The 57,671-nt window shown below is 52.5% G+C and carries 50 protein-coding genes, 1 tRNA gene and 1 pseudogene (1 of these 52 only partly in view); 30 read left to right on the top strand and 22 right to left on the bottom strand.

Annotation, left to right across the window (positions count from 1 at the left end; all coding sequences use genetic code 11):
* From Q31b_RS23450 to Q31b_RS23440, 3 genes are all read left to right on the top strand, one after another.
* Positions 1–153 carry the 3' portion of an ABC transporter ATP-binding protein gene (locus Q31b_RS23450; protein WP_146602077.1) on the top strand. Its footprint begins 786 nt before the window's first position, so only the last 153 of its 939 coding nucleotides appear in the window; its start codon lies off the left edge, out of view; it ends in the stop codon at positions 151–153.
* Positions 150–1,763 (top strand): ABC transporter permease, encoded by a 1,614-nt coding sequence (locus Q31b_RS23445; protein ID WP_231617794.1) that lies wholly within the window; start codon positions 150–152, stop codon positions 1,761–1,763. Before Q31b_RS23450 ends, Q31b_RS23445 begins: the two co-directional genes overlap by 4 nt.
* Positions 1,764–1,940: 177 nt before the next feature.
* Positions 1,941–2,744 (top strand): DUF6690 family protein, encoded by an 804-nt coding sequence (locus Q31b_RS23440; RefSeq protein ID WP_231617793.1) that lies wholly within the window; start codon positions 1,941–1,943, stop codon positions 2,742–2,744.
* Between the two features lie 245 nt (positions 2,745–2,989).
* On the opposite strand, the gene Q31b_RS23435 is transcribed toward Q31b_RS23440, so the two are convergent.
* The gene (locus tag Q31b_RS23435; protein ID WP_146602076.1) at positions 2,990–4,102 is read right to left on the bottom strand and encodes a retropepsin-like aspartic protease family protein; all 1,113 of its coding nucleotides are present in this window, start codon (positions 4,100–4,102) and stop codon (positions 2,990–2,992) included.
* A gap of 344 nt (positions 4,103–4,446) precedes the next feature.
* Between Q31b_RS23435 and Q31b_RS23430 the strand changes: the two genes are divergently transcribed.
* Complete coding sequence (locus Q31b_RS23430) at positions 4,447–4,689, top strand: hypothetical protein (protein WP_146602075.1); 243 nt, start codon at positions 4,447–4,449, stop codon at positions 4,687–4,689.
* 52 nt (positions 4,690–4,741) lie between these two features.
* Here Q31b_RS23430 and ndk read toward each other — a convergent pair whose 3' ends face one another.
* The 3 genes from ndk to Q31b_RS23415 all read right to left on the bottom strand — a co-directional run bounded on the left by ndk (position 4,742) and on the right by Q31b_RS23415 (position 10,829).
* On the bottom strand, positions 4,742–5,212 hold the full coding sequence (gene ndk / locus Q31b_RS23425; protein ID WP_146602074.1) for a nucleoside-diphosphate kinase: 471 nt from the start codon (positions 5,210–5,212) through the stop codon (positions 4,742–4,744).
* Between the two features lie 1,032 nt (positions 5,213–6,244).
* Positions 6,245–9,148 carry a mechanosensitive ion channel domain-containing protein gene (locus tag Q31b_RS23420; RefSeq protein WP_231617792.1) on the bottom strand — a complete coding sequence of 968 codons (2,904 nt, stop codon included), beginning with the start codon at positions 9,146–9,148 and terminating at the stop codon, positions 6,245–6,247.
* 226 nt (positions 9,149–9,374) lie between these two features.
* Entirely contained in the window at positions 9,375–10,829 is a 1,455-nt protein-coding gene (locus tag Q31b_RS23415) for a DcaP family trimeric outer membrane transporter (RefSeq protein WP_197172144.1), read from the bottom strand.
* 362 nt (positions 10,830–11,191) lie between these two features.
* On the opposite strand from Q31b_RS23415, the gene Q31b_RS23410 reads away from it, so the two are divergent.
* Positions 11,192–13,534 (top strand): DUF1588 domain-containing protein, encoded by a 2,343-nt coding sequence (locus Q31b_RS23410; RefSeq protein ID WP_146602073.1) that lies wholly within the window; start codon positions 11,192–11,194, stop codon positions 13,532–13,534.
* A 15-nt stretch (positions 13,535–13,549) separates the two neighbouring features.
* A complete protein-coding gene (locus Q31b_RS23405) occupies positions 13,550–14,896 on the top strand; it encodes a DUF1552 domain-containing protein (protein WP_146602072.1) in 1,347 nt (448 codons plus the stop codon).
* Here the strand turns inward: Q31b_RS23405 and Q31b_RS23400 are convergent.
* The 4 genes from Q31b_RS23400 to Q31b_RS23385 all read right to left on the bottom strand — a co-directional run bounded on the left by Q31b_RS23400 (position 14,880) and on the right by Q31b_RS23385 (position 20,827).
* On the bottom strand, positions 14,880–17,534 hold the full coding sequence (locus Q31b_RS23400; RefSeq protein ID WP_146602071.1) for a serine/threonine-protein kinase: 2,655 nt from the start codon (positions 17,532–17,534) through the stop codon (positions 14,880–14,882). The genes Q31b_RS23405 and Q31b_RS23400 overlap by 17 nt on opposite strands.
* Complete coding sequence (locus Q31b_RS23395; RefSeq protein WP_146602070.1) at positions 17,524–18,153, bottom strand: ECF-type sigma factor; 630 nt, start codon at positions 18,151–18,153, stop codon at positions 17,524–17,526. Before Q31b_RS23395 ends, Q31b_RS23400 begins: the two co-directional genes overlap by 11 nt.
* Position 18,154: 1 nt before the next feature.
* The gene (ygfZ, locus tag Q31b_RS23390) at positions 18,155–19,147 is read right to left on the bottom strand and encodes a CAF17-like 4Fe-4S cluster assembly/insertion protein YgfZ (protein WP_231617791.1); all 993 of its coding nucleotides are present in this window, start codon (positions 19,145–19,147) and stop codon (positions 18,155–18,157) included.
* A gap of 342 nt (positions 19,148–19,489) precedes the next feature.
* Complete coding sequence (locus Q31b_RS23385) at positions 19,490–20,827, bottom strand: DUF6666 family protein (RefSeq protein ID WP_146602069.1); 1,338 nt, start codon at positions 20,825–20,827, stop codon at positions 19,490–19,492.
* Between Q31b_RS23385 and Q31b_RS28620 the strand changes: the two genes are divergently transcribed.
* The 3 genes from Q31b_RS28620 to Q31b_RS23375 all read left to right on the top strand — a co-directional run bounded on the left by Q31b_RS28620 (position 20,821) and on the right by Q31b_RS23375 (position 22,413).
* Positions 20,821–20,985 carry a hypothetical protein gene (locus Q31b_RS28620; protein ID WP_197172142.1) on the top strand — a complete coding sequence of 55 codons (165 nt, stop codon included), beginning with the start codon at positions 20,821–20,823 and terminating at the stop codon, positions 20,983–20,985. The two genes, Q31b_RS23385 and Q31b_RS28620, sit on opposite strands and share 7 nt — an antisense overlap.
* A 330-nt stretch (positions 20,986–21,315) precedes the next feature.
* Positions 21,316–21,498, top strand: a complete 183-nt coding sequence (locus Q31b_RS23380) for a hypothetical protein (protein ID WP_146602068.1) — start codon at positions 21,316–21,318, stop codon at positions 21,496–21,498.
* Between the two features lie 195 nt (positions 21,499–21,693).
* A complete protein-coding gene (locus Q31b_RS23375) occupies positions 21,694–22,413 on the top strand; it encodes a pyridoxine 5'-phosphate synthase (protein ID WP_146602067.1) in 720 nt (239 codons plus the stop codon).
* A gap of 189 nt (positions 22,414–22,602) precedes the next feature.
* Here the strand turns inward: Q31b_RS23375 and Q31b_RS23370 are convergent, their stop codons facing one another.
* Both Q31b_RS23370 and Q31b_RS23365 read right to left on the bottom strand, forming a co-directional pair.
* Positions 22,603–22,926: a hypothetical protein gene (locus tag Q31b_RS23370; RefSeq protein ID WP_146602066.1), complete on the bottom strand. Its 324-nt coding sequence runs from the start codon at positions 22,924–22,926 to the stop codon at positions 22,603–22,605.
* A gap of 108 nt (positions 22,927–23,034) precedes the next feature.
* Complete coding sequence (locus Q31b_RS23365; RefSeq protein WP_146602065.1) at positions 23,035–24,048, bottom strand: L-threonylcarbamoyladenylate synthase; 1,014 nt, start codon at positions 24,046–24,048, stop codon at positions 23,035–23,037.
* Positions 24,049–24,187: 139 nt separating this feature from the next.
* Between Q31b_RS23365 and Q31b_RS28615 the strand changes: the two genes are divergently transcribed.
* The 7 genes from Q31b_RS28615 to Q31b_RS23335 all read left to right on the top strand — a co-directional run bounded on the left by Q31b_RS28615 (position 24,188) and on the right by Q31b_RS23335 (position 30,913).
* Complete coding sequence (locus tag Q31b_RS28615) at positions 24,188–24,349, top strand: hypothetical protein (protein WP_197172139.1); 162 nt, start codon at positions 24,188–24,190, stop codon at positions 24,347–24,349.
* Positions 24,350–24,874: 525 nt separating this feature from the next.
* A complete protein-coding gene (locus Q31b_RS29740) occupies positions 24,875–25,147 on the top strand; it encodes a CheR family methyltransferase (RefSeq protein ID WP_146602064.1) in 273 nt (90 codons plus the stop codon).
* Between the two features lie 157 nt (positions 25,148–25,304).
* A complete protein-coding gene (locus tag Q31b_RS23355) occupies positions 25,305–25,532 on the top strand; it encodes a hypothetical protein (protein WP_146602063.1) in 228 nt (75 codons plus the stop codon).
* Positions 25,533–25,684: 152 nt separating this feature from the next.
* Positions 25,685–26,452, top strand: a complete 768-nt coding sequence (locus Q31b_RS23350; protein ID WP_146602062.1) for a response regulator transcription factor — start codon at positions 25,685–25,687, stop codon at positions 26,450–26,452.
* 969 nt (positions 26,453–27,421) lie between these two features.
* Positions 27,422–27,739, top strand: coding sequence for a co-chaperone GroES (gene groES / locus Q31b_RS23345; protein ID WP_146602147.1), 318 nt, complete (start codon positions 27,422–27,424; stop codon positions 27,737–27,739).
* Positions 27,740–27,841: 102 nt separating this feature from the next.
* Positions 27,842–29,461 carry a chaperonin GroEL gene (gene groL / locus Q31b_RS23340; RefSeq protein WP_146602061.1) on the top strand — a complete coding sequence of 540 codons (1,620 nt, stop codon included), beginning with the start codon at positions 27,842–27,844 and terminating at the stop codon, positions 29,459–29,461.
* Positions 29,462–30,055: 594 nt separating this feature from the next.
* Positions 30,056–30,913, top strand: coding sequence for a class I SAM-dependent methyltransferase (locus Q31b_RS23335; protein ID WP_231617790.1), 858 nt, complete (start codon positions 30,056–30,058; stop codon positions 30,911–30,913).
* Positions 30,914–30,917: 4 nt separating this feature from the next.
* On the opposite strand, the gene Q31b_RS23330 is transcribed toward Q31b_RS23335, so the two are convergent.
* Together Q31b_RS23330 and Q31b_RS23325 are read right to left on the bottom strand one after the other, a co-directional pair.
* Positions 30,918–31,364: a biopolymer transporter ExbD gene (locus Q31b_RS23330; RefSeq protein ID WP_146602060.1), complete on the bottom strand. Its 447-nt coding sequence runs from the start codon at positions 31,362–31,364 to the stop codon at positions 30,918–30,920.
* 149 nt (positions 31,365–31,513) lie between these two features.
* Positions 31,514–32,227, bottom strand: a complete 714-nt coding sequence (locus tag Q31b_RS23325; protein WP_197172133.1) for a 3-keto-disaccharide hydrolase — start codon at positions 32,225–32,227, stop codon at positions 31,514–31,516.
* 112 nt (positions 32,228–32,339) lie between these two features.
* On the opposite strand from Q31b_RS23325, the gene ilvD reads away from it, so the two are divergent.
* On the top strand, positions 32,340–34,019 hold the full coding sequence (ilvD, locus tag Q31b_RS23320) for a dihydroxy-acid dehydratase (protein WP_146602059.1): 1,680 nt from the start codon (positions 32,340–32,342) through the stop codon (positions 34,017–34,019).
* A gap of 433 nt (positions 34,020–34,452) precedes the next feature.
* Here the strand turns inward: ilvD and Q31b_RS23315 are convergent, their stop codons facing one another.
* From Q31b_RS23315 to Q31b_RS23300, 4 genes are all read right to left on the bottom strand, one after another.
* Complete coding sequence (locus Q31b_RS23315) at positions 34,453–35,376, bottom strand: DUF1559 domain-containing protein (RefSeq protein ID WP_146602144.1); 924 nt, start codon at positions 35,374–35,376, stop codon at positions 34,453–34,455.
* A 176-nt stretch (positions 35,377–35,552) separates the two neighbouring features.
* On the bottom strand, positions 35,553–35,867 hold the full coding sequence (locus tag Q31b_RS23310) for a hypothetical protein (RefSeq protein WP_146602058.1): 315 nt from the start codon (positions 35,865–35,867) through the stop codon (positions 35,553–35,555).
* Between the two features lie 457 nt (positions 35,868–36,324).
* Positions 36,325–36,846 (bottom strand): hypothetical protein, encoded by a 522-nt coding sequence (locus tag Q31b_RS23305; protein WP_146602057.1) that lies wholly within the window; start codon positions 36,844–36,846, stop codon positions 36,325–36,327.
* 47 nt (positions 36,847–36,893) lie between these two features.
* Complete coding sequence (locus Q31b_RS23300) at positions 36,894–38,426, bottom strand: OprO/OprP family phosphate-selective porin (protein ID WP_231617789.1); 1,533 nt, start codon at positions 38,424–38,426, stop codon at positions 36,894–36,896.
* Between the two features lie 417 nt (positions 38,427–38,843).
* Here Q31b_RS23300 and Q31b_RS23295 point away from each other — a divergent pair.
* Positions 38,844–38,917, top strand: a tRNA-Ile gene (locus Q31b_RS23295).
* Positions 38,918–39,219: 302 nt separating this feature from the next.
* Here the strand turns inward: Q31b_RS23295 and Q31b_RS29735 are convergent.
* The 3 genes and pseudogenes from Q31b_RS29735 to Q31b_RS23280 form a co-directional block, all read right to left on the bottom strand.
* A pseudogene (locus tag Q31b_RS29735) lies at positions 39,220–39,792 on the bottom strand (site-specific integrase); the annotation flags it as partial.
* A gap of 1,256 nt (positions 39,793–41,048) precedes the next feature.
* Positions 41,049–41,378 carry a hypothetical protein gene (locus Q31b_RS23285; protein ID WP_146602056.1) on the bottom strand — a complete coding sequence of 110 codons (330 nt, stop codon included), beginning with the start codon at positions 41,376–41,378 and terminating at the stop codon, positions 41,049–41,051.
* Positions 41,379–41,806: 428 nt separating this feature from the next.
* The gene (locus tag Q31b_RS23280) at positions 41,807–42,076 is read right to left on the bottom strand and encodes a hypothetical protein (protein WP_146602055.1); all 270 of its coding nucleotides are present in this window, start codon (positions 42,074–42,076) and stop codon (positions 41,807–41,809) included.
* Positions 42,077–42,249: 173 nt separating this feature from the next.
* On the opposite strand from Q31b_RS23280, the gene Q31b_RS23275 reads away from it, so the two are divergent.
* From Q31b_RS23275 to Q31b_RS23235, 9 genes are all read left to right on the top strand, one after another.
* A complete protein-coding gene (locus tag Q31b_RS23275; protein ID WP_146602054.1) occupies positions 42,250–42,633 on the top strand; it encodes a hypothetical protein in 384 nt (127 codons plus the stop codon).
* A gap of 138 nt (positions 42,634–42,771) precedes the next feature.
* Positions 42,772–43,074, top strand: a complete 303-nt coding sequence (locus Q31b_RS23270) for a hypothetical protein (RefSeq protein WP_146602053.1) — start codon at positions 42,772–42,774, stop codon at positions 43,072–43,074.
* 79 nt (positions 43,075–43,153) lie between these two features.
* Positions 43,154–44,359 (top strand): IS91 family transposase, encoded by a 1,206-nt coding sequence (locus tag Q31b_RS23265; protein ID WP_146602052.1) that lies wholly within the window; start codon positions 43,154–43,156, stop codon positions 44,357–44,359.
* Positions 44,360–44,627: 268 nt separating this feature from the next.
* Entirely contained in the window at positions 44,628–45,338 is a 711-nt protein-coding gene (locus Q31b_RS23260) for a hypothetical protein (RefSeq protein ID WP_146602051.1), read from the top strand.
* 72 nt (positions 45,339–45,410) lie between these two features.
* Complete coding sequence (locus Q31b_RS23255; protein ID WP_146602050.1) at positions 45,411–45,809, top strand: hypothetical protein; 399 nt, start codon at positions 45,411–45,413, stop codon at positions 45,807–45,809.
* 210 nt (positions 45,810–46,019) lie between these two features.
* Positions 46,020–46,211, top strand: coding sequence for a hypothetical protein (locus Q31b_RS23250; RefSeq protein WP_146602049.1), 192 nt, complete (start codon positions 46,020–46,022; stop codon positions 46,209–46,211).
* A 251-nt stretch (positions 46,212–46,462) separates the two neighbouring features.
* Positions 46,463–46,888: a hypothetical protein gene (locus Q31b_RS23245; protein ID WP_146602048.1), complete on the top strand. Its 426-nt coding sequence runs from the start codon at positions 46,463–46,465 to the stop codon at positions 46,886–46,888.
* Between the two features lie 201 nt (positions 46,889–47,089).
* Entirely contained in the window at positions 47,090–47,668 is a 579-nt protein-coding gene (locus Q31b_RS23240; protein ID WP_146602047.1) for a hypothetical protein, read from the top strand.
* Between the two features lie 130 nt (positions 47,669–47,798).
* Complete coding sequence (locus Q31b_RS23235; RefSeq protein WP_146602046.1) at positions 47,799–48,347, top strand: hypothetical protein; 549 nt, start codon at positions 47,799–47,801, stop codon at positions 48,345–48,347.
* A gap of 508 nt (positions 48,348–48,855) precedes the next feature.
* Here the strand turns inward: Q31b_RS23235 and Q31b_RS28610 are convergent.
* The 3 genes from Q31b_RS28610 to Q31b_RS23225 all read right to left on the bottom strand — a co-directional run bounded on the left by Q31b_RS28610 (position 48,856) and on the right by Q31b_RS23225 (position 50,629).
* The gene (locus Q31b_RS28610) at positions 48,856–49,011 is read right to left on the bottom strand and encodes a hypothetical protein (RefSeq protein ID WP_197172130.1); all 156 of its coding nucleotides are present in this window, start codon (positions 49,009–49,011) and stop codon (positions 48,856–48,858) included.
* Positions 49,012–49,207: 196 nt separating this feature from the next.
* Positions 49,208–49,558, bottom strand: coding sequence for a hypothetical protein (locus Q31b_RS28605; protein ID WP_231617788.1), 351 nt, complete (start codon positions 49,556–49,558; stop codon positions 49,208–49,210).
* Positions 49,559–49,597: 39 nt separating this feature from the next.
* Entirely contained in the window at positions 49,598–50,629 is a 1,032-nt protein-coding gene (locus Q31b_RS23225; RefSeq protein ID WP_231617787.1) for a transporter, read from the bottom strand.
* Positions 50,630–51,631: 1,002 nt separating this feature from the next.
* Here Q31b_RS23225 and amrS point away from each other — a divergent pair.
* From amrS to Q31b_RS23210, 3 genes are all read left to right on the top strand, one after another.
* The gene (amrS, locus tag Q31b_RS23220) at positions 51,632–52,846 is read left to right on the top strand and encodes an AmmeMemoRadiSam system radical SAM enzyme (RefSeq protein WP_146602045.1); all 1,215 of its coding nucleotides are present in this window, start codon (positions 51,632–51,634) and stop codon (positions 52,844–52,846) included.
* Entirely contained in the window at positions 52,783–54,783 is a 2,001-nt protein-coding gene (gene amrB, locus Q31b_RS23215) for an AmmeMemoRadiSam system protein B (RefSeq protein WP_146602044.1), read from the top strand. Before amrS ends, amrB begins: the two co-directional genes overlap by 64 nt.
* Positions 54,784–55,208: 425 nt before the next feature.
* Positions 55,209–57,026: a glycoside hydrolase family 97 protein gene (locus Q31b_RS23210; RefSeq protein ID WP_390622349.1), complete on the top strand. Its 1,818-nt coding sequence runs from the start codon at positions 55,209–55,211 to the stop codon at positions 57,024–57,026.
* Positions 57,027–57,671: the final 645 nt, after the last annotated feature.

The raw sequence follows: 57,671 nt of genomic DNA, 5'->3' as shown, positions 1-57,671 counted from the left end.
CGTTTGCGGTTCGAATTCGAAGGTGACGACGTTGCTCAAACCGAATTGGTCGCCTGGATGGTAGGCAAAGGATACCGGGTGGCCGAGGTTATCTCGCACAAAAAGAGTCTGGAAGACGTCTTCATGCAAGTCACGGAGGGATTGGTTCAATGAGCGATGCGACAACCTCAATCATCGATCCACCTGAACGAATCGACCCACCTGAACGAATCGCCCCACCTAAACGAATCGATCGTTGGGAACCAATCGACCGCTGGTTTGGAAAGGTTGGTGATCGATTGAATCCCATTTTGGTGAAAGAGACTCGGCAAGCTTTGAAAAGCCGACAATTCGTCGTCACCTTTTCCATTTTGTTGTTTGCTGCGTTTGCTTGGACCGTGGCTGGCAGCCTTTCGATGATGCCACAAATCTACACGACGCCGTCCGCCCCTCGACTTCTAATCGGCTACTACTTCGTGTTGGCGATTCCAATGTTGATGGTCGTCCCATTGGCCGCCTATCGATCACTTGAAGGAGAGATTGATGATGGAACGCTCGAGCTATTGGCGATCACGGCATTAAGCCCTTGGCAGATCGTGCTAGGGAAATTGGCTAGTGCAACGCTGCAAATGATGTTGTACTTTGTCGCACTCTTCCCTTGCGTGGCCTATGCCTACAATCTACGCGGCGTTGATTTGCCGACGACGTTATTGATGATTGGAATTTTATTGTTGACGGCTTTGGTGCTAACCATCATTGCGTTGTTCTTAGCACCACTTTCACGCGGGCGAACCGGGCGCATTGTGACGCTACTGCTGCTGATCCTTATTCTGGTCTTGGCCGAGTACGGCGTCGGTGCCTTGGTCATCGGTATGATTGTTTATGGCTCAACGATGCCTACATCGGAATTATTCTTTTTGGTTGCCACCGCCGTTCTGGTTTCGTTGTCACTAAGTCATCTGCTGTTGTCTGCAACGGCAGCCCAATTGACGCCAGAAAGCGAGAACCGTTCAACGACGTTGCGAATTTCAATGATGTTTTTTTCCGCAACGTTGGCAGGCATCATCGTCTATTCCGCCGAAGCTCTAAATCGTAGTGGGGCGGAAGAAGTGTTGGCATGTGCTTCCATTGCAGCGTTCGGGTTATGGATTGCGGCCGGCAGCATGATGGCTGCCGAATCGTCGGTGATGACACCGCGAATTCGACGCGAATTACCGCAGAGCTTTTTTGCCCGCATGATGCTAACCTGGCTGACCCCCGGGCCAGCGACGGGAGTGGTGTTTGCAACGGTCAATTTGGTCGTTTGGGTATGTTTTGTGGTACTGGTGCTTGCCCGCTTGTCGAATTGGCAGAGTCCCGGAGCGGTAGCCGATTTTCAGGGTATCGCACGACAGCTCGTCTTGTTGGTTGCGTATGCCGTCGGTGGTTTGATCGGTGTTCGGCTCATCATTTTTGTTGTTCGCATCAACAATCACCCACGCGTTGAGATCGGATTAGCGGCATTGGTCGCGGTGATGGTCCTATCGGCCCTCGTGCCCTATTCCATCGGCATGCACCTCAACGATTATCGCGCTTTCGCATATTCGCGTTGGCAAATGACCAATTGGGTTTGGACTTTAAATGAAATCCGCTTTGGAAAGGTGATTGGTTGGTTTGAAGTCATCATGATCGGCTCTGTCGTGGGGCTCGCATTTCTCATGTGTCTCTTGACGATGCCTCAAGTGGTCATGCCGCGTCGAACGGCGACGCCAGAGGAAGTGATCGAAGCACTCCGCAAAAAATAGCTTGTTGCACGGATTGAAGGGATCGTGAGTGGTCCTTTGGATGTAGGGTTTACGGAAGAATTGCAATCGGTTGGCTAGTGATAGGTCGATCTTGTTTTGGGTAGCTAACCTCAATCGTCCAACCGCTCACGCCCAATACGGCCAACGTCTAAACCGCCCAAGGAGTGTTCGTCGACCATGTCCATGTTCTCCAAAGCCCGAAATACCGCAATCGTCGCGACGTTGGTCGGTGGTCCGTACGTGGCTTCCGAGACCGACTTGGGACGTGGTGTACTCGAAACGATAAAACAACCGTTTGCGTCCGTACAATCCGAAGATGGGTTGGGCGTATCATTGACGTCGGCTTCTGGTAACGAATACGCCAATCATTCTCATTACGAGGTGGAGCAGCTGCGCCGCAAATCGGCTGACAAATACCGCTACGATCATGAAACCGCGCGGCGACTCGGTGCGATTCCCGCAGATGCCGAATTGGAACCTCAACTTGTTGGCAGCACGGTCCATGACATTCGAGAAGTCCTCCGTTTTGACATCACACCCGAGTGGGTCTTACAGCGATTCTCTCGCGTTAGTACCGTGCTTGCCGATTTGCGAATGGAAGGCCTACGCGTGCCGATTGTGACCGGCACACGTGCGGATGATTTAGCCGGGACATTGACCTATTACTTCGATCCATCGGGCAAGGTCCAACGGATTACGATCCACGGTTTCACCGGCGACCCGGCGCGGACTGCGGCCATCATGACCGAATTCTACGGATTGACGCGGGAACCGTCGCTCGAAGCCGGGGTGTTTACCAAACGTTGGAATGGAGAGCCGGTGCAATTCATGCGTTTGACTCATGCCCCAGTTGTCTACAGCGATGCGGTGCATCAAAAGTACACGGTTTTCGTTGAACTGAACGAACCTGGCTTGGCCTTTGGTATTAGTGAGGAAGCGAGACGCATTGTTCAATCGGATCGTCACAGCGGTCGCTGGTAAGGCGTGCAGTCAATCCTATTTTGCCAACCCTAGTGCATTTTGATTTTTGACGTGGCTGGAGCTTCCAGCCCCAGTTGAGAAGAACGCTGCGGCTGGAAGCCGCAGCCACTAAACACGCAGCCTACGGCTTTTTGCAAAATGCTCTAAGGTTGAATCGGGTGAAGGCACTCAGGACGTGCGACCTCTCAGTGCCGGATGCCACTTACTTTCCGGCCGTTCCATGCCAGGTAGGCGATAAACAGCCGTTATGGAGTCGCAACTCTTAACAGTGAAATTGTTTTCTCACTAGAGTTTATCTCGAACTTGAAGTTTCCGAGAAAACTCATCCCCAGCAGCGGTTCCGCGTTGACGGCTTCTGGTTCTAGTACTGCCGCCCGAACGTCTTCGGCTTCAAAATTTCCAATGCGCATTCGCGGCAGTATGACAGCGCGAGCGTTGATGACAGCTCCATTAGCGATAACAAGTCTTAGCTCCGGAGCATCGGAATTGACCTGGACGCCAATTTCAGCCGCCGTTTTGGCTGGCAAGACCACCAAACTGGCACCACTATCGACAACCATCTTGACGGGCTCTTTGCCGATTACCGCCGTGATCATTAACGACCCGCTCGGTTCGACCAACAGTGGGATGGATTCGCGAAAAATCTCTTGCTCAATCCGTTGGAGGCGTTTGTCGATCGATTGCAAGATGATTTCGGCAGTCAATTCGGAAGGCGTTTCAAAGTTGGCTGCCATGACCTGAAGCGAAACTTGTGTTTCCCGTTTCTGCAGCGACTTTGACAACTTTTCATGAAGTGCTTCAAAATCCTGGCGTAGTGCCAAAACGGTTTCGGCATAGGCGGTTTCCGCCGCCATCACCTTCGTGCGTTCGGCGTCCGATTGTGTTTTTAGCCCATCACGGGCAATGATGGTGGCCCGAATTTGTGCCCGAGTCGCCTCAATCAGACCGACAATGCGATTGTTTGCCGAAACGCTGCTCCCTGCAATCCGAGCGAGTTGCAGATTCAATTCGCCGATTCGAGCGTTGAGAAGTTGTAATTGATTCTGGTTCGCTTTTAGTCGATCGTCGGCCGCTTTCCAATCTTGTTGCAATCGATGCAAATCACGCTGGCTCCTCAAAAGCCCGGTAATGTTTCGAGAGAGATCGGCGGTCTCTGTCGAAGCGATCGATTTGCCCGTTCGCCGAAGTCCCGCGGTTTCTAAAATCGCCTCAGCCTTCGCAACCACCTCAGGACTATAGCGGACCGATCTCGAAGGCTCAGGCGTCTCGGTCGGCTGGGCAACGCACGTTTCCGAAACAAGAATCGAAGCAACCAAGACCATGATTGCAAGCATGGCACGAAAAGGAGACGTCGGCATAAAGGATCCTATTGTTTGACAGTCATATCACCTATCGTACACCGTCGTCCCACTCAGCGGCAAATCCAAGCCAGGTAAACAGAGATTCAGCGCCGCTGACGACCGATTTTGCCCCGACCGGCAACGAGATCGTGCCATGGGTTGCGTTCTTGATTTGGCTGTAGCATGGCGTCTCAGCCGATTTCCACCTTTTTTCCAAAATCTCTCGCAGAGACGTTAAGCTGTGCGGATTAATTGGCCGATACAGATTGTGAGGACGGGTTTGCAAATGGATTGCATCGTTATCCGTCTATTGAACTGAAATCCCCCGAGCCAACCGCCGGACATTCACCAGGGCACCTACGATGAGCCAGAATTCAACGAGACGACTCAAAATCCCAGCTCTCACAGTAGCAACCGTCCTAACGGGACTGTGCGTGATTTCCGCGACAGGTTGCCAAGTATCGCTGAACGGACAGACAATACCGAGCCCCTATTATTTGCAGGATGACATCCAATACTTCCCGGCTGGCCCCGAGTTCAAACTGCCGCGTGAAGCGGCAGCGCTCAAAGCGGCGCGAGCGGAAGAAGAAATAGAACGCCGCTAGCGAACCGTCGATGTCGTGATCGCTTTCCCCTTCTTAGCCACTGCTGCTGGGGTTACTCATCACCCGCACGCATGAATGGCAGCATGGGCGTCTCGTAATCGCAAAGCTCATCTTCCGAAAAATAGAGCTTCAGCTCTCGCTCGGCTGCTTCCAAACCATCACTCGCGTGAACCAGATTCATTTGACGACTGCTGCTGTAGTCGCCACGAATCGTGCCAGCTGCCGCTTTCAAGCCGTTGGTCGCTCCCAGCATTTCGCGAACGACGCTGATGACGTCAAGCCCATCGATGGCCATCGCCAAAACCGGCGCCGCCGTAATAAAGTCTTCTAGTCCTTTGTAGAACGGCTTTTCCACATGCTCGGCGTAGTGTTTCTGCGACAATTCAGGCGTAATACGCATCATCTTCATCGCGACAATCTGCAACCCTTTTGCCTCGAACCGCGAGATGATTTCGCCCATCAATCGGCGTTGGACACAATCAGGTTTTAATAGCACTAGCGTTCGTTGTAAGTTTTGGCTCATCAATATGCTCCATCGCCATCTGTGGAAGTTTGTGGTCAGAAGGCGGCATTATTAGCATGTTGAGGCAATGCGCGAAGATGACTAATACTTCGTCACCACAAAGAATGAGGGTAAGAATCTTTCGTGGCGGTGACTTCCAACCGCAGCCCACCAGGGCAAGATGCCCCAGCCACTCTTTTGCTATGCCTAAAATCAAACGGGGACAAGGGAATCGATCAATCCTCGAATACAATTCTCTGGATTTAGACACTCGTGTAGAAACGTTGGCCGCAAGAGCAAGCATCATTGGCCATCACGAACGAATTTTTTCAAACTCTGGTAAGGGACGTGGACAGCTATCCTCCGACCCTGAGGATACTCCTAAAGCATTCTTTTGCCCTGCTATGCCTGAAAAACCTCCCATTCTGTACTTGGGGATTGATGAATCAACCCACGGATTCTTCGGTGCAGCCCTCTTTCATAGGACAATCGTACGGCACCCGCCTGGGGAGCGAACATGCGGAACTTGCGTCGATCGCCAATCGATGCGATACCAAAACGAAACGGGGGTGACGACATGCGTACGAGTCTCTATGGATGACACTCGCAGCCCGAACCAGTGAATTGATTGGCCAAATTGCAGCCGAGCCGCTATCAGTGGGCGGAAGAGTGTCGCGTTCACTGAATCATTTGCCCAGCTTTCGGTAGAACTCAGTAGGCGAGTCTCTCCGAGACTCGAAATATTCAGCGTCTCGGAGAGACGCTGCTACTGGGTTCGGAATATTCAGCGTCTCGGAGAGACGCTGCTACGGGGTTCGGAACGTTCAGCGTCTCGGAGAGACGCTGCTACGGGGTTCGGAATATTCAGCGTCTCGGAGAGATGCTGCTACTGGTTTCGGAACGTTCAGCGTCTCGGAGAGACGCTGCTACGGGTTTCGAAATGTTCAGCGTCTCGGAGACACGCTGCTACGGGATTCGAATTGTTCAGCGTCTCGGAGAGACGCTGCTACTGGTTTCGGAATGTTCAGCGTCTCGGAGAGACGCTGCTACGGGTCAGGCTGAGCGTCTTCGTGGGCGTCCGATATCTCGATAGGATTCGTTCGATCGCTTTTGGTCCTTGCGATCGAACGATGGCTGGGGTGGCTGTTCCGTCGCCAATTGGTTTCTCTCTCTCAAAAAGCTGCGCACGGTCTTCAATAGTGAATCTCGAAATCGTGACACATCCTTGGATTGTTCGATCCACGCGATCACTTCGATCCGCTGTGATTTACGGCCAACACATACCAAGGTGGCTTGCGGAGCGGGCGTCAGTAGCACTTCGGGTTGTTCGATCACCAATTCTTGAAGCGTTCGACAGATGTCGACGGGTCGTTCGTTGCGGGTCACGGCAACTTCGATAGGAATTTGGCTCAAGCGTCCAGCCGCCATCCAATTGATGACCTCTTCGCTCACGAAATTCTTATTGGGAATGATGACTTCTCGGCCTTCATCATCGGAGATGACGGTGGTCCGAAGCCGTTGCATCGAAACTCGCCCCGTCACTTTCCCAACGGATATCAGATCACCTAATCGAGCAGGTTTTTCAAACAGTACCACCAAGCCACCAAACAGATTGCGGACCATGTCTTGCAGCCCAAAGCCAAGGCCGATCGTCAATCCGACGGCCAACCACTGAATCGAATGCCAGCGAATACCAACCAATCGGCAGGCCACAAAACAACCGATCCCAAACAGCAGGCAGCGTCCGATGACAAGTGACATGTGTTCCATCGCTTCGTCAAACGAAACTCGCTGAAGCACGAGTGCATCGAACAATGCAGGTAGCAATTTCGCAAACTGAAATGCAACAAATAGCGAGGCGGTTGCCAGTAATAAGTGCATTGCGGTCACGGGGGTCGTTTCAATCACACTTTGCGATATCGGTTGCCCATTCACATCGATCGATGACGTAATGACGGTGTCCTCGATATTCCAAACAACCGGATTCCCCATCCGAACATTGGGGAAGACGTCGACCCAAAGCCACGCCAAACAAAGTAGTGTCAACAGCACCAAGGCACATTGACAAAGGAAAGCGAGTTGATGCTTTAGTTCTAAAAAATGTTCGCCCAGTGTGCCAACTTGGACGTCGGGTTTGATTTCGCCGTACTCATCAAATTGCCGCACCGGTTTAGGACCGGTTAGGCGTTGCCAGATGTGTGCCGAAGCGATCTTCACCGCCGGCCACAACGTTGCCGCGATCATTAGCGACGAGAGGGTGATAATCGCCTTTTTGATTAGCTCGTTTGCTGTAAACTCATACCCTAATGCTGATAGCGTGATCATCGCAAACGGGAAACCGATGCCGATTAGGTAGGGGATTAACCGCAATCGATAAATCACCGCCCCAGCAAAGGTCGCTATCATGGGTTCCAAGAAACCGCCCTTCGGCTTAAACGCTCGATGAAACGTCCAGGCGACGACTAGCATGGCCAATAGGAACCCGATGCGAGCGATTGAACCGCTATGGACCCCGTGATCAACAAATCGCATCCGAGTGAGCAGGTAGGCAACAAGGATCAATCCCGCTCCGATCAGGGTCAGAAACTTGACAGCACGGGTTTGCCCTGGCAATTCGATCGCGACGTGATGATGAATCAGGCCGTTATTTCGGAGCAATTGCCGTGGAATCTCGACGATCAGCGAAACCCAACCAGCCGCGGCGACTGCCGTCGCCATGCTTAAGATCGATTCGGAAACCAAACCGTGTCCCAGCCAGCGGGTCGTGACGAAGAAGATGGTTGGCAGCGTCAATGCCGTGAGCACCGTTAACAGACATGCGGATAGTTGTCGAGCTTGGTCCGATGCGTCTTTCATCCGTTTTCGTTGGCCGATTGCCACTAGCCACGTTTTCGAACGCCAACGGATGATGATCAACAGGAGGATTGTCGCCAACAAGCGTAAGCCTGCGACCGGATCCGCGTCCCATTTTCGTTTGAGATCATGCCCCAGAATCGCACTATGTTGAGAATCGAAAACGGCGGCAACCCCGTCATCCAATTGGCGAATATCAGCAAACCGCAGCGGTTCACCACTCCGAATCCACAGAATGTTTTGATGGATCAATCGGCTGTATTCTGAAAAAATCGTTCGCGTAGCCGTGTTCGCTGTGTCAAGCTGCCCCAGTTTTTGTTGGTATTCCTGATAGCCTTGTCTAAGCAATTTCAGCCACTCGTACCGCTGGGTCAGCAACTGACGGATATCTGCATTCAACGACAAGTGACGGTCTGCCGAACGCTGAAAACGGGATGGATTGGTCGCATTGTCCGTCAAACGTTCTGCTGTTTTTGGTTCGCCCGCGAGCAGTTCGTCAGCCTGCGTGATCGGATTGGATCCGTCGAAGTGGATCATGTCGAGTTCCAACTGCTCGCTGCGAGCGCGTTTTAGTTCCTCGCTCGTGAACAATGACTGAGAATCCTCGATCATCCAGGCATCGAGTTGTTCCTTCTTTTGTTGAAGAAGCAATCCGATGGTTGGCGACAAACCGTAGTGATCGATCTTAAGCCGAATATCTTCGAGGTCCTGGCGAGTGTCGTTAAGTTTTGTGTTGGTTTCAGACAGCACCCGCGAAAGATGATTGTGTGCTTCGGCGAGATCGGCCCATTGGTCTGCAAATCGTGCGTTTTCTTCGGCAAGTTTGGCCGCGGGCGAAATCGTTTGCCGAGCCAAAGACCGAAATTGCGTTGCCGAATGTCGCGCCGATTCAATGTTGGCCAACCGATAAACCGATCGATCTTCGATGGGTTGAACGAGTGACGACGAATCCCGAATTGGATAATTTGGAGTATAGGCCATCGATTGAGCGGAGCATCGGTGACCGAGAAACAAACAAATTGCGACGTTTGTTAACAAGGCGATCAGCAGACTGGGCTTGCTAATTCCGCAGCGACGGCGGTGACCTTTGTAGATAGAGTGCATCGGCGAAAGCGATCAGAATAAGAAACGTCGGACAGAATGCGAAGATAACGCACCGTCGATACAAAATAGGACGTTTGAAAGCTAGACCGAATCGCCAGTTTATTGACTTTATTGACCAAGGGTGGCAATTTCACATCCGTGCTCTCGCCGTTTTGTTTCATTTCGTAGCGAAACCCGCGTCGAAACCCGCGTCGAAGCTCCCCTACGAGTCTCCTGACGCCTGACATCAAAAGGCGTAGCGGAGTGTCGCATCGAACAGCACCGCTTTGCCCGGCTCGGTTGCTCCCGCGACCGGAATGAAGCCCGGCTCGCTGGTGCGATTGTGATAATCGGTTCGCCATGTCGAGACCTCGAATCCCGTGGTTAAATTCTCGCTGATCTTGTAGTACAAGTTGGTATACAAAACCTGGTTCTTGGTCCTGCCAATCAGACTGTCGTTGTCGTCTGGATCGTCGATGGAATAGCCGATGTGAGTGGCGACCTTTTCGTTGACCTCATAACGCAGTTCTGCCCAACCTCCGATCGCATCGATGGGAACCCGCAAACAAGGGCAAACTCCTTGCCCGATACCACCGAGCAGATTGCTAAGGTTCCTGCCTTGAAAAAACTCGCCTCGCAGGCTGAACTTTTCCGTCAATGGAATGATCGCATCAAAGTTGTAAGACCATGTTTCTAGCCGCACGTCGTCTTCAGGCCCAAGAGCAGGATTAGCAGGATGTCCTTGGGCAAAATCGAATCCGGTTTCGCCGATGTGCCCCGATGTCCCCAGCGTCATTGATTTGCCGCCCGCTTGGATGTTGTGGAACGTGATCGCGGAACGGCCCTCCAACATTGGCCACTCGCCTGTTTCGCGGGTGACCCCGGCAGCACTAAAACCGGTCGCTAAATCTTGAATGACGTTCTGGTTCAACGACCCTTGCAGCGTCCAAGTCATCCCCGCACCGAGCGGTATGTATCGCTCCGCCCGAATTTGGGTCCGCCGAAAGCCAATGTTGCCAACAGCCCAAGAGGCAGTGAAGTTCACCGAATTGGGGAGCAGTGGCGACACGACATCCCAGGTTTGGCCTACCAGAAATCGTGCGTGCTCGTTCTTTGCCTCCCAATAGGCATGTCGTAACCGGACGTCGGGCTGATTGTCCGTTACGAAGTTTCCGAGGAAGTCGACTTCAACCTTGCCACCGCTGTCGTACTGACCAATTGTCGGCCCGATGATATCGATCCCAACACGGCTGCGGCGAGCATCCAGTTCAAACGCCCCTTCGCCTTGTTCTTCCTCCGATGCGATCCACAATGCAAATCGTCCTGGAACGGTGCGGCTAGTCGCAAATACACTGTCTGCCCATATCGTTCCATACGGAATGATCGTGAACTTACCAACTTGCACGCCTTCGGAACGTGGTGGTTCAAGAAATGCCGGACATATTTCCCTCTCGTAACCGACCTGCTCGATCATCGGCGATAGACCCTCCACATCGATCGGATCCATGGCCCACGGACCGATCAATTCATTTGAAGGAATCTCGATCGACGATTTCGGCTGTACACTTTCTTCAAGCTCGCCAATTTGCTGCCCAACAACTTGATTCCGTGGCAGCAGAATCAACGCTACTGCAACGATGACTGCGGCACTCCGTATTCGGCAATGGTGGTCTTGAGCGGCCCTGCGGGGTGGTTGCGGCATAATCCTTAGTTCTAGTTTGAAGCATTTTCCATTTGGTTTTACTCTGTTTAGAGTTACTTCGGGATGAACTCGTCAGCAGAATCGACAATTTCGTTACAGCCCGCAAAGTCTGCGTATTATAACCCTTCACTATAACCCTTCACGAAAGAGGAAGCTTTGGAATCACCAAAGCGGCGATGGCGACCGATGCAAGATTTGGAATGAACGGAAATTTCTAGTCGTTTCAACGTTTCCTTTTGCTGGCAAGTTGTTACGATGAAACAAGCCCTCCCCCCCCTTCCCTGCCGCAAAGAGATTGCTCGTGAAATTGTGGGCTTCGGCACCTTGCCGAGAGACCGCGATTCAGAGCAATCGAAGAAGCAATGCCGTTCACCACAAAAATCGTCGTAGCTATCTTTTTCGCGTTTCCAACGGTTGCTCCTCTTTCGACCGTTGCCATGGCTGAAGATATGCCCCACACGTTGGCGGAGCATGATAATGGTGGGGGTGAAAACACCGGAGCAGCAATCTATTCGAGCCAATGTGCGTCCTGCCACGGTCCGAACGGCCAAGGAACAGCGGACAACTACCCATCTCCGCTCGTCGGCGATTCTTCGATTGGTGAGCTGAGCGAGATCATTGCGGAAACGATGCCCGAGGATGATCCCGATACATGTAAAGACAAAGATGCTGAAGACGTTGCCCGCTATATCCACGAATCGTTCTATAGCGAAGCGGCACGACAAAGGCAGCGCACGCCAACCATTACTCTAGCCCGCTTGACCGGTGATCAGTTGCGACAAAGCTTGGCGGATCTGTACGCTTCCCAAAGCGGTTCTGCTTGGCTTCATCAGCAACACGGGGTAACGGGAAACTATTTTGACGGTCCCCGTTGGAAAAAGGAGAATTTGCGTATCGAGCGAGTCGATCCAACGATCGATTTTGATTTTGCACTTGGCGGTCCAGGTGAAGGAATCCAACCCGAGGAGTTTTATATCCAGTGGATCGGAACGCTCAAAGTGGATCGCAGTGGCGAATATGAAATCGTACTCCGCACGACTTGTTCGAGCATGTTAACTTTCGGGGATCGTCAACGAGTCTTGATCGATAACCACGTTCAATCCGAAGGGCGTACCGAATTCAAACGGCGAATTCGACTTGATGCTGGACGCGGTTATCCATTCGAATTGACCTTGATTCAGCGCAAGCGAAAAACGGGACAGACGCCGGCATCGATCTCTTTGTCCTGGACACCGCCTGGCGGAGCAGAAGAAATCATCCCAACACGAAACCTGTTGGCGGCGAGATTCCCGTCTGCGTTTTCGCTGCAACAAAACTTGCCACCGGACGATCACAGTTATGGGTACGAGCGCGGCACGCAAATCAGTCGATCGTGGGACGATTCGGTAACGCAAGCAGCGATCGAATTCTCTCACTATGCCGAGGCCGAACTGTGGCCACGCTATCAACAAAAGCACAAGAAAGACAGCAATCAAGATCGTGAAACGCTAATGGGTTTCTTAAGCGACTTGGTTAAAACCGCTTTTCGTGGTTCACTCGATGATGCGACGCGAAAGCAATACATCGACAAACAAGTCGCTGCGACCAAGGACGATGCGGAAGCGATTCGGCGAGTTTGCTTGCTTGCCCTCAAATCACCACGATTTCTCTATCCGCTACTCGACACCAGCGAATCGGTGTCACAACGTGTGGCCAATCGGTTGGCACTGGTATTGCACGACTCCCTTCCCGTCGACGACTGGCTCTGCAAGCAAGTCGAAAGGGACCAGCTCGTCAGTGAAAAACAAATTTCGAACGCTGCTTGGCAGATGGTCAACGACTACCGTACCCGAGGCAAAACGAGAGCATTCTTGGCCCATTGGTTTCATGTTGACAACGAAGATGAACTCGTAAAGGACGGCGAACTATATCCTGGTTTCGACCGTGAACTCGTTGGCGATCTACGCGCTTCGTTTGACGCCTTTGTCGAAGACGTTGTTTGGAGCGACGCGAGCGATTTTCGCCAATTTTTCCAGTCGGACTACGGTTATACTACCGACCGAATATTCGAGTTTTATGGGGAGATTTGGAAACCGGCAGACCCTCGTTCATCGCTCACCCGTAGTGTTTCCGATCCATCTCTGCGACACGGGCTTTTGAATCATCCGCTGCTGATGAGTCAGTTGTCCTATTTCAAAACCACTTCTCCAATCCATCGTGGTGTATTCTTGAATCGATATTTGCTTGGCCGGACGCTACGCCCTCCCAACCAAGCCTTCACCCCGTTGAATCCCGATTTGCATCCTGGCTTGACGACGCGTGAGCGAGTGACGCTTCAAACCAACGATGTCAATTGCCAAGTCTGCCACCAAAGGATCAACGGCTTAGGTTTTGCACTCGAGAACTACGATGCGGTTGGACGTTTGCGCGAGATGGAGAACGGACATGCGATCGATGCCAGCGGATTCTACGTGACGAGCGGAGAAGAGACCGTTGAATTCATAGGTGCTAGCGAATTGGCTGATTTTTTGGTCCGCAGCGATGATTGCCATCGAGCCTTTGTCGAAGCAGCCTTCGAGCATTTTGTCAAACAACCAATTGCTGCCTACGGACCGGATACTCTTGACCGTTTGACCAAACAATTTCAGAAGACTCAATTTAGTGTACGTGATTTGATTGTATCAATCGCGATTGTTGCATCCCAACCAAAAGACGGCGAAGTCTAAGCTTTCGGTGAAACCATGAAGAGAACCACGCGACGTGATTTTTTGACCTACTTCGGTGTCGGTAGTGCAGCAGCCAACTTTTTGTTCGGGCTTCCGAGTCTGGGCTGGGCGGCTTCGCAATCCCGCAAAAAGCGGGTCGTCTTCCTGTTTAGCCCCAACGGTGTTATCCCCAAACATTTCTGGCCGGATGCCGAAGGACGCGACTTTGAACTCAAACGGATTTTGGAACCGCTTAGCCCATTCAAAAATCAATTGTTGACGCTGCATGGCGTTTGCAACAAAATCCAAGGGGATGGTGACGGGCACATGCGCGGAATCGGTTGCCTGTTGACTGGCGTTGAACTCTTTCCAGGCGATATTCAAGGCGGTTCGGATACGCCCGCCGGTTGGTCCCAAGGGATTTCGATCGATCAACATATCAAGAACAAGTTGCAGGCCGATGCGGCAACGCAAACTCGATTCGGCTCGTTGGAATTCGGCGTGATGGTTCCCGATCGAGCCGACACGTGGACACGAATGTCCTATGCAGGGGCCAATCAACCGCTGACTCCGATTAGCGATCCTTATCAAATGTTCGACAAGCTTTACGGCCAAGCCAAAAACCGCGAACTGCTAGCGAGTGTCCTCGACGACTTGAAAGATGATTTCAAACGGGTGGAAAAACATCTTAGCCATCAGGACCGACAGATCCTCCAATCGCATGTCGAGATGGTGCGGACGGTTGAGAAAGAATTGCAAGCCGAATTGGCACGTACAGAAAAACTTGATTCCGAAGAACCGAAGCATCTCGACCATGCGATCCCCGAATTGCCTGCCAACGTGCAAGCGGAGAACGACAACATGCCGCAAATTGCCAAGATGCAAATCGAATTACTCGTCAACAGTTTCGCTGCCGATTTCGCTCGCGTTGCTACCTATCAAATCTCAAACAGTGTCGGAAATCCTCGGATGCGATGGCTAGGAATCGACGAAGGACACCACGGCTTGTCACACGAACCGGACAGCAACGAGACGGCCTATGAAAAATTGATTCAAATCAATACTTGGTACGCGGAACAGGTTGCTCATTTAGCGAAACGGTTGTCGGAAGTGCCTGAACCGGACGGCAACGGATCGCTTCTGGATAACACAACGATCATTTGGACAAATGAACTCGGCAAAGGGAACACGCACACACGCAACAACATCCCCTTTGTGTTTGTCGGTGGTGGATTGGGATTCGATATGGGACGGGCAATGAAGTACAACCGCGTACCGCACAACCGTTTGCTGATGAGCATCAGCGAAGCCATGGGATTTCCCACAAAAGAATTTGGCAATCCTGATTATTGCGGCGACGGACCACTCACCGGGTTGGTCTAGGCAATATCTCTTGCGCTCGTTCTAACCGTCGTGCATTCTGGAACATGGGATGCGTTGCCAACAAGAATGGTAGCATCGGTGGCGTCGGATCGGCTAACTCACCGAGTTTGGCGTCGTCGATCAACGAACCGCGGCGTGCCCGCAGAATCGCCACATTCAGGAGCGTTCCGAATGGCCCGTAAGGATACTTATCGATATCAAGCTTCGATCGCTGTTCGAAATAACTGTCTTCATCAAGCTTTCCGCCGACCTTGACATCGCCAAAATCAATATCGACATGCTCTGCGGCTGCCAATTGCCAATCGCCTTGCTGCTCGTAGAAATCGATCAACACCCCTCGTGCATACGCACTCTCCGTATGCTGATCTCGAATCCGTTTCGCATCGGTGCTTGCTCGTTTCAGGTTACCTGTGAACCAGTATGCTCGTGCAAGGCCGAGCTTTGCAATCAATGAGGTAGGGTTTAACTGAGTCGCTTCACGCAATCGTTTAAGCCCCTCGTCAACGTCGCCTAGCACCAATTCCAGCATCCCCAATTGATGGCGAACACGCCAATGATTCGGTGTTTCGTCCATTAACGACAGCAAGATTTGCTTGGCTTTATCATACTCGTACAACGTTTGCCATTGGATCATTGCTTGGGCCAAACGGGCGTCGACGGATGCTGGATCGAGCGCCAAGGCGTCGACGGTTGTCTCGCGTGCTTGTTGAATGAGTTCAATCGATTCGTCCACGCCGCATTGTGCCGCCAATGTAATGGAAGTGAGTCCCAGTCCGGCCAATGGAGCAGCAAACAGTTCGTCTTTGGAATGGGCGGACCAAAAACAATCAAGGGATTTCCGCAGCCCCTCGGGACTATCGGGATCGGACCTCGCGGACCCGTCGACGAGGCAACTAAACGCGCTAACGTTGGGTGGTTTCCGTTCCTCGGCAGTGGATGTCAATGAGCGACCGATTGCGGAGGCAATTTCCGAAGCAAACCTTGATTGTTCGAGCAGACTTTCGCCCGTCTCTGACAGGAACCGACGCCCCCATAATTGGTTGCCGCTTTTTGAGGAGACGAGTTGGATATCGATTTCATCAATCGCTTTGGTGCCTCGGCGGGTCGATTGAAACGTGCCAGTCAACAACGCATCGACGTTAAGATCGTCGCCAATTTGCAGATACTCTTTACGTGTGTTGGCAACCAGCGGGCGAAACGGGGTGACTTTGACATCGTTCATTCGGCTTAGTTCATTGACCAACAAAGCCGCCAACTGATCGCCTCGAAAGATCTCTCGGCCGCCAACCGGGCGTCCCACGGAGCCGCTCGCAAGGTCGTCGGTTTGTCGACCCAAGTCGACGAACGACAAAACGGCGATCGAATCGATGTTGGCGATCGATTCTTTCGACGCATCACCAAGCGCTGAGTTTCGAAGGGCGACGGCTGCAAAACCGCCGAGCGTTCCTCCCACGAGAAGTTCGAACAAACGGCGACGCCCAAATGCGGATGATGAGAGTACTTCACGCCCAGGCGTTTCATGAAGTCGTTCGCTAATCGATGCCGCCGACGATGGTCGCAGCCGAGGATCTTTTTGCAAACAATCGTCGATCAACTTCGCGAGCTCAGGATCGCGGCCTCGGAGCACGGGATCGCCAAGGGGCGAATGCTCGAGCGTGGAAGCAAATCGTGCCGCTTTTGTCGCTCCATCAAACGCCCGTTTATGGTAAAACGCTTCGTACAAAAGACAGCCAAGGGCAAACAGATCGGATGACGGCCCCGCTTGTTCGCCACGCGCTTGCTCGGGTGACATGTAGCCAGGTGTCCCCATCACGATGCCCTCGCGAGTCCGCTCGTCTTCCGTTTCGTCTTGATTCGATCCCGGTTGGGAACCAACAAACATGTTGGCTTCGGATCGCGACAGACCAAAATCGAATATCTTCACCCGGGGGCCGACCATCCCTTCTTCGCTACAATCCTCATTCAATCGTTTGCTGCCGGAACCATGACCGCTGACCATCACATTGTTGGGCTTTAGATCGCGATGAACGACACCGTTTTGATGGGCCACTTCCAAGGCATCAGCAATTTGAATCCCAATGCTTCGAATATCACAAACACTGAGTTTCTTCTCTAGCAAAAATTGATCAAGCGTTTGACCTTCTAAGAACTCCATCACGGCATAAGGCAACCCCTTTTCGACACCAACGTCAAACAATTCGACAACATTGGGATGGCTGATCGAGGCGACCGCACGAGCTTCTCGTTCAAACCGTTCACGCAGTCGATGATGGCGTTCGCCTTGAATCGCCATCATCTTGATCGCGACTTGTCGGTGCAACCGACGATCGAAAGCCGAGTAGACGACTCCCATGCCACCTCGCTCAATCAGATGGTCGATCGAATAGGGTCCGATCATTGTGCCTGGACGCGGCAGACGATCTTCGATCGAAAGCAAGTCATCGTCCAAGTCGCTATGCCGAATTTCCTCTTGAATCGCTTGCAATTCTTCTTCGAGCAGCGATACATGTTCACCTTGGTAATCAGAAATCGCTTTTTCGACCGATACCGATTTTCCCTCGCGAAGCGACGTTTCGAACCTCAAACATATCGTATCGATTTCACGTAGCTCATTGGCTGACAGATTTTCAAGTCCCATTCGATTGCCCCTCTTTCGCTTCAGACCATAAACGGCGAATCAATTGTAAACGCCGCTCGACTGCGCGTTTGCTGATATCGAGTTTTTCCGATATTTCTTCGACCAAAAAGCCGTCCATTCGCATGATCGCGATCTGCTTGAGTTGATCATCACCGAGTCCGTCGAGTAGTGTCTCGCAAGCTTCTTCAAGTTCGGCTTGTAACCCCGGTGCGGCTTCGTTGCCCTCAATGCTACCAAGACCAAATTGCCGATCCGCTTCATTCACATCTGCGAAGACCGACTCGCCACGAATGTTGCCGCCGCCCCGCTTTTGCCGCGTATGATGGCGCAGGTGTGCGTTCACTTTTCGACTCGTTAAGGTTATTAACAAACCCCACAAATTCTCGGGCGCTTCGAGATCGGGGAATTGGTCACGACGGACGCCCGAAATAAAACTCTGTAACGCCGCACTGGCAATGTCCTCCTCGTCAGCCATTCGACGCAAATTCGTCGGCAAGCGTTTGGAAGCCAATTGCACAAGTGATTGGTAGTAATCTTGCCATAGCACCCTGATCGCTTCGTCGTCGCCGCTGCGAACCTGGTCGATCAGATGGAGGAATTGTTGCCGAGTAGATTCCATGTCATTCGTTTTCAATCACGGTTGCTTCGAAGGTTGAATCGCCAATGGTCCCGGCGGCAACGGCACCAGGATCAAAATGGGATCGCCTGGCGAAACCGATCGCAATAATTTCGCCATCCCCGTTCTTGGCCACACTGGTCAGTCGTCCAACCGTTTTGCCTTCGGCATTGAGGGTCGTCAATAACTCGGCCAGTGAATCACCAAGCGATTCTGATGACGAAATTGACCAGCGAACCAGTTTCTTTTGGACCTGTCCCATCGCGTCAAGACGAGCCACCGTTTCTTGACCAAGGTAGCAACCTTTCACGAATGAGATCGTTTGCTCTTCGCGGTTTATCTCTTGAGGTAAATTCGTTTCGGTCACTTCGATACCGTACCAAGGGTAGTTGGCAAGCGTCCGAACTTCATGAAAAGCAACGTCGTCTTTGACCGCGATTCCCCGTTCCGAAATCCAGGCCAAGACGTTTGCCTGATGCTCAATCGAAACCAACCATAATATACCATCGATCCAGGGCACGACAAAACCGTCAAGAACCGTGTCGTCAATCGTAATGGTTTTCGATTGAAGGGTCCCGCCATCAACCGCTGTCCTGCATTCAAAATCCATCGATGTTTCGCTTCGGATTTTTCCTTGAGTCGCGGCCGGTATTAGCAAGCCAATCAAGTCCGCATCGCGGATTTCGGTGGATACATCTTCGCGGATCGTGTAGCGGTCGACATGGGCTGCAAAACGCTCTGATTGTCCACCCGCACCGATCAGCCGAAAGCCACTCTCGGTTTTAAAAACGAGGAAGTGTCCAACCGTTTTCCCTCGAACGTCCGTAACGAACGTTTCGCAGCCCTGGCCGACCGCTAGCTTCGTGATGGCGTTGGTTGTCAGGTTATTCAGGACTGCGGAAGAATCGGTACCGACCAAATCGATCACCGAGAGATTCTCCAGCACAAATGCAGTTTGGTTCAATGCAGTTTGATTCAATGCAGTTTGATTCGTCATGCTAATAGCATACCAACCACCGCCAAAATGCAACACCAGCGACGCGACAGATCGTCACGGAACCTCATCAGACGACGAATGTCGGCGGGTTCCCTTCCATCACGCCGTTTCGGAAGGTTCTCGGTTCGAGCCCAGCGGGTCCCCAGATCCGCGTCAAAGACCGTAAAGACCAGGAATTTTGGCTGTTGGGCAAATCGAACGATTTCGCAGTCATGCTCGAGAAGTTGCGAGCTTTTCGCCCCCAAAGAGCGATTTCCCTTGTTTGCCGCTGTGTTGTTAGGGAGTGCATCCGGTGCAAGACCCCCGCCGCACGAAAGTCTCGGCGACTTTCGCTGCAAACCATTACAGGCGATCAACCAAAAAGGTTCCATTGTCGGCAACACCAAACATCGGTCGGCTGTACCGGCCCGCTCCCATCGGGCCACCAGGACGATAGACCAAGCCGAGCGAAATATTCCATGATTCCTCTTGGTGGCCGCCACTGCCGTTGCCTTCGTTGGGAACCAAGAAGGTTGCTCCCGTCGCTAAGGACAAGTTCTGACGAAGCGGCAAGTCCAAGCTAGCCCCGAGCAATCCATCATCGGTATCGGTCCAGCCAGCAAAGGCTTCCCAAGACCCAGCGTTATGGAGGAGTCGACGATAGAACAATCGGTATTGATCGGTAGGCTCAAATGTCATGCTTGAACGGACGGCCACTCCCGCAGGATTGATCACGCTTGTCTCCGACGTGTCGTCGCCAAGGCCGGCTGCGAACTGCAGTCCCCAGACGTGACAACCGTTGTCTTTCCAGCTCAGTTCGCCACGAAGCTGAGTTAAATCACTTTGGAAATACCAATCGTCGTTCAGATAGTCAAACACCAAACCGTACTGCAGCCCGTAATCCACACGCCGAAAGAATCCAGTCGTCAAGAAAACTTGGTTCCTTGAATCGGTCGTGAACTCGGCTCCTGAAAGGTTATTCTGAGTGGCTCGTACTCCAAATTGCCAAGCCATGTCCCAGCCAAGCCAGCGTTTCAAAGAGCGTCCTTCGTTGAAACCTTCGTAGAAGCCAAAACTGCCTGAGCCACTACGGCTGCTACCATTGGTTCCATCGGTGTTCGCAAAGCTGAGTGGACCCTTGAATCCTTGCACACCTGCAAAGAAATCAAAGCGACACCATTCGATGCGAAGCAGTGGCAAATAAAGCGGTATCGTTTCGACCGAACAAGGTGAGTCACAGGCACCGCCGCAGTAGTCGCCACAGGTGCTGCAACTCACTTCAGCTCCGCAGGCTGGCTCATAATACTCTGCTCCGCAAAGCGGTTCCGCACCGCAACCTGGTTCGACAAGGTATTGGCTTTCCATACCGCAAACCGGTTCCGCTCCACACGTGATTTCGCCGCAGTCACAAACCGGGCCACTACAATCACAAGCGGAATGATAAAAACTTGTTTGCTGAACAGGTGCAACCAAGCGTTTTCCTTTAACCAGCTGAGCTGAAGGCATTTCCGTGATCACCTCGCCTGTCGCGGCTTGCGACACGAGCGATCGTTTGGGCGTTATTTGCTCCGACCGCACCTGGCTGGCCGCCGGTCGTTTCGCTTGCCAAGTGACCTGGGACGAATCCGCCGCATTTGCACCACTCATCATGCCTAATACAAGCATCGCAACGAGTGCTGGCTTTCCAATAAAGAATGGCATTTTTAGACCGTTACCCCGTCAAAGATCAAGCGAAAAAGGACCGAACCGATGTCGATACGGATATCCAGTCTGATTTATCGGCTCGATACGACCGTTACAACAATAAAAAACTCTCCAATCGGAATATTTTCACATTTGAATTGGCCGCACTGCGATAGCAAACAGCTAACCGACGGAGATGGCACGTGATCACGCTATGGAGATTCGTTCAACATGTCGCTGGCTGTCCGCTCCCGCCTATCCCCCCAAAGCCTTCCACCCCTCCACCTTAAGGGCGTCCATGCGGCAGGGACTTCCATGCCAAAACATCTTGTCTGAACATAATTCTATCTTTGTTTGGACTTGCGGCACTGCTCTGCGCGCTTAGAATGAATGAATACGAGTGACAAGCTGTTTAGGCTTTTGGCAATCATCGGGTGTTGGATCGGCCTCAACACTGCGCCTAAGCAGACGATGGAACTCAGCACCGCACACTTGAGGAGACGATTTTGCTTACCGAGAAAACGATTGAAAGTATGTTTCGTAAACTGATGAATGACCCCAACCGTAATGAGGAAACGTTCGAGAAAGCAGAGCTGCTTTTGGATGACGAACTTCGCGCCGAAAGCCCGTTGCGGCATCGCTTGACCGTTGAACTCGAAGAACTACGCGAAGCAGCCGGAAAAGCATAAGCGACGCTTTGAATTCTTAACTTCAAGCTGCCGGTTTTTCAAGCTGCCGGTTTTTCAAGCTGCCGGTTTAATGAGCCGTTGAGACAATAGCCCCGGTTGTGTCAGTAAAGAACCAGGGCTATTGTTCAAACGGCTCATCTTGTTGGCAGTGTTTGCTGAGTACCGTTGTCGCGTGTTGCCTCGAAGACAAATGATATGATTGAACTAGGCGTTAACATTGATCACGTTGCAACGGTCCGCCAAGCTCGGCGAACCTATGAACCCGACCCGGTAGTCGCCGCCGCGATGGCGGAACAAGGCGGTGCCGACGGAATCACCTTCCATCTTCGCGAAGATCGACGGCACATCCAAGATCGGGATGTCGAAATCCTGATCAAGACCGTCACCGTTAAAACCAATATGGAAATGGCCTGTGACGAAGGGGTTCTTGCGATCGCATGTCGGCTCAAACCAACTTGGGGACTTTTGGTGCCCGAAAGCCGACAAGAGGTCACAACCGAAGGCGGCCTGGATGTGGTTGCCGACAAGGGGCGAATCAAAACCGCGATCACAAAACTCAAAGAGCAAGGCATTCTAACGAGCCTGTTCATTGATCCCGATCCCGCTCAGGTGCAAGCATCAGCTGAACTGGGGGTGGATGCCGTCGAGCTTCACACCGGCCCTTACGCCTTGGCGAACCACCATACGATCGACAACGAACTGAAACGATTGATCGATGCGGGCCGCGTTGCCTCCGACGCAGGACTTCGCTTGCACGCCGGCCATGGCATTACCTATGCTAACGTCCGACCGGTCGCAGCCATGGATGGACTGATCGAACTCAATATCGGTCACTCCATCGTCAGCCGCGCTTTGATGGTAGGAATGCGAGAAGCGGTTGCCGAGATGCGGCGGATCCTTGATCTTCAACGATAGCCATCGATGGTGGTGTTGTTAATACCGCCAACCCAGCGAGCGTCCACAAGCGAACCCATTGCAAAAGGACCTGCAAGGACCATAGCGAACGGATTCGCAAACCCTGTCTCGGTTTCATCCCGGGGCGGCGGCGCTACCACGACTTGCCCCCAAACCTCGACTCCATTTGCACGGCAATGCGCGCTGCGCTCATGCATCCGCCTCTGGCCCTTTTTCACGGTTTCGATAGCGAGAGGTTTGGGTGTATAAAACGGCGACAGCTAAAACGCTAGCAGCCAAGGGCATGAGCGAAAAAATCAAACGATCGAGGATCGTTTTACCTTCCCCCATACCGGCCACACCGAAGGCGAGTCCCCCGAGTGCCATCGGCACGAAGATCAGCCACACGCCTGTTAATATGAGCAAGCTTGGTCGAACCGACGCTAGCCCACTATACTTTGGCACGAAGTTGTCGTGCATGACATCTTGGTTGACGCGTTCTCCGATCGGAGTGTACTGACGTTCTTCGCTCATGGCACTTTTCCCAATCGATTCCATGGTTGATCCGCATACGCACTCTCATGATACCCACGCAAACGTTGGTGGAGCAGACGACACTCAAAAGGTGGTCAGCGAGACGTATCAAAACTCACTGCTCTTTGCAGCGGCACGCTCGAGTCGGTCCATGATCGCCCGACCGATTCCCCGTGGCGAGCAGGTGTCGATATGGATGCAGGTTAACTGGGCTTGATCTAGCTGCCGAAGCGCCGCGAACAACCGTTTCGCAACTTGCTCCAGGTCCCCCGATTCGCTCAAGACTTCGACGACCGTATAGCGACTCACTTCTTCATCCGCTAGCTTTTGAAAGGCAATTCGCCCCGTGTTTTTGGGCACCACAATCGTTGTACCAGGATACAAAAGCTGCACCGCAGTGGTGGGTGAGTAGTGCTGAGACATCATCCCGGGTGCTTCGAGTTGTTTCGTCGCTTGCCGGTTTGCGGAGACTTCCATGAGTGTGTCGACCGATAGACCAAAACGCTCGGCCAACACTTCGGCTGCAACCCCGCCTGGGCGGAGCAATCTTGGTCCGCTTTCGTGAAGCCGGACAATCGTGGACTCAACACCGTAGTCGCACGGCCCACCATCTAAAATCATGGCCACGGTGTCGTCTAGTCCATCCTCACAGTGGGCTGCCGTTGTTGGGCTGACGTAGTTCGAGCGGTTGGCGCTGGGGGCGGCCAGCGGGAAGGGGCACCGATTCAAAAGCGACAGGGTAACCGGATGGGAAGGGATGCGAACCGCAACGGTCTGATTCCCGGCCGTCACGATATCGGGAATTCGCTCACCACGTGGGAGCACGACCGTTAGCGGGCCAGGCCAAAGATCTGAAACTGCCGCTAGCTGACTTTCAATCGGTTTCGCAAGTGGCATTCTAACCGCATCGACAACTCGATCGAGCGAAGCGACATGGACAATGAGCGGGTTGTTGGGTGGGCGATTTTTTACGGAAAAAATTTTTCGCACCGCGGAGGCGTCCCATGCGTTCGCCGCCAAACCATAGACGGTCTCGGTCGGAATCGCTACCAAACGCCCCGACGTCAAAAGCGCTCGAGCGTGATCGAGCATTTCATTCGTAGAGGGCTCGATTCGGCTCATACACTTGACTCAAACTTAGCTTTACTCAAACTTGGGTCCGCTGGCTCAACGCAACGGCGACTGGAACTCGGGCAATTGTCATAGCAATCATCCAAGTGTAGCAATCATCCAAGTGTAGCAATCATCCAAGTGAACGCGAATGACACTCGAGACATTCGATACCGGCCATTCGATACCGGCCGGCATCACGCTTGATAGCTTCTTTGTTAAATTGCGGCCTGGTAACCAGCACTTGGCACCACCGACAACCATGTTACCAAGTCATGTTACCAAGTTCGCCAGCTGCGTCGACAACCGATGATGCCTAGCCCGGATGATTCATGGGCTTGCAAATTGTTTTGCTAACGTCTACGCCTTAAAGCGTTTACGTTCATTGCTCGAAAAACAGTCTGGGTACTAGCCGTTTTGGCGTTAGCGGGCTGTCGATTTAATCGGTTTGACTCGACTTATCGTTTAACGCCAAGCCGTAGGCGACCGCTTACGGAAAAGCTGACGCCTTCGGCTAAGCGTTAAACGATTAAATCGACAGCCCGCTAGCGGCCTGCTGATTTAATCGGTTTGACTCGGCTTATCGTTTAACACCAAGCCGTAGGCGACCGCTTACGGAAAAGCTGACGCCTTCGGCTAAGCGTTAAACGATTAAATCGACAGCCCGCTAGCGGCCTGCTGATTTAATCGGTTTGACTCGACTTATCGTTTAACGCCAAGCCGTAGGCGACCACTTACGGAAAAGCTGACGCCTTCGGCTAAGCGTTAAACGATTAAATCGACAGCCCGCTAGCGCCAAAACGGCTAATGAACAATCCGGGCTAGCGGCTCAACGACGATGGCAAACGCTTCGCCAGACTCGACGGGAACAACCTTTCTAAGTGGACGACAAGCCAATAGACGGTCAGATCTATTTTTTTGCAGAAATGTGGTCATTTATTTCTCAAGTCAGAACTATGAACGTACGTTTAGAACCTTCTCTCAAAAGTTGGCAACCAATGGACGAATGTTCGTCGGTTGTAGTGAAATGCTTGCCAAGATGAGTCACTTTTTTGCATCGCGAACCGTTTGGTTCGGTATCTTGCTACCGCGCGGATACGAGACAATCTGACGCAATGGACGCCTGACAAGTTGTTTTTCTCTTCAATTTTGTGATCCTTGCATACGGGAAATGCAAGATCACAACGCGTGATCTTTGTAGAACTTTTCTTTTCGCCAGTCCTCTCATTTGGCGATCCGTATTTCTCAGTGATCTAAGGCAATCTATCATGCAACTGAACATCTGCGTCGAAACGAATTTCAATGACCATGGAACCTCCTTGCCTGTGCAAGATTCCCTATCTGTCGAGAAGCTTGCCCCTGTCGACATCCGTGTGCCCCCTATCACTGGCGCGAAGCCCGCTGTTGAACAAGTCCTGTTGTCCATCCTCGAAGACAGCAAAATAATGTCGGCTCAGTTTGTCGTGCGAAGCAATGTAAGACATGACGGCGAGTAGCCAAACGTTTTTTGGAGAACGGTTGGCATGTTGCCCCGTTTTCCAATCTGGTTCATGATATTGCAACAAGCACCGCTCGCCTTAGGGTTTTGATAAAGAGTGATCGCCCGAGGGGGCGTAAAGCGCACGATGTCGCAGGATACGAACTAGAAATGACCACCCCCCATATTCTTGTCGTCGAAGACGAAAAGCATCTTGGCGTTGGAATCAAGTACAACTTGGAAGCGGAAAACTACCGAGTGACATTGGTCGTCGATGGGCCAACCGCCCTGAGATTGGTCGAGTCGGGCAAGGAATCGATCGATCTAATTGTTCTCGACTTGATGTTGCCTGGGATGAGCGGCTACTCGGTTTGCCAATCCATTCGGCAGGCAGGCTTGACGACCCCGGTCTTGATGCTGTCTGCCCGCACGTTGGCGGAAGATCGGACTCGCGGCTTTGATGTTGGTGCTAACCAATACATGAGCAAGCCGTTTGAGCTGGACGAATTGCTCAGCCGGATCAAGAATCTACTTCAGATCGCAGCTCGCGAACCGACGAAAGCGAGTTCGAAAAAGATGGTCGAGCGGGTTGTCGAATTCCAATTTGGGCACACACAGGTCGATTTTGAAACCCACGAGGTAAGTGTATCGGGCAAATCGGTCCGCATGACCCCAAAGGAACTGCGGCTTTTGAAGTACTTTGCCGAGCATCGTGGGCGCGTTATCAGCCGAAATGAATTACTGAGCGAGGTTTGGGGGGTCTCGGGTAATTTGCAAACTCGAGCGGTTGACCAGTTTATCGCCCGATTGCGAAAAATCATCGAGCCAGAACCCAGCTTGCCAATCCATCTATTGACCATTCGGGATGCAGGCTACCGCTTCATTGCAGAACCTGCGGAGGACGAACGCGCCAACCGCAACAACGACACAGGGGACTAAGTCAGGACGGCTTCGTCCTAGGCTGCGACAAAACGTGACTTGGGCTTCCAGCCCCAGTTCCGCGGCAAAACGTGACTTGGGCTTCCAGCCCCAGTTCTGCGGCAAAACGTGACTTGGGCTTCCAGCCCCAGTTCCGCGGCAAAACGTGACTTGGGCTTCCAGCCCCAGTTCTGCGGCAAAACGTGACTTGGGCTTCCAGCCCCAGTTCCGCGGCAAAACGTGACCTGGGCTTCCAGCCCCAGTTCTGCGACAAAACATGACTTGGGCTTCCAGCCCCAGTTCCGCGACAAAACGTGACTTGGGCTTCCAGCCCCAGTTCTGCGACAAAACGTGACTTGGGCTTCCAGCCCCAGTTCCGCGACAAAACGTGACTTGGGCTTCCAGCCCCAGTTCTGCGGCATAACGTGACTTGGGCTTCCAGCCCCAGTTCTGCGGCAAAACGTGACTTGGGCTTCCAGCCCCAGTTCTGCGGCAAAACGTGACCTGGGCTTCCAGCCCCAGTTCTGCGGCATAACGTGACTTGGGCTTCCAGCCCCAGTTCCGCGGCTAAACATGACTTGGGCTTCCAGCCCCAGTTCTGCGGCAAAACGTGACTTGGGCTTCCAGCCCCAGTTCTGCGACAAAACGTGACTTGGGCTTCCAGCCCCAGTTCTGCGGCTAGAAGCCACAGCCACAAAACAAGCAACGCTAGCCTTATATTTTGACGAAGCACTACTGCCATTTTGTGTAGAGCGAGTCCACCTGAGCCACCAGCTGCTGCACCTAAACTATTTCTCACCAATCACTTGTGACTTAATTTATCTTATCGGCACGCCGCTTGCTCTTCTCTTTCTCCGCTACACGGCACGCTGCCATTTGTGCACACATCCATTTTCATTCGTGTGTCGCTTTGGTGATCAGCTGTTGAAAGCGTAGACAAAACAAACCTAACGAAATTTCTGTCCTGTATTGATGAAAGGTGTCACGGATATGGCGACTGCCACCAAGAAAAGCTCTGCGATTCGCTTGCAACCCCTCGGCGAACGTATTGTGGTTCAACGTGAAGAAAGTGAACAAACGACCGCTGGCGGTATTGTACTGCCCGACTCGGCCCAAGAGAAACCTGCACGAGGCACGATCATTGCCGTCGGTAGTGGAAAGATGCTCGACGACGGTACCCGAGCCGCATGTCAATTGAAGGCCGGTGAAAACGTACTGTTCAGCAGCTATGCGGGCGAAACCGTCGAGATCGACGATGTCGAGTATTTGTTAATGCGTGAAGATGACGTCTTGGCAGTTATCGAGTAGTGTTCGACCGACCGCTACTCAAGGATCACTGCTTGGATAACGCAAATCTTTGATTCCTTACAATCTAAAACCATCACACAATAAACTGGAAACGAATTTCTCATGGCAAAGATGATTGCTTTTGACCAAGAAGCACGTGAAGCGATTCGTCGCGGCGTGTCGAAACTGGCTCGCACCGTCAAGGTCACTCTAGGCCCCAAGGGCCGTAATGTTATTTTACAGAAAAGCTTCGGTAGCCCAACCGTCACGAAGGACGGCGTTACGGTTGCGAAAGAAATCGAACTTGAAGACGTCTACGAGAACATGGGGGCTCGGATGGTTCGCGAGGTCGCTAGCAAGACCAGCGATGTTGCCGGAGACGGCACGACCACCGCGACCGTTATGGCCGAAGCGATTTTCAACGAAGGACTCAAATCCGTTGTCGCTGGCGTTAATCCCGTTCAGATGAAGTACGGCATCGAGAGGGCTGTCGAAGATTTGACCGAAAAGCTGCATGCAATGGCAACGAAGGTCAAGGATAAAGAAGCTATGGCAAACGTTGCGTCAATCGCAGCGAACAACGACCGAGAAATCGGTGAACTCCTTGCAGATGCAATGAGCAAGGTCGGCAAAGATGGTGTGATCACCGTCGATGAAGGCAAGAGCTTGCACACCGAGCAGGAATGGGTCGAAGGGATGCAATTCGATCGAGGCTATTTGTCGCCTTACTTCGTTACCGATCCTGGAACGATGGAAGTCGTTCTTGAAGACGCCTATATCTTGGTCTTTGAAAAGAAGATCAGCAACATCAAAGACATGGTCCCGATGTTGGAAAAGGTTGTTCAGCAAGGCAAGCCACTCTTGATCATCGCTGAAGATGTCGATGGTGAAGCGCTGGCGACGTTGGTTATCAACCGATTGCGTGGAACCTTCACCGTTTGTGCTGTGAAGGCACCCGGTTACGGCGACCGCCGCAAGGCGATGATGGAGGATATTGCCATCCTGACAGGCGGAACAGCGATCTTCGAAGCACTCGGCACGAAGCTGGAAAGCGTCGATCTGCCTCAATTGGGTCGCGCCAAGAAGGTCATCATCGACAAGGACAACACGACGATCATCGAAGGTGCCGGCAAGACCGCAGACATCAAGGGTCGTATCGACCAAATTCGCCGCGAAATTGAGCTGAGCACCAGCGAGTATGATCGCGAGAAGCTCGAAGAACGTTTGGCCAAGCTGGCTGGCGGAGTTGCCAAGGTCAACGTCGGTGCAGCGACGGAATCGGAAATGAAGGAAAAGAAAGCTCGTGTCGAAGATGCTCTTCACGCAACCCGGGCTGCCGTCGAAGAAGGTATTTTGCCAGGCGGTGGTGTCGCTCTTCTGCGGGCTTCCAGCAAAGTGACTCCTCCGGACGATATGACCGAGGACCAAATCGTCGGCTACAAGATCGTCCTACGAGCCTGCAAGGCCCCGTTGACCATGATCGCTCAAAATGCGGGCCAAGACGGTGGAGTGGTTTGCGAAAAGGTTCTTGGCATGAAGAACAACGAAGGCTACAACGCCTTGACCGACACTTACGAAGACCTTGTGAAAGCGGGCGTTATCGACCCAACCAAGGTGACCCGCACTGCACTCGGAAACGCCGCAAGCGTTTCGACATTATTGCTTACCAGCGATGCGTTAGTCGCAGAAAAGCCGTCACCGAAAAAGGGTGGCGGAACCGGCGGCGACCAAGACATGTACTAATGCCGCCTGAAATTGATTAACGCTTTTCAATAGAACGGTCGACGGAGAAATCCGCCGGCCGTTTTTTGCGATTTTTTCGACACTTCTCGCTAATCGCCACCATCAAACTATCCGCCGCCAACGACCTTGCGTCGTTGGAGCGAACGATTGTTGCCTAAATCCTAGTGTTTTTCAGATGATCGACCCCAACGGGCTTGCCCCGTTGGGTGAGCGAGATCTGATTCACCAACGGGACAAGCCCATTGGGGTCTTACTTGACAACGGTGCTGTTTCTAGCTGCCAATCGTTGGCTCCAATGGGGCAAGCCCATTGGGGGCCGCTGCAACAGTGGTGGCGATTAGCGAGAAGTGTCATTTTTTCAAAGCTAATCGTCAGTAGCCTTCCCCCTCCCCAAACGCAGAGCTCGTGCAGCTTTTAGGTCGTTGTTAGCAAACAATTATCTTCCTCCCCCAAGCGAAGCTAAGGGGGAGGTAGAGTAGCTGCAAATGCTTGTGAAACAAACACTTAAATGCGGCACGACCTCTTCGCCGAGAGGCTGAAAGTGCCGGTGATCACTGAGTAGTATGTTACCGCTCCGCTTCCTCAGAGACTCCAGTGAAATACAACGAAACACTTCGCCGCAATCGTCAGGCGTACGATTCGATGGCAACCGCCAATCATCCGCTCTGCCGCACTGCTACCGATGCGGAACTTGCCGACCCGATGGCGATCATTGACTCGAGCGGTTGGCTCGGTTCATCCATTGCCGGCCAACGCGTCTTGTGCCTTGCCGCAGGCGGTGGTCGGCACAGCGCTTTGTACGCTGCCGCAGGTGCCTACGTGACCGTCGTTGATCTCAGTCCGGCAATGCTAGAACTCGATCGACAGGTTGCCCGAGAACGAAATTTCGATATCCGCGTTGCCGAAGCCTCCATGGACAATTTAAGCCTGTTCGAACCGGCCGAATTCGACCTGGTCGTTCAACCCGTTAGCAGTTGCTACCTGCCAAACGTTCAAATCATCTACGAACAAGTCGCCCGGGTCCTCAGAACCAATGGCGTCTACATCAGCCAACACAAGAACCCCGTTAGCTTGCAATCCAGCGTTGACATCATCGAAATCGGCGGCGGCTCTTCCTCGCATTGCCACTACGGCATAAGACACGCTTACTATCGCGATTCACCGATTCCACCCCCATCCTCGCGATCCCCGGTCGCAGCACGATTGCGTGAGCCGGGCAGTATCGAATACCTGCATCGCTATGAACAATTAGTCGGCGGTCTATGCCGATCAGGGTTCGTGATCGAAGATCTCGTCGAACCTGTTCATGCCGAACAGGATGCTGCGATTGGCTCATTCGCCCATCGGGCAAAGTTTGTCGCACCCTATCTTCGCATCAAAGCTCGCCGGACCAACTCGCTGACAACGAGCTCGGATGCGTCTAGCTGTAACAAGCTTTGGGTGCCATCCTAATCGCTTAGCTAGCTTTGGCAGCAAACATCACTCGGTCCACGCCAACGGTGCGGAGCAGATCGTAGATACGAACCGCTTCGGCCATAGGAACGCCTGGATCTGGATCGACGATCACGGGCGGCTGAACGCCTATTCGCAGGATCTCAGCTACGCGTCCTTTCAGCATTTGCGAATTTTCGATGGGTTGGCCATTCATTTGAATTTGAACCATGTCGCCACTGGAGACAAGTCGAATGACGATCTCGTCAAACACTTCAACAAGTGGATGGAGATCGGTGTCCGAACGAGTGCCCAAATCAGGTGTTTGAGCGATCGCACTTGGCAAATCAAACTCAGGCATTTCAAAACTGCTGGTCCAAACGAAGAAGACCAGAAGCAGGAAAACAACGTCAATCATCGGAGTCATCTTTACTTCGAGCGATCGTTGTCGATGTGACGTTGGCAATTTCATGTTTGGCTTTCCCTTGTTTCGTAGAGTCTATCTTGATCGACGTGGAGATGCCAGCGAGTACCGTTTGCTTCGGTTTGCCACTCTCCGTCTTCTGGCAAAGGGAACGGGTATGGTGCCGAGGCATCACGTTTGAAAGCAAGAACGCTCTATCAAAGAGATCGTAGGCGAATGTTCCGATACCACGCTTCGCCAGCCGGCCCGCCATGTATTTGTAACCCGATCACACCATAACGCAAAATGTTTGAATCGGTTTCGGTATAGTCAACGGTTTGAACACCGTTGATGAAAAGTTGAATTCGATCATCCTTGCATCGAATTCGAATCGTATTCCACTCACCATGCTTCATCGGATCTGCTGAGGGTACTGGAGTCGGCCTCGCCAAAAACTTTTTCCTTCGTGACTCATCATAGAGTGATCCCCACAACGATTTACCGTTTAGAACCCCCATATCGGCCTGGTAACCAGCCACTTCGCTTTCGCCACGGATCCGTTTCGAGCGAAATTGCACTCCTGCGTTTTGAGCCTTTCCGACCAATTTTGCTTCCAATCGCAAATCAAAATCGACGAAGATCTCGGTTGTACAGAGAAACAGGTTGTGGGGAATTTGCTGCTCCTGTCGACCTGCGACGATTGCACCGTTCTCAACGCGAAACCAATACGCGTTGCCTTCCCATCCCGCTAACGTCTCGCCATCAAAAAGCGTCCTCGATTTCAACTCAAACTCATCCTGCTCCCATTTTTCCTGCTCTTTCGCAGGCGTTTCACGTTGATCCTGAGCTTGTGTTTCTCCGACGGCAAACGGAAAAACGAACAGGCAGCAAACGAGGAAACGGACAAAATTCTTTTGAAAACAACTCATCATTCTATTTCTCCCCTGAAGTTTCGCTACTGTCCCGTTGTGAAATGCGGGAGGAGGATCATAATTGGCCATCGGACATTTCTAAACACTTTTTCCATCAAAACGCATTTGCACCATGAACCAACCACTCAACAAGTATAGTCGCCAAGTCACGCAGCCTAAGAGCCAGGGAGCGTCCCAGGCGATGCTTTACGCCACCGGGATGACCCCCGAGGACATGGACAAACCGCAAATCGGTATAGCAAGCATGTGGTACGAAGGTAATAGCTGCAACATGCACCTCCTCGATTTGGCTGCTGAAGTCAAAAAGGGCGTCAATGACGCTGGCCTATTCGGAATGCGATTTAACACCATCGGCGTCAGCGACGGTATTTCGATGGGCACGGACGGGATGAGCTATTCCTTGCAAAGCCGTGACCTGATTGCGGATTCGATTGAAACATTGATGGCAGCACAGTGGTATGACGCATTGGTGGCACTGCCAGGATGCGACAAAAACATGCCTGGTTGCTTAATCGCCATGGGACGACTCAACCGACCATCGATCATGGTTTATGGCGGCACGATTAAACCAGGACATTACAAAGGTGAAAAGCTTGACATCGTGAGCGCGTTTCAGTGTTACGGCCAATTTTTGGCGGGGCAAATCGACGAGGCCGATCGGCAAGACATCGTCCGTCATAGTTGTCCCGGTGCAGGAGCATGTGGCGGCATGTATACCGCCAATACGATGGCCTCCGCAATTGAAGCGTTGGGTATGTCATTGCCCTACTCCGCCAGTATCCCGGCTGAAGATCCGGCCAAGATCGAAGAATGTCACAGTACAGGCGAGGCGATCAAGAAGCTACTAGAGCTCGACCTGAAACCACGCGACATTATGACTCGCACCGCTTTTGAAAACGCCATGGTGACGGTCATGGCACTCGGCGGCAGTACCAACGCGGTTCTGCATTTGATCGCCATGGCCCGCTCGGTGGACGTCCCGCTGACGATCGACAATTTTCAAAGCGTTAGTGACCGCGTCCCCCTATTGGCTGACCTCAAGCCAAGTGGCAAATTCGTCCAAGAAGACCTGCATTCGGTCGGTGGAACGCCAGCGGTGATGAAGTACCTCTTGTCGGAAGGCTTGATCGATGGATCTTGTATGACAGTGACCGGAAAAACAATGGCCGAGAACCTCGAAGCATTGCCTGGACTCAAAGAAGGCCAAACCATCGTCCACACTGTCAGCAATCCAATCAAAAAAACCGGACATATTCGCATTCTGAAAGGATCCTTGGCTCCCGAAGGCAGCGTCGCCAAGATCACCGGCAAAGAAGGGCTGCAATTCGCTGGGCCCGCGCGCGTGTTCGATAGCGAAGAGGACATGCTTCACGCCCTTGAAGAAAAGAAAATTCAAAAAGGCGACGTCGTTATCATTCGTTTCGAAGGCCCCAAGGGCGGTCCAGGTATGCCCGAGATGCTGACGCCCACCAGCGCCATCATGGGTGCTGGACTCGGTGGCGAGGTCGCGCTTCTAACCGATGGGCGTTTTAGCGGTGGCAGCCACGGTTTTATCGTCGGACACATTACTCCCGAAGCCCAATTGGGCGGGCCAATCGGACTCGTCCAAGATGGCGATACAATCACAATTGATGCCGAAACCAATCGGCTCGATGTGGACCTTAGCGAAGCAGAACTTGCCAAACGACAAGCGGCCTGGACCGCACCACCACTCAAGGCAACACGTGGAACGCTGTACAAATACATCAAAAACGTCAAGACTGCCAGCGAAGGCTGCGTCACCGATGAGTGAGATTGCCTGAGTGAGATTGCCTGAGTGAGATTGCCTGAGTGAGATTGCCACGGCTAGGGCTTTGTCACAGCTTGACTTTAGGCTTGGCGAAAGGAGTGGCCGGGGCATCTTGCACCTGGTGAGCTGCGGCTGGAAGCCACAGCCACGAAAGATTCCTCCCCCCTTCTTCTTCGTGGCGCTAAAGTGCTAACGAGGCACCAAGTGGCCTTTCGATTCCAAGGTTACCCTCGCGGCGGGCGGACGGTGAGCGAACCGAAAGGAGCCGACTTGTCGGTCCTTGTACAGCAGCAAAACGATCGACTCGTCGGACGCAAATCGTTGCTCCGGTGTAAAGCCTTGCAGGCAACGGACGGCAGCTGAAATCCGCAGTTCGTCGATCTTGCCTAGGAACGGCTGCGGTGGTTGTCATTCAATTCCTTTCGCACCCGAAGGGCTACTCGTCGAACACTTGGTCACCGTCGGCGCGAGTGCATCGGGATTGGTAAACACGCATATCGATTGATTCGGATACCAATTCGACCGAACCATCTGCCCGAACGAAGTGGGTGCCTGCCGGATGGTAGCTGCAAAAATTGAACGAAGCACCCGTTTCGGAATTGGGAGGCGTTGTGGCCACCGCCGTAATGCGACCTGGCGCGTGGGCGGCCCCAGCCATCACCCCCAGCCAAGTCGAGGGAGAGTATTCGCTCGTGCGTTCGCCTACCATGTAAGTATGGCTGAGCCCATCGAGGATATCACGAAACAAGAGTGGTCGCTGAAAGACCAACATCCCGTTACCAACACAGTCCTTGCCGCCCGTGCAAGCATCTAACATTTGTATCGTTCCAAAGTTGCCAATATAGTTCGCTGTGGGGATCGTTGTGTCAGTGAATCCCGAATCATAGTTGGGTTTTGGCATCGGCCCAGAAGACAACACAAAAGTTGGTTGAGATGCATCGGAAGGGCACAAATACGTTGGGATCGATGTCAATCGGGCAACATCATGATGCGGATCGGTAATCGAAATTTCAAGATCGACTAAATTATCGAGCACATTGCTCTGCTCCAAAAACGGCAAGACACGCGCAGCCCAACCCCATCCCGGTTGTCCCAGCCAATACGGTTGGCGACTTACCGGATGCACTCCTTGCCACCCAGGCGGCATGCAGCGGTTCGAATCATGATACATGTGAATGGCTAATCCGACTTGCTTCAAGTTGTTTTTGCAAGAGGTGGATCGAGCCGCTTCACGAGCCGCCTGCACGGCTGGCAAGAGTAGGCCAACGAGGATGCCGATAATCGCAATGACCACCAGCAGTTCGACGAGTGTAAAACCGGAAATCGGTTGGTCTGGTTTTCGTGTTTTCTTGGTTCTCATAAATAGTTCTCAATTACGATAGGATGACTGGATAGACGCAACGATCGCCGAGGCATGAAGACAATCCAAAACAGGACGACTTCGCTAGACGAAGTAAAGCACGATACATTGCAGAGTTTCGCCACGTGCGATGTTTAGAAAAACGTCGCATAGGTGGAGGAAGCGAAACTAGAGAACTAAGGGACTGGTGGCTCGGGCGAATCAGATCGACACGTTTGATTCTCATCAAACAAGCGAATCCATTGCTGCAAGCGGTGGGGGAACAATCGGTCGCCCTGATTGTCTAAAACGACAAATGCATGCGACAACAGCGTCCAAACCAACTCGATGCCGCGACATTCGGCAGCTTTCCAAATTAGAATGACCGAAGACTTTTTGGGAGCTGCAGCGGGGGCAAGGTGTTCAGGAATACCCTGGTCCTCCTCTTCGCTATGAGAGTCCTTGGCACAGCAGCAAATGCCACAGCTTGGCGCACGATTTTTTTCTGCCACGGAATTCCGACGAACACGATCAACCAGAAAACGCGGGGCTTGCACACCCGCTTTTATTGCCCAAGACAGCTTTTCGCTGTCAGTGTAGCAACAGCATTTATCCCAGCAGTACTCGGCCGACGCACAGCCACACGGACAGTTCTCACAAGGAAAACGATCCTGGTCAGCACCTCTCGATCCAACACGCTGTGCCGGATAGATCAATACGCCACTCGCCGCTACCGAGATCAACAGCAGCAAGAGAACGCACAGGGACGCACGATGCCGGTCATGTAGGCCGATCAACGAAAACACTTCCTATACGTAACGAACAGGTTGCTAAACTACGATGCATTATTCGTAGTTTAGCATAGCACAACCGTTTTCGTCACTACGACTTCGAGTCGTGATCGTTAGCCAAATGCGATTGGCATTGGGTGTTTACCCGCGGGTTCGTCTGGGGTAGCTCGGAGGGCCACTACCACTGCATCGGCAGTGAATCGCAGCTTGCATCGCAGCAACCCGCATTTCCGCAGCACCCACTTGCACCACACCCGCAGCCCGGCCCATCGTCGACCGACCAGCTATATTCACACTCGGGGCACTTGTAGCTCTTCGATTTCAAGACTTTGATTGTGCGAACTTCGGCTCCGTTGTGAACGCAATTTGTGCAAACCTTGCAACCACCGCCGTCGCAAGCGTCGCACGCATCACAAGGGTTTACCTGTGATTTCTTCTTGCTCCATGGGAACCAGCGACAATCACCGGTCTGCCAAGGAAACACGACTCGCGGCACACAGATCGTCTCGCACTCGACCTCATAACACTTCTTCTCAACCTCGACTTGCTTTGCCTCCAATTTGCAGTTGTGGTTGCAGTTTGGGCAACATTGCTGCGTCACATGATGCCCGAATCCTGCTTGGACCGATGCCATGCTTGCGATCGTGATGGAGAGGAACGAAGCCGTAATCCACATCGTTTTGAAAACTATTTGGTTCATGATGAATCCTTTATTGATGTCTGTTGAATGTCGTTAGATGGGAAAAATTAGAAGTCGACCCCGAAGCGAACACCGTAGATGTCATAGTCGCCTGATTGCAACGCACCACCGGGACCGCTATCGCGATTTGAGATATTGCCGCTGATGTAGTTGAACTGCATTCGGGCATTCGGGTTCCAGTACCAATTGAGCCCATACGTCCAAGCTTCGCCTTCGCCACCAAAGATGTCTTGGTCAACAAAGTCCGCACGGGAATATCGGAGAGCGATTTGCCAAGCTCCCCATCCTGCTTCGGTACCATCATCACAGCGGTCGACGATCCAGAAATTCTGGAAGGGCTTGATACGGGCGAGCGTCCCCGATTCACGATCCCAAGGCATGTGTTCGCCCGTGAGAAAGTAGGACGCATAGACGTAGCCACCGTCGAACTCTGTGTCAGCCGCCCCATTTTGTCGATCCGCCCAAACGCGTTGATACTCACCAACGATCTGTAACGCACCGACATTGATAACACTTTCCAACCCCATTAGGTCGTAGGAATCGGTGTTACTGCGAATGTCAGCATCCAGCCATGTTGAGTCACTCGAGCGAGCTTCGGGCCGTGTCTTAAATTCAGCATCGCTGTCGTCTGCGATTCCATTGCCAGGATTGTCAGCATGCGTTCCCGAGATCGCCAAGTGGGCGTAACCGCGTCCGCCGCTAATCTCGTCATACCAAACCGTACTTGCTAAGCGACCGGCGAGCTCAAGTTGCAAATGGTCACCCACGTAGTTTCCGAGCCCTTGAATTTTCTGTTGGTTGTAAACACCGTAGCGCCAATTGTAGCGAAGGTCGTCCGAGAACCCATACGATGCCACTCCCAAACGACGGGCGTCTTGATTGAAACCTTCGATGACAAAAGGACGCTCTAAAAAGACATTGAAACGTGAACTGTTGAGGTGATCTAAACCATAGGGACGTTTTTGGTTACCTGCCAAGACCGTTTGAAAAACAGGTAAGTCGACCCACCCCATATAAACGTCACGAAACTCCGACTTGTTGCCTCCCGCAAACTCCATCTCAACTTTGTAGAGCATATTGTCTTTGATATTACCCTTGACGCCGAAACGGACCCGGCGAAACCCAAGCCGGTTTTCAGGATCGCCATCATCCATAAAATTTGGCGGATTCTCCTCTTTGGGGTCAAAACCCCAAGCATCCAAATGGATACGGCCGCCGACTTTCATCGTTGATTTGCTCGTCCCGCTGTGAACGATGGTCTTGTCCGTTGCAAGGTCGGAAACGTCATCGATCGCTCCACCAAGCATTTCAAGTTCCTCTTCAAAAGCCGCAATCTTTTTGCTGAGTTCTGCCAGCTTATCTTCCGCTTCGTCCGTGTCGCTCGGATCAACCGTTGCGTTGGCGGCATCGCCGATTTCCTCGGTGGGGATTCCCAGTTCCAGCATGTTGTAGGCAACGGGATGAACGGAACCGAAATTCATCTCATCGGCGAAGGCTTGATTGGCAGAAAAGAATGTCGCTACAGCAATGCATAGGACAACCAACAGGCCGCCACACATGCTGGGTAATCGGGTCGTCATAGGATGAATCCTTCCATCATGGCAAGTTCATTGAAAAGGCAAACTCCGCAGCATCCTGCTGCAGCAACGCTTTGAAACGGTCTTGTGACACGCCAAAACGTCGGTCCGCCAGTCGTCTTCATCGACCTCCACTTGTTGGGTCAAATGGAATAAAATGAGAAACTACATCGGTATAAAGGTTGTGTTAAGACAACTTCGTCATAGCCGGCTTCACGCAAAAAACCTGCAAAGTTTGCCGACCACGGATGATGCATGCAATTGAAAACAACCGACCGCTAGCGGACAATCAAACGATCCGTAGAATAATGACGCGGAAGTTCCAACTTTTGTTAAAATCTGGCGAATGATCTTACATTTTGAACTTAAAAAACAGCGTAAATTCGTTAGGATTGACCAAGAAACAGGAGAGGATTCTTCGGGGGTGTAGCTCAGTCGGTTAGAGCAGGGGACTCATAATCCCTTTGTCGCGGGTTCGAGTCCTGCCACCCCTACTTTTCGCATTGCCTCGCAAATCGTCGCAAGGCTCCGCAAAACGCTCGTCTTTCTTATAGGAAACTCGGGCGTTTTTCTTTTGTCCCTGCGGCTTGTTTCCGTCCGCTTCGTCGCAAACTCCCGCAACGTCCACGCAAGGCAAAGCATCCTCGCGGGATACAAATGGGATACAAGCATCGGTTTCGGTTTCGGCTCCGATGGCACAATCCGTCCCCGTTGCCGCCAAAAGGGTGGGTGCTGCAACCATGTCGGCATTCGCTTGGATTGCATCCGCCTCGGCTCCCTCGATCAAATGGCCGTAGGTGTCCAGGGTCAGGGTGATCGTCGAATGACGCATGACCGATTGAATCACCTTGGCCTGTACCCCCCGCATCGCCAACCATGCCCCGCAGGTGTGACGAAGTGCATGGAAGTCGAGCACGTCGCCCGCTTCGTTCTTGGGGGTTAGAAACATCCTTTCGATTCGCTTGGCCCGTTCCTCGGGGTCGCGGGTATCCCGCAGCCACAAGCGACGTGCGGCCTTCAGATCGGCTCGAATCATCTCGGCCATCTCGTAATCGGGTGGCAAAGCAAAAGCCGATGCACCCGGTAACTTGGTAGCAAGGTGCTTGCGAAGATCCGCAGCAAGATCAGCATCGAGGTACTGGTGAGCCACCTTGTTGTTCTTGGTATCACCCGACACGACTTTGACAAACGGTGTCTTGCCGTCCAAGTGGAAGTGACCACGCCCAAGGCTACGGATCTCGTTTGACCGTAAGCCCGTCTGAACCGCCAGCCGATACACCAGTTGGCGTTCACGCGACTCGCAGCCGTTGAAGTCGTCGGTATCGACCGTTGCTGCCATCAACCACCTCCATTCATCGGGACGTAGCATTCGCCGTTCGTACTTCCGATCAGCGTTAGGGTTTGGTTTTTCGATCGACATAAAGGGATCTCGCACCAACTTCTCTCCTTTGAACAACCAAGTTGCGAAAGACTTGATAGCCGTCAAACGAGCACCAATCGTTCTTGACGCCATGCCATCACGTTTCAGCTTGGCACACCATCTAGCCGCCTTATCCGCTGTGAAGTCGCCCACACAATCGCAGGAAGTGTGCTCGGTAAATTCAAGAATGTAGTTTGCCGTTCGAGAAATATGGTTCTCGGTTCGTCCTGCCGTCGTCAACTTGTTCTTAAAGTCGTCCAGGTGATCGTCTACCGACTTTGCCGACTCTTTGGCAATTCGTTCTGCCATCGGATCAACCAAGCCATGTTGACGAACAGCGGCATCGGATTGCAGCTTCGCAAGAATCTGCTGCGCGGTTGCTTTGTCTGGCGTGCCAGTAGAAACCGTCTTCTTTTTCGTCTGTCCACCCGGTAGCGGTTCCGTATAGGACGCATACCAAGGAGAACCCTTAACTTTGCTGCGTTTGAACAATCGAGCCATTGTTACACCTTACAAAACACCAAGGAAAGAAACGCCACGGCAGCCGGTGGTGTAATCCGGTTTTCGGGGATCAGCCTAGCCGCGACGATTGCATACTACGTCGTCAACATGCCAAAGACCAGTTTTCCTAGTTCTTCACGCATGTTTTGTCATCGTGATTTCTTCGTTTACGGGTTGTTTCATCACGAACGCCAGAAACAACCCCGAAACTCAATTAACCTCTGCATAAACCGCGTGCGGCGATTTGTCGCACCTTATGTACGTATACATACGCTGCCTATTTAGGGCATTTCGTTTACTCACGTGCTGCCAGAATCATGCTAGTCTTCTGTTGATACCGGCCTGTTGTTCGATGGATTCTCGCTCCATCATTACTCGCATTAGCGTTGATGGGGTTTCCTGTCCGATCGTCCGCATATTGACAAGGCTGCTGATTCAGTAGCTCACTCAATTGGGAACCACTCGTTTTGGGTTTAACCGATATCGCGTAGCGCGTGATCCAGGATGGCCTGGCCTCCCAGGCACCATAATGTCGAGCACCCCTGTGCGATGCCAATGTTTTAGTAATCGTGAAACTTGAGCATGTGATAGCCCAACCAGTTCGCACGGTTTTCGAACACTTAAGAAAAACGTTCCGTCTTCCCGCGCTAACTCTACGATCAGTTTTGCTAACTTCACGCTTCCGGATTCATCGGGAAGATGCATCACGAATTGGGGCTTCGGTGATGCCAGACATTTTTGATATGCAAATTCAACGGGATCGATTCCATTGTCAGGACTGTGGCCATGTCCATATTGGCTTCGATTCCTGCGCGTACTTGATCGCGTAGATACTCAGGAGGCAGTGATTCGAGTTCCCACGTCTCTTTCCCGCCTGTCCGTTCAACAAAGCCTTTAAGCCTGACACTTGTTTCCTTCGCGGGGTTGAAGTCCCCGTGAAGTCCCAACTCGTCAATTTGGTTGCGGTCGACCGCTACACGCTGGTAGAGCATCGCCAGCACGAAGAGCAACGAATGATTGTCCCAGAAGTCCATGTTTTGCTCCGATGGTTAGGCCGACGTTCTTAGGCGTTCGTATAGGTTCGCTGTTTCCGAGATCGCGAGTTTGCAGACCATGTATACTGCTCTGCGACAAGGTTCAGGAGCAACGAGGCACGCGACCGTTGCGTTTACCAGTAGGTCAGGCTGTTGGTTTGGCATCGAAAAAATGGATCTGCATACTCTGCGGACGCGACAACTTTGTGGTGATCTCGATACGACGCAGTCAGCGTGACAGTTTTTGTCATGGACGCCGCAAACGTGGTCAATCCTATCGAAAGCAGTGAGTAGCACCATTCAATTTTCAATCTAAATTTCAGGCGAATGAATCCGCTTTTTCTCCTTTCGCAACGCTGCTCGGTTGTTCTTGGTTGCATTCCTACCGGCCGCGTCATAACATTAGCTAAATGGAACAATGATTGCACTTAACTCGCCGGAGCTGACACGCCGCTGTCACCCAAGAGCACGAAGTGCGGACGGACGTTGCAATTTTGCCCGTCGAAACCGACTTGTGATTGCTGCTGGTTGAGCTTGGAAAGCCAAGCGATCGACAGGGCTGGTCTCGGCCAATCCTGGCCGACGCCCGTCGCATACCGCCTCAGCCAGCGTGGGAACCAAACCTGATCATTCTCCCCCAGTCGATCCCTCAAAACCTCACGTTCAAACGGAGTGATACTGATGACGACACATTCCATCAAACAGCCAAAACAGTCACCAACTGAACGGTTGCACCCCTTTGTGTCCAGTCACGGGATATTAGTCAAACGACTTGACTGACAGGGGTGTAAGAGTATGATTTCCCTATTATCCCTTAACTATCAAGGGATAACTTAGTAGTTCGTCCTATGAAGAGATTCGCATGCCCTCAATGACCAAGAACTCTGTGACCAGCCAAGCAGTGGTTTGGACAGGTTGCTTGCTTACATGCCTTGGACTCTATCTGGATCATACGGGATTTTTATTCTCATTAGGTGGCACGCTGTTTTCGTTCGGCATGATTCAATCCTATTTCGGAAGCGTACTCGAGATTCAAACCGCGAAACGCTTCCCGTACATCTTGCTTGGTATTCCACTTTCGCTTGGACTGTTCTATTGTGCGTGCTTGAGCTTGCGAGAACTTTCCGCTGCGTATGTGGTCGTTGCTGTTATGGTTTTATCCGCGGCACTACAATTGATCGTGTCAATGCTCACAGCAAGACTTTGGGAGCGTCGCCGTAGCCAGAATCATCTTTCAGCTAAGACAACACGGTAACTGGAAGACGATAGACGGACGAACCATCCGATGAACCGCAGCCGGCCACGACCGTTTACTCTGTGGTCAGCGTTAATTTGGCCGACGCGGTTATCGTTGGCGTTGAACTGGCCCTATCGGGGGAGACGTAGCTAAGCGATGACGCGGCGCAAAAAGCCTGGCGGAAACAAACGCAAGCGAAGACGTCCGCCTTCTTCCAATCCGAAACCTCCAGTCGGATCGCAGACCGCTGCTTTGGATTCAGGCGTCCCGCTGTGGCTGGACGAACAAGGCATGCACGCCGTTGTCCCTGGCACGCCCGACAGCGATGTCTTTGAGCGGATGACCGAAATCTATCAGCAGAAGATCCGCGAGTCGCCGATGTGGGACCAGATGGTCGACGAATTTGGTCTTGAGAAAGCCGAACAGCTGCTCAAACAGTGCCGAGCAGAACCGGGCTGATCGGGCCGACCCGGGGGGGAATGGCCAATCAAACGCAAAAAAACTTGCTTGGACATCGCTGGTATGCTCTGATAAGTCTATGGGCCTGACGATTCAATCACTTTTGCAGCAGCACCTTGACCGCTTTAGCCAACAGCATCCGCTCTCCTCGGACATGCTGGGCGCGGCGGTGCGAATGCGTGATTGCCAAACCGCAGCGATGGGAGGTCACATCAACAGTTGTCCCGACGGCCACTTTCACCAAATCGCGTACAACTCCTGCCGCCATCGCTGCTGTCCGCAGTGCAACTGCTTGGCGCGAGTACGCTGGTTGGAGGGTTGGAAACATCGCTTGCTGTCTTGCCCTCATTACCACACGATCTTTACGACGTCACACGATCTGTTACCGCTGTGGCGATACAACAAAGATGTCTTTGCTGACACGCTATTCGCTGCCGCTTCGCAGACGCTGATCGAATTGCTACGTGATCCCAAATACCTGGGCGCGACCGTTGGGCTATTGACAGCGCTGCATACCTGGAGCCAAACGCTGGCCGAGCACGTCCACCTGCACGTCTTGGTCAGCGCTGGGGGATTGGACGATTGGGGCTGCTGGAAAGAGCCCAAGAAGTCGTGCTTGTTGCCTCGCAAAGTATTGATGATCAAGTTTCGTGGTAAGTTTCGGGCGATGTTGCTCGAGAAGCTCGACCGAGGTGAATTGGTGGTTCCTCCGGACACGAGCGAAGCTCGGTTGCGGGGTCTGCTCAACAAGCTTGGCCGGACCGTTTGGAACGTCAAGATTCTCGATCGTTATGATCATGGCGAAGGCGTGGCCACGTACTTGGCGAACTACCTCAAGGGGGGCCCGATAGGTAATCGTCGCTTGTTGTGCGAACGAGAGGGTCGAGTTTACTTTCGTTATCGAGCGCCGACCCAGAGCGGCAGTGATCGCAATCGTCAGAGCGTAACGAGTCTCGCGGTGGATGACTTCATTGCCCGGTTACTCGAGCATGTTCCTCCGCGTCGTTTTCAAGCGGTGCGAGGTTATGGGCTTTACTGTGGCAATCAACACAGTCGTCTTGACGAGGCGCACGAGGCACTCGGGAAGGCACTCGGGCTCGAGCGACCGGAGACGGAGGTCGCGATCTTGAGTGTCGAGAAATTCCTGGAGTCAATCGGCCGCGAGGATGCAGGCAAATGTCCGACCTGTGGCGCGGAGTTAGTCTCGCATGGTCATTTTGAGCCAGGCCGTCCGCCGCCTCTTCGGGTCATCCGTTTGTTAGAGCAGAAAAGAGGCGTTGCATGAAGTATTGCCAATGGATGACCAAGGGAAAACAAGCGACTGTTCAATTGGGCTCAGAGTGCGCGCCGAGGCTCTCTTGGTTTACTTCGGGTCGGCAAATTCTCGCTCGCACAACGGGCGTCGATCCTGGTAATCCCCTAAGCGATCCTCTACACTAGCGTGGCAACGGAGGCAAACGGCCCTCCACCAGTTCAACAAATCGTTGCACCCGCGACTCGGCGTGAACCGTTTTGGAAGTCAAACTCCAGCTGCCGAGTAGGGGTGAACTAAATTGTTCCGCATTGAAAAAGGACCATGCATGTATCGCTCATTACTCCTGATTACTTTTTTGGTTTCATACTGCGATCAGCTTCTGGCTCAAGACGTCAAGTCGAGCGATTCCGGCATCGTTGAGCACGTCGTTCAGATAACAGAATTCGTGTTGACAGATGACGGTCCAGATACGTTGGAGGAGATTGCTGCGAACTTCTGGAAATATACGGCCGATGGAAAAGGTGAAATAGTTCAACAGTTTTCACTGACGGTGCAGGATGGACACAATACAATGCTGGCTCAGTCAATACCGATTGAACTTCTGCGGCCATCAAAGTCGGAGCACCGTTTTCAATCCACCGACGCAGCGTTGGCCAAACATCATCATTGGATTGGCTCTGCTATCCAGTTGTCCGCAAAAGCAAATGAGCAGTCGGTTCAGATTGTGTTGACTTATGCCCATTCATTCGTGCCAAATTTGTCACCCGATTCGAAAACGACTGATTTAGTCGTAGTGAGGGCAGACGAAAAACTGGATCTGAATAATGCGGTTCCGGTGGCAATTAAAACTGAACCGGTGGAACACAACGCGAGACTTTTCGATCACGAGGTACCACCGATCAGCAAGAAGATATATTTAATCGTTTCCATTGATCAAAAGCCTAACAGTCGCATTGCACCACCAATCGGAGAAGCGGAACCATTCCGTGCACCGGAGACGGCGAACTAGCGTTTTTTATAATGGACAACTTTTCCCGCCGTCCCGGTGACGGCCGCCGTTATCGCACTTATGAAGGATGACATGAACCCTACTGTATCAGTCATGACCAATCGCGGCGTCATCGTTGTCGTTAGTTGCATCGCGTTTTGTCTTGCGGGATGTGTTTCGTTGCGAAACGCACAGCGAGAGCCCAACGCTACCCTCGTGGAAACGATTGCACGGCATGGGGGAAAGATTGAATACCATCGCGGACTTGGACCCAAAAGCGGGCATGTGAAAGCAATTTCATTGCCTGCGTCTGCACTGCAGAATGTCGATCCGGTGACCTTTGACGTTTTCCAGTATTTACGAGTGCTGCACTTAAAAGAGATACCGAGCGGCGCCTCTGGAAACACCTACGAGACGGCTTGTTGTGTCAATGGAAAAGCGGAGCTCTTGAAGCTGACGGAAGAATACCGCAAAGCTGGACTAATGCGATAACCAAGGAATTGCACGGGAGTCGGGCGTCACGCGTTTCTGAAATGCAATCTTTTCACAGCCCGACCCCGTGAATTCCGGCGTTATCTGGCTTAACCGAAACGCTGTCATTATCTTGCCAATATTTGATGGTAACCGACGAACACTGAACGTTCAGATCGCAGCAAACTGTTGCAATTTTCTGGGACTAACCAAAAAGGGAATGGAGCGGCGATGAAGACCAAAAAGAACAGATCGATCGGTGCACAAGGTGCGGGCATCGCCCTTGGAATCTCAATCGGGACGGCTATCGGTGTTGCGACGGGTAACCTGGCAATTTGGCTGGCACTTGGCGTCTCATTGGGCATCGTATTTGGTTCCGCTGGCAGGTTCCAAAATACTGCATCAGACAAGGGTGGAGAATAACTTCGTGAACGAGAGGAACCCATCGCTTGTCCCATAGTTGCAACCACAACAAGCACTCCGATACAAAAAATCGCCAGATAACCAATAAGGATTTGACTTCGCGGAGTGAGGTACGAACGTAGCCGAAGCTCAAGTCCTCTGTTCAACCATCGCATGCAACGGAGGACGGGTGGCACGCGTTTTGATATGCTTGCAAGTGTCTCGCCCGACCCCGCTGATGCGTAGCGTTCGTCGAATTGAGTTGCACGCGTTTGAACCCATACGATTCTCCTTTGGCGCCCAGCGAAGACTCGATTTCGGATGACGATCACGCCGTCGGGCTGCGTCGTTTGATTAATCGACCCGCATTTGCAATCGCCTGGATCTTCGCTTCGACACTGTTTGGAATCGGCTTCATTCTCTTGATGCACAGCATCTCTCCGATTCCGCCAATCGACTTCACTTTCTATCTGCGTTTGTATGCGGCAATCGGTGCCGTAGCCGGACTGCTGTCGTGGTACACGGCATACTTGGTAGCCCTGAAGCGAATCTTGTTTGGATCATTGCTAGTCGCACTTATGCTGCCGTACGGATTCGTCACGCTACTCGCGCTGGCGGCAAATCCCGTGGTTGCGATCTTGGCCACGATCATTTTCGGCGGGGCGCTAACAATGGCGTATTTGGTGCGTCCTGTTTGAAAGTGATAGACTGAGCAAGGTCGTCGCCAATAGGAAGCGTGGTCTCGCTGCCGAAAATCGACGAACCATGACATGCAACGGAGGACTCGAACACGCGATTGGGCAATGGTTGCTCGTTCGCTCGTCCCCGCTGATGTCCAACGTTCGGCCACAAGAGTCGGTCACTATCAAATGCTCACTTACAAAACGGAGAGACCTAAAATGTCGATTATCCGCCACTGTTTCGCGTTGGTGTTCTTTTCTGTTTCGAGTTTTACATTTGCCGAAGAAACAGATGTCACCGGCGGGGAGATTGAGAATGTCCTCAACGCCTACTTCGATGCAATTTCGAATCGGAACGCCGACCAACTGCGAGCCGTGCTTGGGGATCATTTTGTTGGTATCGACGCGGCAACCTTGAAAGGAAAACGGCAGGCTAGAATCGAGATCGTCGACACCGCTGACGAAACCTCCTTGTTCCCGCCAAAAGGTAATTTGGACATGGTGGGGCTGAAGGTATCGTCGACGGAAGTGAAGACATTAGCTTCAAACCGTACTGTGGCGTTCGCGTCGTTTGTCGCGTCCCGTCCATTGCGAGAAAAGGAAGCCGAGCGGCTTAAGGGTGCGTTGAAGTTTCTAGCCGATCTACCAGATGATTCTGAGCACTTCGCTAACGCGGCCGCACAAAGAACGTGGTTGGAAAAAACACTCACTGCGAACGCATTTGCGTTCCCTATGTTCGCAATGTTGGGACGCCACGGGGACGAGTGGAAGGTCATCTGCATGGCCTTTCCGGAGTAGTCATTCAATGTAGTCATTCAATAACGTTGGTGTATGGCCGAACCAAACGATCAACCGCAGTCGGCCACGAGCGTTTGCTCTGTGGTCAGCGTTAATCCGGCCGACGCGGTTAACCCAAACGTTCCGCAATATGAAGTTGACGCTGATTCGATTTTCACTGAGGAAGTTGCTTTTTTTTGTGGTTCTCTCTGCGCTGACAATCGCAGCGTACCAATACGTGAATCGCCCGTTTACAACGGCGGAACGAATCGACAACTCTTTCGACTTTCATGCAATCGGTGCATATCCCGAGGTGCACCGCTTCGGCTTTCATAGCGAGGTGTTGCATGCTATCGCGAAATCAACGCCTGAATCACTACAGCGTCCGGCCGTTGTGGCTTCGTGGGTCCGCCCTGACACGAACGAACTGGTCGTACTGTTCCTGGCGTCATCTGTCCTGATCGACGGCCTCAGTTTGCGTGATGACGACGAGACTGTCACCTACATGCCTTTGCGTCCTGACCAACTAGCCGAGAGTATCCGCAAACGCCCATCTGCTATAGATTTCCAAATCGACGTGTCAATCGATGCGCGGCATGCGGCCACACTTGAGTCGATTGCGTTAACTCGCGACAATGCAATAGTGACCGACTATTTCTCGCTGCGTCGTCCACACGCCCAAGATCGTGCGGAACCATGAATTCGCTTTACGCTTGCTTGTCAAGCGCCCTAGCGGCAAGCGAGCCGATGCACATAGCGTCATCTGTGAGAAGATTGCAAACGGTACGATTGCTAAATAACTAGGTACCGTCTTGAGGCTGACCTGGGGTCGCGGGTCAAAAAACCAGAATGACGTTTTGGTTCCATCGCTTCTTTCAAGTGTACGACGGAAGGCCATTCATGTTGCCACGGTCGCGCGGTCGCTGTGCCTCTCCCCCTGTCACCTTTTGTGCTCGCAGGTCCTAGGTTGTCATCGGCCCGCAGTCATGCTGCACCAGGATCGAAAACAGACACCAGGGCCATGATGAGTTAGCGAGGTGGCGGCATTGCAGCAAGACCAAAATCGATAATGCACTGAGCTGGCGACAATGGTGCAATGAGCTGTCCACCGCACTGGCTCAGTGAGTTATGAAATGTGACGAAAAGTTTTTCTTCGTCAGTTGCAGAACGAGCAAGACAGTTAGTCATGCAAGTACCGACGAGCGGATCTAGTTCGCTGTTTCCAATTGAACACATCCGATTGCCTGCACTCCCTTTGCCATTGGCAGCGTCTTCGTGATCAATGAACCGAACTTGACCTGTGAACAATCGACAACGCCCCACACTCGCGTTTGACGGCCTCGCGATCGAGAACGGCAAATCATGCGTTTGTTTGCTCTTCGGAAGCTATGCGTGATTCTAGCCGCCTTGCGAGTGCCAATACTTCATCACGTGCGGCCCCATGCATTGACTGAAACAAAACTAGTAATTCAACTTCATCTTTGTTTCTGGGATACACCAGAGATACAACACCCTCGGAAGTGTCGTTTTTCCCGGTGTTTTCGATGGTTTCTGTGTGACTCATAATCCCTTTGTCGCGGGTTCGAGTCCTGCCACCCCTACTTTTCGCATGGCTCCGCATTTGCTCGTTTTTCCTATAAGAAACGCGGGCCTTTTTGTGGATGCGTTCTTGTCCGTGTCGCCCGCTTCGGCGCATACTCCCCGCATCGACCCTGACAAGTCGAAGTATCCGAAATAGAATCGCTTTTGAAGCGTCCTTCCGATTCGCGTACCTGAATCGCACCCTCCATCGGTGCACGTTGCAGCCCAATGGGTGGGTGCTGCAACCATGTCGGCATCGGCTTGGATCACGTTGTTCACGTACGCAAGCTTGTCATTATCCGTTAAATCCCCTCTGAAAAGATCATTCACCTTTTCGATGATTTCACGAATTCTTCGCAAGAGGTCCCTTTAAAGGCTCTTGGACCAACTTGCGGCCAGCGACCAATCGGTTTCCAGTTGGACACCGTTTAGGTCCTGGTACAACGTAGGAACGAACTCAACGTTTAGCAGATTTTCACCCAGCAGAGCGGCAGCTCCAAGTCCGAGGTTCAATGAGTAGCCACCGCGAAAGTCTTCGACGTTGGTGCTGATCACTGCGTCAGGCGTCTCAAGATCAACGCCGTCAAAATTGCTGCGCCAGAGATTCTGGATCCGTATACTGGTCGACAAGTTGTTGGTGATAAGCTGGCTGTACCAAGCGTTCAGCCTGTAATCGTCGCTGACCGAGTAACCGCGGTAGTTCCGGCCAATCGGTAGGTCGGTTTGGAACTGGGCACCGAACGATCCGAATTCGTAGTAGCGTTTCCAAGTAATGCCAGGGCGAGCGTTGAACGTACCCGAGCCAAGTCGCATCGGATACGGGAGCGTTTGGTCAGAATGACCGTTCGTCGGAATGGACGTGGTTCTGTAGATATCACCTGTCGGTAAAGACGCACCGAGATTCAAGATCAGGTCATCATCTTCATCCGAGTAGAGACGCACCAGAGCTCCGATGCCCGTATCCCCAAGGCCGCTGTTGTGCACGGTGAATGGTAACCCACGGAGCGCCGCCGCCGGAAATGTTGGCCCCCGCAGGTGATCCATCGTAATGCTGGGCAACATCAGCATCGTGTAAAGCGTTACGTCTTCGGTGTAGCCATACATCACATGCAACATGTGCATTTCCATCGTCATATTCGTCGGCGTCGCGAAAAAGCCATCACCAAAACCGAGCGCATCCTCGTCGCTAAGGCTTTGGGAACCGGCGCGATTGCCGTCCATGAACATGTTCATGTACTTGTATTCCACCATCCACTCGCCAGGCTTATGGAGATGGTCACCCATCAGGGAGGCTGGAGCATGCTTGTCAGCCCGCGACCGTAAATCGTCGTCGGCTTGGATGGGTAAAGAGAGCGATAGCGCCGTCAGCGCCACCATTGCCAAAGGCATCCGAAACTTCATTGTAGAATCCGTCCGTTTAAATCGTTGACCGAGTACCGCTCCTCACATTCTAGCTATCGACACACCCCCATTTTGAACAGGCACGAAACGGCGGGAATCACGGTCCGTTTTCTCCGGCCTGTACTCATAACGATGATTTTCTTCCCAGCTTACCAACGAGCCGATCCAATCATCCGATCTGGTTTAATCGGTAAAGTGCACCTCGGTGCCTACCGAAGCCCAGTCGAACGAGGACGCCAATGATGGCGATGCCGACGAGTCATTCGATCAGGGAAGAAAACTCGTCGCTAGTCGTTTTTGGCTAGTTCCATTGATCGTCATCGAATGGAAACGGAAAAACGCTTGATTGGAAAAATGACAGATGAAGGTCGCTCCGCGCCAGCGGCCTGCTGATTTAGTCGGTTTGACTCGACTTATTGTTTAACGCCAAGCCATAGGCGACCGCTTATGGAAAAGCTGACGCCTTCGGCTAAGCGTTAAACGATTAAATCAGCAGGCCGCCAGCTACGAAAACAATGCTTTGTGTGGAGCAAGCGATCGTACAACCAGCGCGGAAGCGGCATGGCGCGCCGATGAGCGATCCAACGCAAGTCCGCATCGGCGTAGCGATCAACGTGAGTCGATTCAGTTACTTTTGGTAGTGAACGGGGCGACGCGTCCATGCAAAAGGACTCGTTACCTCGTCCACTACCCGAAAATGAAAGATTGACAAAGCACTAGCCTGGATGATTCATGAGATTCGCCGTCACTTGAGTAGTTCGTTAGAGCGAAAGCGCTTGTGTGAATCCTTGGAGAAACACTCTGCGAATGAGTCGGGCTCGTGCTTTGGCAGCGCATTGGTGATCGGTCTTGCTGCCGAAACGTGGGGCACGCCTCCGAGCTTACGACCAACGCAAAGAACGCAGCAATAACATTTGTAGCCGGCATCCACGGAGGCCGTCGATGATGCTAAAATAGAGAGAGAGGATATTTCCTGTTTCAACTACAAGTCTGGTCACCGCCATGTCCGCCAACTTGTCCACCAATTTGCCCACCACTGAGTTCAATCCTGCTGGCGAAGCCTTAGGACGGTGGTGGACCCCGCAAGACGACGGTCGCATTCTTTGCGAGCTATGTCCGCGGGCCTGTCGGTTGAAACCAGGAGACCGTGGATTCTGTTTCGTCCGCACCAACCATGATGGCCGAATGGTCCTCGACACGTATGGGCGCAGCACTGGTTTTTGTATCGACCCGATCGAGAAGAAACCGCTGAATCATTTTCTGCCTGGCACGGCGGTGCTTAGTTTTGGAACGGCTGGTTGTAACCTGGGCTGTAAGTTCTGTCAGAACTGGGACATTTCCAAGAGTCGTGAAGTTGCCAGGCTCAGTGATCCGGCCACGCCCGAGGCGATCGCCCAGGCTGCCATGCAGTGGGGATGTCGTAGCGTTGCCTATACCTACAACGATCCCGTCATCTGGGCTGAGTACGCGATCGATACCGCAGCAGCATGTCGGGCGGTTGGCATCCAATCCGTAGCGGTAACGGCGGGATACATCAGCCCACAGGCTCGCGAAGAGTTCTTCGATGCCATGGATGCGGCCAATATCGATCTGAAATCCTTTAACGAAGAATTCTACCATCGCGTCACAGGATCGCACCTACAGCCTGTGTTGGATACGATTCGCTACGTCTGTAACGAGACCGATGTGTGGGTCGAATTGACCAACCTTGTGATCCCCGATTCCAACGATCATCACACGGAACTGCAGCAAATGTGTGATTGGATTTTAGAAACCGTTGGGTCGGACGTCCCAGTACACTTCACGGCATTCCATCCCGATTTTCGTATGACCGACCGGCCTCGCACATCTCACGAGAGCTTGATCGAGGCTTACGACCTGGCCCGCAAAGCCGGTTTACGCTACGTCTACGTCGGCAATATCCATGACCTCCGCCGGCAAAGTACGTTCTGCCCAAACTGTGGCAAGTTACTGATCGAGCGAGATTGGCATCAGCTGGATCGGTACGAAATGAATGAGAATCGATGTGGATATTGTCAGCATGTGATTGCCGGCGTGTTTGAATCCGAGCCAGGGAATTGGGGACGACGCCGCCAACCAATTCGGATTTCTGCCCCTCAAAGAACCCCGTTGCCACCATCAAGGAGACTCCGATGTCGACTGCTACGAGTGACCAGACAAGCGACGATGGTTTTGACCAACAAGCCCGGAATATGATTCACCAGGTGGCTAGCCAATTGGTGTCCGCCGCAGTCAGGAACACGTCGGTTAACGCTGACACTTTGTTAGGTGATCTAGCGTCTCGACGTGTTGCAGGGGTTTATGTGACATTGAAACGCGGCGACACGCTACGCGGCTGTTGCGGAGTGCAGGGCCAGCCGATGCCGTTGGGACAGGCGCTCGCCCACAGCGCACAACGCACCGCTAAAGAGGACCCGCGAATGGCTCCCATCGCCGAGGCGGAGTTGCCCTACTTGGACCTCACCGTGTCGTTGCTTGGCGAACCACGTCCGATTGGCGTCAAAGGTGATGAACGGATTGATGCTGTGCAAGTCGGCAAGCATGGCTTGCGAATTCGGATGGGCCATCATGCCGGTTTGTTATTGCCGTCGGTAGCTCGAGAAAGAGGTTGGACGTCACGTCAGTTCCTAGACGCGGTGTGTCGCAAAGCGGGACTACCACCGGGTGCATGGCGGAGCGATCAGGCTACGGTGGAACTCTTTGATGGAATCGATTTTGGAGGTCCCCTTGCTGTCGATACGGCCTTGGATCAACAAGAGGCGAGCGTGGTTGATGAGACTGACCTGAGTCAATTGGTGCAGTGGATTCGCTACAACCTCGATGCAATTCAGACGGGCGCCACCCCATCCTATTACGCAATGAATGTGGTGGATATAGAGGTGCTCGGCGTGGTACTACAGATCAAATGCCACAACGAGAATCTGCCCCATAGCTGGCTACAGCTCGTCTTTCGAGATGGGATGCCACTGCAATCCAAACTGTTTGAATTCACCCAAACAGCCGCAAAGTCACTTGCGGGATATGGCCCGGCAGGCGATTGGGATGTTCGAGTGGCGGTTCTTTCATCGGCGATTCACCATGGTCTGGACTCAGATGCTGATTTGCGGGGTATGGATTGCCAGCGCCGTGCGATCGTGGTCCGCGACGCAAAACGGGTTGCACTGGCGTATGATCGCCGAGCGGACTCGCAGCAGTTGCTTGAGCAGGCACTCCGGCAGCAGCCATTCCGCTCGGGTAATACCGAGGTCTATTCCGTCGTATGTGATGCGTCAGTCGGGGAACTGACCGTGTCGATTGGTCCTCAAGCACAATCGCAAATCACCACGCGACCGCCAGCCGTCGCGGGAACCTTTTACCCCGCCAAGGACGTGGAGCGGGAGCAGATCGTTGATGAGTGTTTCAAGGGCTTGCCAGAGATCGAAAAGCAGACGGTCGCGGCAGCCATGGTTCCACATGCAGGGCTTCGTTTTTCAGGTCGGATCGCGGCCGATGTTTGGCGTCGTATTGAGTTGCCCGAAACCGTCTTGATCATTGGCCCCAAGCACACTCGTGATGGAGTTGATTGGGCCGTTGCGCCACATGACTTTTTTCAAATTTCGCCAACGGCTGGTTTGCCAGGGGATGCTGTATTGGCACAACAGTTGGCCAATGCCGTGCCAGGCATGCAATTGGATGCTGCCGCCCACCGTCGAGAGCATGGCAGCGAAGTTCAGTTCCCGATTCTCTATCGATTGAATGCCAAAACCAAAGTGGTTTCCGTCGCCATGCAGGGCGGCAGCATTGATGAACTGGCGGAGGCGGCAAGGGCGCTAGCCAATTGGTTGCGTGGACTGGAAAAGCCACCCCTTTTGGTGATCAGTAGCGACATGAATCATTTTGCAGAGGAAGACGAAACCAGACGCCGAGACAAACTTGCCTTGGATATGCTTCGAGCGAACGACCCAGCGGGATTGTTATCGATCTGCGCCGAGGAGGATATCAGCATGTGTGGCCAGATTCCCGCGGCCCTGGTGCTACTGACGCTGAAGGAGCTTGGCAAGCAAGTCGACTATCAACAGATCGCCTACGGCACGTCCGCCGACGTTTCGGGAGATCGATCACGCGTGGTCGGCTACGCCGGCGTACGGTTCTAGAGCATTTTGAACAATGATGCACACGGCAAACGCAGCCGCGTTCGCCAGAGCGTGGTCCACCGTCTGGGGTCGAGCTCGAAAACCTGCCACGACCACCAAACCTCGTAGTGGATCTTGTTAAAGATCCTTAGAGCATGGGATCTTTAACAAGATCCACTACAACACCCTTGAGAGCATGGGATCTTTAACAAGCTCCACTACAACACCCTTGAAAGCATGGGATCTTTAACAAGATCCACTACAACACCATTGAAAGCATGGGATCTTTAACAAGATCCACGACAACACCCTTGTGACCGGTTGTCGGATGGCATCCAATCCCATTCGCTGCTAGCGTAAACGAATATCATCACGAAACACATTCTTGACAATTTGAAGAGAGCACCCAACCAATGAACTTGAACGCGAATCCGCTTGCCTATCTGATGCTATGCCTATTGTCCTGGAGCCTAGCAACCAAGACCGTGTCCGCGGTGGAGTTCACCGTTACTTCACCCTCACGAAACCACTCGATTCGTTTCTCCCTGTTGGAAGGGATTCCGCACTACAGCGTCTCTTATCAGGACACGGTCATTCTCGATCGTTCACGTCTGGCGTTGCGCATCGCAGACGCTCCCTTCAGCGATGAATTTGTGGTCGACGCAACACGAGCCGACGCTAAGAGCGGCAGTTGGGTTCCTGTTGCTGGTTCCAAGAAATCCTATCCGGATACATACAACGAAAACGTCATTGAGCTGCGAGAGGCAAGCGGAGAGCAGCGTAGACTGGATCTCACGTTTAGAGCATACGACGAGGGCGTGGCGTTTCGCTACACGATTCCTGAGCAGGCGGAATTAGCGGATTTCGTGATCCAATCGGAAAACAGCGAGTTCCAATTTACGGACGATCACTTTGTCTATTGGGATGATTACCCACAAGCGAAGTATTCTAAAGTGCGAATTTCTGAGATGGGCAACCATGCCATACGACCGCTACTTGTCGAGTGCGACTCGCATTTTGTCGCGATTGCGGAAGCGGGAAGTCTCGAGCATTACGCACCCATGATGCTCAATCGATCCGGCAAAAATCGCCTCGTGACACGGTTCCGAGAAGGGACCGTTTCGGGTGCGAGTCCATTGTCGACTCCATGGCGAGTCATCATGGTCGCCGATAAACCCGGAAACTTGGTAGAAAACCACTACCTACTTCAGAATCTCTCGGCCCCCTGCGCATTGAGTGACACCTCCTGGATCAAACCTGGAAAGGTATGGCGAAGCAACACCACGACCCGTGCAGCCAAGGCGATCATCGATTACGCCGCTGCCAATAACTATCAATACGTGCATTATGACGCCGGCTGGTATGGGCCTGAACGGGATGCAAAATCCGACCCACTGACCGTCATCGACGACATCGACATGAAGGAGGTGATTCGCTACGCGGATGACCATGACATTGGTCTGATTTGCTATATCAACAAGATTGCCATGTCCCGATATGATCTCGACAAAACGTTTCGCACCTACCAAAAATGGGGCATCCGGGGCGTCAAGATGGGGTTTGTCGATTGGCAAAGCCAAGCGGACATGGAATTCCTGTTTTCAGCCATTAAGAAAGCGGCTGAATATCAGCTCGTCGTTGACATCCACGACAACTTCCGCCTCACCGGGATTGAAAGAACGTACCCTCATCTGCTGACGGTCGAGGGAATTCTAGGCAACGAGGAACGGGCCGACAAAGGGAACCCGCCGCAGAATGTTCTGACAACGTCGTTCGCCAGGATGATCGGGGGAGCAGGCGATTACACACCCTGCTACCTAAATGGTCGGGTCGTCAGTCGCTCGTTCCAGTTGGCGTTGGGTGTCATATTCTATAGCCCGCTGCAATATCTGCATTGGTACGACCAAGTCGATCAATATGCCGGAAAGTCCTTCCCCGAGCTGGAGTTTTGGAAAGAGATGCCAACGACCTGGGATGACTCAAAAGTGATCGATGGATCCATTGGAAGCTACATGACGGTCGCCCGAAGGAAAGGAGACAGTTGGTTTGTAGGAACGATTGTCAATGAAGCTCGCAGCCTTGACATCCCGCTGCATTTCCTCGGCCAAGGAACGTTCACGGCAAAGATCTATGCCGAGGATCCAAAAAGCAAGAAGAACGTCATCATTGAATCGCGAGATGTCACGTCGGGTGACTCCCTAACGGCAACCATGAGTTCCGGAAGCGGACATGCGATGTGGATTTCCCCAGCTTCATCTGATTAGGCCTGCACCTTATTTTGACTTTAAGGTAGTGGATCTTGTTAAAGATCCCCATACGGAAGGATCTTTAACAAGATCCACTACGAATTAAGGTCGCACGAGTGCTTCGGCGGCTTTTAATTGGGGGTCGTTCTATTCGTGGCGTAGGCTTCCAGCCTGCGATTTGCGACGATTACGGATTGGCAGGCAGGATGCCTACCTCACCACGTTTTAATATTGCTGAAGCACTCGTTTCCGTAGGCGTGTACTTAAGGAATTTTTGATGTGAGCCGACGGCGCTAGCCGCGCGTGTCACCTTATTTTGACTTTAAGGTAGTGGATCTTGTTAAAGATCCACATACGGAAGGATCTTTAACAAGATCCACTACGAATTAAGGTCGCACGAGTGCTTCGGCGGCTTTAAATTGTGGGTCGTTCTATTGGTGGCGTAGGCTTCCAGCCTGCGATTTGCGACGATTACGGATTGGCAGGCAGGATGCCTACCTCACCACGTTTTAATATTGCTGAAGCACTCGTTTCCGTAGGCGTGTACTTAAGGAATTTTTGATGTGAGCCGACGGCGCTAGCCGCGGGTATCACCTTATTTTGACTTTAAGGTAGTGGATCTTGTTAAAGATCCCCATACGGAAGGATCTTTAACAAGATCCA

The organism is Novipirellula aureliae, from assembly GCF_007860185.1.
Classification (GTDB): Bacteria; Planctomycetota; Planctomycetia; order Pirellulales; family Pirellulaceae; genus Novipirellula_A; species Novipirellula_A aureliae.
This window is presented reverse-complemented; position numbering and strand designations above follow the sequence as displayed.

Coding starts and splice junctions, on each gene's coding strand:
- Q31b_RS23445 (WP_231617794.1), top strand. CDS start 150: ATGAGCGATGCGACAACCTCAATCATCGATCCACCTGAACGAATCGAC.
- Q31b_RS23440 (WP_231617793.1), top strand. CDS start 1,941: ATGTCCATGTTCTCCAAAGCCCGAAATACCGCAATCGTCGCGACGTTG.
- Q31b_RS23435 (WP_146602076.1), bottom strand. CDS start 4,102: ATGCCGACGTCTCCTTTTCGTGCCATGCTTGCAATCATGGTCTTGGTT.
- Q31b_RS23430 (WP_146602075.1), top strand. CDS start 4,447: ATGAGCCAGAATTCAACGAGACGACTCAAAATCCCAGCTCTCACAGTA.
- ndk (WP_146602074.1), bottom strand. CDS start 5,212: ATGAGCCAAAACTTACAACGAACGCTAGTGCTATTAAAACCTGATTGT.
- Q31b_RS23420 (WP_231617792.1), bottom strand. CDS start 9,148: ATGCACTCTATCTACAAAGGTCACCGCCGTCGCTGCGGAATTAGCAAG.
- Q31b_RS23415 (WP_197172144.1), bottom strand. CDS start 10,829: ATGCCGCAACCACCCCGCAGGGCCGCTCAAGACCACCATTGCCGAATA.
- Q31b_RS23410 (WP_146602073.1), top strand. CDS start 11,192: ATGCCGTTCACCACAAAAATCGTCGTAGCTATCTTTTTCGCGTTTCCA.
- Q31b_RS23405 (WP_146602072.1), top strand. CDS start 13,550: ATGAAGAGAACCACGCGACGTGATTTTTTGACCTACTTCGGTGTCGGT.
- Q31b_RS23400 (WP_146602071.1), bottom strand. CDS start 17,534: ATGGGACTTGAAAATCTGTCAGCCAATGAGCTACGTGAAATCGATACG.
- Q31b_RS23395 (WP_146602070.1), bottom strand. CDS start 18,153: ATGGAATCTACTCGGCAACAATTCCTCCATCTGATCGACCAGGTTCGC.
- ygfZ (WP_231617791.1), bottom strand. CDS start 19,147: ATGACGAATCAAACTGCATTGAATCAAACTGCATTGAACCAAACTGCA.
- Q31b_RS28620 (WP_197172142.1), top strand. CDS start 20,821: ATGGCATTTTTAGACCGTTACCCCGTCAAAGATCAAGCGAAAAAGGAC.
- Q31b_RS23385 (WP_146602069.1), bottom strand. CDS start 20,827: ATGCCATTCTTTATTGGAAAGCCAGCACTCGTTGCGATGCTTGTATTA.
- Q31b_RS23375 (WP_146602067.1), top strand. CDS start 21,694: ATGATTGAACTAGGCGTTAACATTGATCACGTTGCAACGGTCCGCCAA.
- Q31b_RS23370 (WP_146602066.1), bottom strand. CDS start 22,926: ATGAGCGAAGAACGTCAGTACACTCCGATCGGAGAACGCGTCAACCAA.
- Q31b_RS23365 (WP_146602065.1), bottom strand. CDS start 24,048: ATGAGCCGAATCGAGCCCTCTACGAATGAAATGCTCGATCACGCTCGA.
- Q31b_RS28615 (WP_197172139.1), top strand. CDS start 24,188: ATGACACTCGAGACATTCGATACCGGCCATTCGATACCGGCCGGCATC.
- Q31b_RS29740 (WP_146602064.1), top strand. CDS start 24,875: ATGGCAAACGCTTCGCCAGACTCGACGGGAACAACCTTTCTAAGTGGA.
- Q31b_RS23355 (WP_146602063.1), top strand. CDS start 25,305: ATGCAACTGAACATCTGCGTCGAAACGAATTTCAATGACCATGGAACC.
- Q31b_RS23350 (WP_146602062.1), top strand. CDS start 25,685: ATGACCACCCCCCATATTCTTGTCGTCGAAGACGAAAAGCATCTTGGC.
- groES (WP_146602147.1), top strand. CDS start 27,422: ATGGCGACTGCCACCAAGAAAAGCTCTGCGATTCGCTTGCAACCCCTC.
- groL (WP_146602061.1), top strand. CDS start 27,842: ATGGCAAAGATGATTGCTTTTGACCAAGAAGCACGTGAAGCGATTCGT.
- Q31b_RS23330 (WP_146602060.1), bottom strand. CDS start 31,364: ATGAAATTGCCAACGTCACATCGACAACGATCGCTCGAAGTAAAGATG.
- Q31b_RS23325 (WP_197172133.1), bottom strand. CDS start 32,227: ATGATGAGTTGTTTTCAAAAGAATTTTGTCCGTTTCCTCGTTTGCTGC.
- ilvD (WP_146602059.1), top strand. CDS start 32,340: ATGAACCAACCACTCAACAAGTATAGTCGCCAAGTCACGCAGCCTAAG.
- Q31b_RS23315 (WP_146602144.1), bottom strand. CDS start 35,376: ATGAGAACCAAGAAAACACGAAAACCAGACCAACCGATTTCCGGTTTT.
- Q31b_RS23305 (WP_146602057.1), bottom strand. CDS start 36,846: ATGAACCAAATAGTTTTCAAAACGATGTGGATTACGGCTTCGTTCCTC.
- Q31b_RS23300 (WP_231617789.1), bottom strand. CDS start 38,426: ATGACGACCCGATTACCCAGCATGTGTGGCGGCCTGTTGGTTGTCCTA.
- Q31b_RS23285 (WP_146602056.1), bottom strand. CDS start 41,378: ATGGACTTCTGGGACAATCATTCGTTGCTCTTCGTGCTGGCGATGCTC.
- Q31b_RS23280 (WP_146602055.1), bottom strand. CDS start 42,076: ATGGAATGTGTCGTCATCAGTATCACTCCGTTTGAACGTGAGGTTTTG.
- Q31b_RS23275 (WP_146602054.1), top strand. CDS start 42,250: ATGACCAAGAACTCTGTGACCAGCCAAGCAGTGGTTTGGACAGGTTGC.
- Q31b_RS23270 (WP_146602053.1), top strand. CDS start 42,772: ATGACGCGGCGCAAAAAGCCTGGCGGAAACAAACGCAAGCGAAGACGT.
- Q31b_RS23265 (WP_146602052.1), top strand. CDS start 43,154: ATGGGCCTGACGATTCAATCACTTTTGCAGCAGCACCTTGACCGCTTT.
- Q31b_RS23255 (WP_146602050.1), top strand. CDS start 45,411: ATGAACCCTACTGTATCAGTCATGACCAATCGCGGCGTCATCGTTGTC.
- Q31b_RS23250 (WP_146602049.1), top strand. CDS start 46,020: ATGAAGACCAAAAAGAACAGATCGATCGGTGCACAAGGTGCGGGCATC.
- Q31b_RS23240 (WP_146602047.1), top strand. CDS start 47,090: ATGTCGATTATCCGCCACTGTTTCGCGTTGGTGTTCTTTTCTGTTTCG.
- Q31b_RS23235 (WP_146602046.1), top strand. CDS start 47,799: ATGAAGTTGACGCTGATTCGATTTTCACTGAGGAAGTTGCTTTTTTTT.
- Q31b_RS28610 (WP_197172130.1), bottom strand. CDS start 49,011: ATGATTTGCCGTTCTCGATCGCGAGGCCGTCAAACGCGAGTGTGGGGC.
- Q31b_RS23225 (WP_231617787.1), bottom strand. CDS start 50,629: ATGAAGTTTCGGATGCCTTTGGCAATGGTGGCGCTGACGGCGCTATCG.
- amrS (WP_146602045.1), top strand. CDS start 51,632: ATGTCCGCCAACTTGTCCACCAATTTGCCCACCACTGAGTTCAATCCT.
- amrB (WP_146602044.1), top strand. CDS start 52,783: ATGTCGACTGCTACGAGTGACCAGACAAGCGACGATGGTTTTGACCAA.
- Q31b_RS23210 (WP_390622349.1), top strand. CDS start 55,209: ATGCTATGCCTATTGTCCTGGAGCCTAGCAACCAAGACCGTGTCCGCG.